Source organism: Lacinutrix mariniflava (genome assembly GCF_001418015.1).
GTDB lineage: Bacteria > Bacteroidota > Bacteroidia > Flavobacteriales > Flavobacteriaceae > Lacinutrix > Lacinutrix mariniflava.
In genome coordinates this window covers 57,672-115,342 of the sequence record NZ_LIQG01000027.1, presented here as the reverse complement: position 1 = coordinate 115,342, position 57,671 = coordinate 57,672, and the positions used below count along the sequence as shown (strand labels likewise).

The window sequence follows — 57,671 nt, the reverse complement described above, 5'->3', positions numbered from 1 at the left end:
TAAATTCGAAACCTAATTGATTAGCTAATTTTTTCCATGCTAAAAAATGATATTTCGCTGTGTCTACGATGACACCATCTAAATCGAATATAAATCCTTTATTACTCATCTGTTATATGTCTTCTACTTGATATGAAATTGCGTGCTTGTTTGTAATTAAGAGGTTGCATAAGCCTGCAATTATTAAACTTATTCCTGCAACAGTCATTGCATTTATAGCATCTTTCCCTAATAAACCTGAGATAAAATTAATACCTCCTAATGCTGCGATAATTTGCGGAATGACAATAAACATATTGAAAATCCCCATGAACATTCCCATCTTTTTGGGATCGACAGAACTTGATAACATAGCATATGGCATTGATAAAATACTTCCCCAAGCAAATCCAATTAATACAAAGCACCATTTTAAGTTTTCGGGCGAGGTGTAGTTCATTAAAACAAAACCTAAACCTCCTAATATTAGCGATGCCATATGGACATACTTTCTATTAATATTTTTTCTAGAGGTGTAAAAAACTAGTAATAAAGCAAACGCCATAGATGACAGTCCATAAACACCCATTGCTGATCCTATTGCGTTTGACGATTCTTGAAAAGCCGTATTTACAATATTAAAAGCTTCGGCTTGAGCCGGAATAGACATATTATAAGCGGTTTCTACAGGTGCTGGTGTTTTAAACACATGTTCTGTTAGCGCTGGATTTGCCATACTCCACATGGTGAAAAATGCAAACCATGAGAAAAACTGGATCAATCCAAGTTTTTTCATTGTTAATGGCATGTTACCAATATTGTTTAGAATGTCTGGAATGAATTGATTTTTCTTCGCTTTTTCTTTTTTGAATTCCTCCATATCTTCAGGTGGATATTCTGTAGTTGTAAAAACGGTATAGAGAATACTTACTAAAAACACAAAAGCACCAATTGCAAAGGATAGCTTTACGGACATTGGTAAAACGCCTGAGTCTGCTGAGTTACTTATCCCGAAATAGGATACTATTTCTGGCAAACTACTGGCAATCCAAGTTCCTATTCCAATAATTAAAGCTTGCATTACAAAACCGTAAGAGCGTTGAGACTCTGGAAGCTTATCTGCTACTAAAGCGCGAAAAGGCTCCATTGAAATATTAATAGACGCATCTAAAATCCATAAGAGTCCTGCTGCCACCCATAGTATAGGTGAATACGGCATAAAAAATAAGGCCATAGTACTTAGTACTGCGCCAATTAAAAAGAACGGTTTTCTACGTCCCCATCGCTCACTCCAAGTGCGATCACTCATATAACCAATAATAGGTTGAACAAGCAGACCTGTTAGAGGTGCAGCAATCCACAGCATAGGAATCTCATCAGGAGCAGCTCCTAATGTTTGAAATATTCTTGTCATTGAAGTGCCTTGCAAGGCGAAACCAAATTGAATCCCTAAGAAACCGAAACTCATGTTCCAAATTTCCCAAAATCCAAGCATACGCTTTTTCATAAATAGTAAGTTTAAATTATTACTATTTGATAAGCATGTTACTTATCAAAACTTAATTACCTGAGAAGTAAAATATAAGTTTTGAATGCCGTAAAGATATAAAAGATTTTAAATCGGCAATGTTATTTTTTTATTTTGTTGAATTACGCTCTATCAATTCGGTCTCTATCACTACTGTTTGGTAATGATCTTCATCCTCTTCTATTTCTAGATTATTTATTAACAATTCTGCAGATTTCTCTCCCATTTCCTGAGCATGCTGGCTTACTGTTGTTAAACTTGGTGTTGCGTGTTTAGATAACACTCCGTCTGTAAAACCAATAACTTGAACGTCTTCTGGAATACTTAATCCTAATTTTCGAGCAACCTTCATTACGGTAATTGCATATAATTCGTTCACAGCAAAAACACCATCTATACTTTTATTACTTTCAAATAAAGCGACTATTTCCCTTTCTAAGACCTCTAGATCATCGTCTGAAACAAATGCATCGTCAACTTTTAAAATAAGACTACCCTTAGCTTTTATATTATTTTCTTCTAGTGCTTCTAAATAGCCTTGTGTTCTTAGTTTTCCTACGCTTACATAATCTTTAGTTGTAATAATCGCAATATTTTTACATCCTTTCTCAATGAGTTTATTTACTGCTTTTTTAGATCCTTGTAAATCATCTACAATAACTTTATCACAATTCACTTCATTAACCACACGATCAAACATTACAATTGGCATACCTTGATTTATCGTTTCTATAAAATGATGATAATCTTGTTGTAGCAAGGTTTCTTTTGATATTGACAAAATAAATCCATCAATACTACCGTTTGCTAACATTTCCATATTTATAACCTCCTTAGAAAAAGACTCATTAGACAAACCTACAATAACATTATATCCTCTTTTGTTAGCCACTAACTCTATACCTCTAATTACTTTTGAAAAGAAGTGATGAACAATTTCTGGAATAATAACACCAATAGTTTTAGTCTTTCGGTTTTTTAAACTTAAAGCGATATTATTAGGTCTATAATTAAATAACTTCGCAAATGCTTGAACCTTTTCTCTAGTATCTTCACTAATCTCTTTACTGTTTCTTAATGCCTTAGACACGGTGGATATGGATACATCCAACTCTTTTGCTATTTGTTTAAGCGTTACTTTTCGTTTCATTCTATTCAGTATAAAGTTATAATAATCTCAAAAATACAAGCTTTTGCTACTTATTTAATAAAAAAGGTCTGTATTATTTAAAAAAGCGCAATAATTTATAATTTAAATTAGATAATTCTCAGTATTTAAGAAAGTTGTCAACACGAAAACGTTTGCGCTACCTTTAAAAACAAGGCTTCTACCAAATTTAACATTTTATTTACATAGATTTATCATCGAGAAGTAAAATATAAGCATGTATTAAAAACTAACTTAATAGTATTATATGAAAACAATTTTTAATAGTTTACTGTTCACCATTTTGGTATTACCCACACTTTTGTTAGCACAAAATACGGTAAATGGAACGGTTACAGAACAAGCCTCATCTTCACCTTTACCAGGAGTGAATTTGATTATTAAAGGCACAAACCAAGGGACTTCTACGGATTTTGATGGAGAATACCAAGTTAGAGTTAATAATGGTGATGTCTTAGAGTTCTCTTTTGTGGGTTATATTACACAAGAAGTTACTTATTCGGGTCAATCTAACATAAATATTTCTTTAATAGAAGATGCCTCTAGATTAGACGAGGTTGTAATTATAGGATATGGTAGTGTTAAAAAAGAAGACTTAACAGGATCGGTAGATGTCGTTTCTTCTAAAGATTTTAACAAAGGCCCTATTACTTCTACAGACCAATTATTACGTGGTAAAGCAGCTGGTGTTAGAATTACAGATAGTGGTGGATCTCCAGATTCTGCACCAACCATAAGAATACGTGGAGGTGCCTCTTTATTTGCAGATAATAGTCCTTTAATTGTTATTGATGGTATTCCGCTTGGCGGACAAAATCCAGCAGGTGTATCTAATCCATTATCACTAGTAAACCCAAATGATGTTGAAAGTTTCTCTATATTAAAAGACGCTTCTGCAACTGCTATTTATGGTTCTAGGGCATCTAATGGTGTTATTATAATTACTACTAAAAAAGGAACTTCAGGAAAAGCTAAATATAGTGTTTCTTCCAATGTTTCTATTGATTCGGCTGGTGAAGGGTTGGACATGATGACTAGTGATGAATACGTTCGCTTTATTAAACAATATCACCCAACATTAGAACAAAACTTAGGTGTTGCCGTAGGAGAAGTTTCTACAACTGAACCTTCTCGTATAATACAAGTAAACACCTATGATACAGATGGTAATATTACAGGAACAGAAAATAGAGCTATTTACGATACAGACTGGAGAGATGTTATATTAAGAACTGCTGTTTCTTCAAACACAAACTTTAGCGTTCGAGCTAATTTGGGAGAAAATCTACCTTTTAGAGCATCTCTGGGATACAGCAATCTAGAAGGTGTTGTTAGAACAGATGATTACGAGCGCTACAGCGCAGCCATTAAATTAACACCAAAATTATTAGATGGTAATTTGAAGATTGATGCTAATGCCAAATTAACTTTTGTAGACAAAAATGCAACAGATGCAGGTGGAGCCCTAGGAGGTGCTACAGTTTTTGACCCAACAAAACCTGTTTACGACAATAATTCTATTTTTGGTGGATACTACACTAATACTGCTTTAGACGGAACACGATTATTAATTGATGGTCAATCTAACCCATTAGCGCTTTTAGAACAAAGGCAACGTTCGGAGCGTGCTTATAGATTTTTAGGTAATGTACAATTAGATTATACATTACCTTTCCTACCTGAATTACGTGCTGTAGTTAATGTTGGTTTAGATGCTTCGAGTTCAAAAATTAAGGAAAATTTCGATAACAATGCTATTTCTGCCTTTGGAATAGATGCTACAAATGATAATGCCGTTATATTTAATCCTGGTACAAACTACAAAGAAAGACAACATATTACAAATACCACCTTCGATTCCTACTTACAGTACACCAAGGAATTAGAAGACAGTTTTGTAAACAGATATGATGTACAACTAGGTTACTCTTATCAAAACTTTAAAACTGATGGAAACAGCGATCGTTTTCAAAATAATCCAGACACAGGAATAAGAGAAGAAAATTTTAATCCGGCAAATCCTAATAATAGATATTTCAACGATCAAAACCTTCAATCTTTCTTTGGCCGTTCTAACATTAACATTTTAGACAAATACCTAGTAACTGTATCTTTAAGAGCAGATGGTTCTTCGTTTTTTGTTACAGATGATGTTTGGGCACAGGAAGCTTGGGGATTCTTTCCTGCGGCTGCATTAGCTTGGAAAATTAAGCAAGAGAATTTTCTAAAAAACGTCAATTTTGTCAATGACTTAAAATTAAGATTAGGCTATGGAAAAACTGGACAGCAAAATATTGCTGGAGCCGTTGGAACGTATTACCCAACCAGTCCACTATTTGCTATTGGCTCTCAAAACAGTCAATACTTGCCAGGTGCAAATTTATATTCAGCTTTACCTTTTCAAACAGGTTTAACTTGGGAAAAAACATCTACTTATAATATTGGTTTAGACTTTAACCTATTTAAAAATAGTTTTATAAATGGTTCTGTCGATATCTTTAAGAGAGAGACTACCGATTTATTAACAGATGCTTTAATTCCTCCAGGACAAGGCTTAACAGATTCTTTTATAAAAAATATAGGATCAACGGAAAGCGAAGGTTTTGAACTAAATTTAAATTTAAACCCTATCCAAAATGATAATTTTAGTATTTCTTTTAATGGTAACATAGGTTATGCCACTACTGAAGTTACCGATTTAGGTGGAATTAGTACCTTAAGAATTGGTGGAGGTTTACTAGGAACAGGTTCTAATTTATTTTTTAATAAGTTAGGAGAAGAGCCTGGTTTAGCTGGAGTTTTTAAACAAGTTTACGATGGTTCAGGAAATCCAATTCCTGGTGCTTTTGTAGATTTAAATAATGATAACCAAATAACGGAAGAAGACAAGTATTATGAAGCATTAGCGCCAAATTGGACGTTTGGTTTCGGTATAAATGTTAATTATAAAAACTTCGATTTATCGACAAGTTTCCGTGGACAGCTAGATGGTAAGCTTTACGATTTTAATGAACTAAGATATGGTCACGTAGGCAGTGCAGAACCAAATAACAATACAAGTATTACTAATGTTTTAAATTTTTATGATGGCGCTGCGAATCCAGTATTTGATGAAGTTATTGGTAACACTCAATTTTCAGACTATTTCTTGCAAGATGCCGCATTTTTAAGATGTCAAAATATTGTATTAGGTTATAGTTTTGATGACAATTTTATTAAAAACACACGTATGAGATTGTACGGTTCTGTTAACAATCCATTTATAATTACTAATTATGATGGGCAAGACCCTGAAAATAACGGTGGAATTGATGGTGCATTTTATCCAAGACCTACAACAGTAAGTTTTGGTGTAAATATTGATTTTTAAAAAAATAATTATGAAAAAAGTAATATTAACATTTTTAGGATTGACGTTATTTTCAATAATATCGTCTTGTGTCAACGATCTTGATACTGAACCTAAAGTAGAATTAACGCTAGAACAACTACTAGCAAACGATCCCAATGCGGTAGAAGGTATTCTTTCTAGATTATATGCTTCATTTGCTTTATCAGGACCAAGTGGCCCAGGTAGTTCAGATATTAGTGATGACGCCGGAGAATCTCCTTTTTTAAGAGGTATTGTAAACTTACAAGATTTTACAGCAGATGGTATGAAAAACCGTTGGGGAGATGACGGTTTAGATCAATTAACTACAACTTCGGAATGGACTAGTAATAATAAGTTTTTTAGATATTTATATAACAGAGCTTATTATACTATTCCGCAATGTAACAACTTATTAAATGTACTAAATAGTGCTAGCACAGATCCAGGAGAATCTGTAGTATCAGAAGTCCGTTTCTTAAGAGCTCTAGCCTATTTTTATGTTATCGATATCTTTGGCAAAGGTGTTTTAGCTACTGATGAAAATTTTGGGCAGTCCGAATTATTATCAGAATCTTCAAGAGAAGAGTTATTTAATTATGTAGAATCAGAATTGCTTGCAATAGAACCTTTAATAGGAAGCTTTAACGGTTATGGTAGAGCTAATACTTTTGTAGTAGATATGTTATTGGCAAAGCTATATATAAATGCAGAAGTATATACTGGTACACCTAGATATAATGAAGCATTCACTTACGTTAACAAAGTTATTACCGAAGGAAGTTATTCTTTAACCAATAACTTTGTCGAGAATTTTTCTGGAGATAATGATACGTCTTCTGAAATTATCTATCCTTTGATTGCGGACCCTATTGATAGTCAAAGTTTTGGTAATACAACATATATTGTTAATGGTAGTTTAAGTCCTGATACTATTACGATTTCAGATTTTGGGGCAACCCAAGGTTGGCAAGGTCACAGAGCAACAAAAGCATGGTATGGTTTATTTGGAGACTTAGATTCGTCAACCGATGATAGAGCAAGTTTATTCTGGACAGAAGGACATAATTACGAAATGACGGATTACACCGTTTGGACGGATGGTTACCCATCGATTAAATTTAGAAATACCACTTTTAATTCGACCTATACTCCAACAGAATTTTCTGGAACAGATTTTCCTTTATATCGTTTGTCTGATGCTTATTTAATGTATGCTGAATGTACTTTAAGAGGCGCTACAAATTCAAATATGCAAGATGCACTTTCTTACGTAAATCAAGTAAGAACAAGGTCTGGTGCAACTCCAATAGAAATGGCAGATTTAAATCTAGATTTCATTATTGATGAAAGAGGAAGAGAACTAAATCTAGAAGGACATAGAAGAACAGATCTTATTCGTTTTGGAAAATTTACTGGTGGAAGTTATTTATGGCCATGGAAAGGTGGTACACTTAACGGAACCTCTATTCCAGACACTTATAAAGTTTTTCCAATCCCACAAACAGCTTTAGAAGCAAATCCAAACTTACAACAAAATCCAGGTTACTAATTTAAAAAAATAACAATGAAAAATTTTAAAATTTTATTACTACTAGTTATAGCTGTAATTGGCTTTAACTCTTGTCAAGAAGACGATGATAATATTTTTGCAATACAATCCTCTGAATCTACAGCAGCAACTATTAACTTACCCACTTCTGGAACTGGACTTGTTTTAGACATTTCAAATCCAACAGGCACAGCAACAACTATTGTATGGGAAGATGCGACCTATAATATTCCAACAGTAATAGATAACACAATACAACTTGCAATCGCTGGAACAAATTTTGAAACGCCTTTTGACATTGTAACAACAACAAATAATTATTTAGCTTGGACTAATGAAGAATTAAACGGCATCGCTGTTGGCATATTAGGCTTAACGCCTTTTGCATCTTCTGATGTAGATATGCGTATTAAATCAACTATTGGAGATAATGGTTCTGAAGCTATTTATTCAGAAATGGTAACTGTATCTATAACGCCATATACTACAGAAGCTCCAAAACTTGGTGTACCAGGTAATCATCAAGGTTGGGACCCAGCTTCTGCTCCTAGTCTATTTGCGTCTGCTTACGGAGAAACAGATTACGAGGGATATGTTTGGCTTGATGGCGAACATAAATTTATCGCCACTAATGACGAAGGAAATTACGAATGGGGAAATACCGATTGGGGTGACGCTTCTGGGACAAATGGTTCTTACACACAGGTTTTAATAGATGAAGATGAAGGTAATATTGCTCCTCCTAATGGTGCTGGTTATTACTTTGTACAAGCAAATACAGATGCAGATGTATTAGAGTATTCTGAAACATTACACAACTGGGCAGTTATTGGTTCTGCAACAGGGTCTTGGGATGACGATACAGATATGACTTACGATAGCGCAACTTCAACTTGGACAATCACTATGGACTTAACAGCCGAAGAAATTAAATTTAGATCTAATGATACTTGGGATTGGAATTATGGAGATGATGAAGGTGATGGCATTTTAGAATTAGCGTCTGGAACCAACATTCTTGTACCATCCGCCGGAAACTATACTATTGTTTTAGATTTTAGTACACCAAGACATTACACGTACAGTTTAACACTAAACTAACACATTTTTTTTAAAGGCTTTGACTATGTTCAAAGCCTTTTTTTTATTCCATTTTAAATTCTTTCAAAAATGAAAAAACACTACTTTTTAATAGCATTACTTTTTTCTTTATTTGCCAAAGCGCAAGTAAATATATCTCCGTTTCCTTTTAATGCAGATCAAAGCATTACCATTACTGTTGATCTTAATTCCACAGCTACAGACTGTAACGGTTTAAATACTCCCAACACCGTTTATTTCCACTCAGGAATTGGTGATGACACTAATGCTTTTGGTTACAATGCGGTCGGCAACTGGGGACAAGACGATGGCGTTGGCGCAATGACAGATAACAACAACGGGACTTGGAGTATTACCATTGTTCCAGAAACTTACTATTCACTAACCTCAGCACAAGCAAACTCAGCTACAAAATTAGGAATAGTATTTAGAAACGAAGATGGAAGTCAAGAACTTAAAGACAATGGTTGTTCAGACTTTATATATAATGTAGGTTCCTTTCAAGTTAATTTAACAACACCTTCAGAAAACAGTGTTACGCAATTAAATAATGGAAGCGATTTAAGCATCGCAGCAACTAACACAAACGGAAACGCTGATTATACATTAAGTGCTAACGGCAGTGTTTTAAATAATGTAAATGCTATCACAAACTACACCTTCACACAAACTAACATTACCGAAAACCAGTACTACTCCCTAACAGTGACACAAGGCCTAGAAACCATTGTAAAAGAATTTTCTGTACTAACAAGTGCTACACCTATCGCTGAAACTTTGCCTAATGGAATGGACAATGGCATAAACTACAATACTTCAGATAACACTAAAGCAACTCTTGTTTTAGAAGCCCCTAATAAAGACTATATATATGTAGCCGGTAGTTTTAATAATTACCAACCCACCAATGCTGATCTAATGAAAAAAGATCCAACTTCAGGTGTATTTTGGTTGGAACTTACCAATTTAACTCCTAATCAAACAGAAACCTACCAGTATTGGGTGGTAGATAAAACACCAATAGTTAATTCTCCTGTTTTAGTAAAAACAGCAGATCCCTATTCAACATTAGTACTCTCTCCTTTTGATGATCCTTACATACCAAGTATTACTTATCCTAACCTTCCTAATTATCCAATAGGACAAGAAAGAGAAGTTACCGTATTACAAACAGGACAAACAGATTATCCATGGGTGGTTACAGATTTTACTAAGCCGAAAAAGGAAGATTTAGTTATTTACGAAGTTTTAGTTAGAGATTTTGATGCCGATAGAAACTTTCAAGACATAATAGATAGGATAGGCTATTTTAAAAACCTAAATATAAATGCCATCGAACTGATGCCTGTTATGGAATTTGAAGGCAACGAAAGTTGGGGATATAATACTTCTTTTCACATGGCGCTTGATAAATTTTATGGCACAAAAGATAAGCTAAAAGAGTTAGTAGATGTATGCCATCAAAATAACATTGCAGTAATACTTGATGTTGCATTAAATCATGCTTTTGGAAGGAATCCAATGGTACGCATGTGGATGAATGATGCCGATGGCGATGGTTGGGGAGAACCAAGTAGTGAAAACCCATACTTTAATGAAGTTGCAATGCATAGTTATAGTGTTGGCTCAGATTTCGACCATTCTAATTCTTATACTAAAACCTACTCTAAAAGAGTAGTAAAGCAATGGATTGAGGAATATAAAATTGATGGTTTTAGATGGGACTTAACAAAAGGATTCACACAAAATGCTGCTTCAGGAGAAACACAAACAAATACATACCAGGCAGATAGAGTTGCTATTTTAAAAGAATATGCAGATTATTCTTGGAGTTTAGACCCAGAACACTATGTCATTTTTGAACACTTAGGCTTTGGAGGAAGCGCAACGGAAGAAATAGAATGGGCAAACTATAGACTTACTGGAGAAAGCGATGGTATCTCTAAAGGCATTATGCTTTGGGGAAAATTAACGAACCCATACAACCAATTGACAATGGGTTACAACTCTGATAATAATTTTGATTCCATGGGTCATGAAAGCCGAGGCTTTAATGCTCCAAGATTAGTTGGCTATGCCGAAAGTCATGACGAGGAACGTTTGATGTACAAAAACCTTCAATTTGGTAATGCTACCAATAGTGCTCATGATGTTACTAATTTGAATACTGCTTTAGATAGAATGTCTGCATTAGGAGCAATCTCTTTAACTATACCTGGTCCTAAAATGATTTGGCACTTAGGTGAACTTGGTATGGAAAATTCAATTTTCACTTGTAACAATGGTGTCGTAAACGAACCAGGAGGTACCGATGGAGATTGTAAACTAGATACCAAGCCACAGCCACAATGGACTGATAATTGGTTAACAAATGCAAATAGATCTAAAATTTATAACGATTGGGCAAGAATAAATTTATTAAAAGTAGAAGAAGCTGTTTTTGAAGGTAATTATACCATTAACTCCGGAGACTTAACTCCAAAAATCTATATATGGGATGATACGATTGCTTCAACAGAACTAAAAAATGTAGTCATTTTAGCAAACTTCGATGTTACTACTCAAAACGTAACACCAGGTTTTCCATACACAGGCACATGGTACGATTTAATGGATGAGAGTGGAGCAACTTCTATTAATGTTACTAATACAACTGGAACAATCTCTATTGAACCTGGCCAATTTAAAATTTATGGCAATGCTACTCCCCAGACATTAGGAACAGATAATTACACTAAAGACATAGCATTGTCTTTATATCCTAATCCTGCACAAACAGCATTTTCTATAAATCAAGACGTTGCTAAGCTTACAATTTTAGATGTTTCAGGAAAAGTAATAAAGACTTACAAAGGCAACTTTAATAAAGGTAAAGCCTTTAATATAGATAACATTTCTAAAGGATTGTATTTAGTTCAAATTGAAAATAAATTAGGAACAACTTCTACCACTAAACTTATTAAGTTGTAAAATTATCATTTAAATATCTTCCTAAAATTTAAAAGCTCTTCTATATAGAAGAGCTTTTTATATTAGATTAATATGTGCATTAAAATCGACGTTTAAAAAAATAAATATAGGAGAACAAAGGTATTAGTATAAAAGCGCAAAAAAACACCTCTTAACACCATTCCGGAGTCATTTCATATCATAAACTGACTAGAGTTATAAAGAGAAAAATGGTTATTCATTTTTTTTAAATATTAACTATATCTATCTAAACTAAAAATAAACATCGTTATTCTATATGAAGCATAAAAAAAGCTTCACATTTCTGTGAAGCTTTGCTTAGTAGCGGGAACTGGACTCGAACCAGTGACCTTCGGGTTATGAGCCCGACGAGCTACCTACTGCTCTATCCCGCGATTTATAACGTAAATAAATTTCTTAGCTTTTAACTTTCGGCTCATAATACCGACCATTTTATTTCCGACTGCAAATATACAATCCTTTTTACATATTACAAGCTTTATTTTAAAAAAAATTACTGTTCTATATTTAAAGCCTCAAAACCAACTAGTTCCATGTCATCAAACTGAGGAGAAAGTTGTATTGGATTGCAACAAACCTCACAATCCTCTACATAAGTCTGTTTTCTAACACTACTATCTAGCAACATAGATATTGTTTCCCAGCAATAAGGGCATTGAAAAAAGTGCTCAAACATAATATTATATCATTTTTTTGTAAAAATAAAAAAGAGTCAACTATTAAGTTGACTCTTTTAAATACTATTTTAGATTTTTCCTCTTTTACTCTTTAGTTTCTTTTAGTCTCTTTCTACAACATAAGTATCATTAAAGGTTATAATAGCACTTCTTACGCTTGCTCTATCCTCTACTACAGTTGCGTATTCATAATCCATATTATTATCACTTACCATTAATGTACTTAGCTTGGTTAATTGACTAAATTGTAATGGTAAATTTCCTGTGAACTTATTTTCAGAAAGAATTAGTTCTTCTAAATTTTTTAAATCTGTTAATTCTAAAGGTATATGGCCTTCTAATTTATTATCAATTAAACTTAGTTTTTCAAGTTTAGATAACATTCCCATTTCTGTTGGAATATTTCCTGTTAAGAAATTACTTCCTAATTGTAATTCTTTTAAGTTAACTAAAGCTGTCAGTTCTGTAGGAATAGATCCTGTAAAGTTATTACTATATAGTGCTAAAATCTCTAGGTCTTTTAAATCTCCTAAGAAAGAAGGAATAGAACCTTCAAACTTATTTAAAAATAATTCTAAGCTTGTTAATGCCTTTAAGTTAGATAGTGATACTGGTATACTTCCTGATAATTTATTTAATCCGAAATTGATTTTTCTTAAAGACGTTAAATTTCCTATTTCATTAGGAAGTGTCCCGTTTAAGTTATTGAACGGCAAGCTTAAAGCAACAACAGTATTGTTTTCTACTGTTACACCATACCAAGTACTAGCATCTGTAGTTAAATCCCATGTCTTAGTCCATTGCGCTCCATTTGTTGAAGCATGCAATGCTAATAACGCATCTTTTTCTGTCTTAGAAATACCAGCAAAACTTAGTAATGTTGCAAAAAGAAAAATTAATGTAAGTTGTAGATTTTTCATTGTGGTTTAGTTTTTGGGACTAATATGAAACAAATCTAAGGTAAACCACTGTTAATGACAAATTTATTCGATGAACGACATGTGCCGTTCATCGAAAACATTAAAAACTCGTTTAAGAGCACTTAAATAACATTAAAATACTCGATTTTAGTGTTTTAGAATGAAGTATTAAGCAACTCTCCACTTAATTGTAATAGGCTTAATTCTGCTAATTTTGCAGCGAACTTTGCTTGATTTTTACTCAACTCTGCATTAAGTAAATTAAGTTGTGCTTGTCTAAACTCTATAGAATTTACTTGGCCAATTTTAAATTTTTCTTGCGTACGGCTAAAATTATTTTGAGCCGTGACAATGTTATTTTCTTGAAGATTATAAATCTCAAGCTTATTTGTAAAATCGTCCCAAACATTATTAAACTCCCGTGTAATACTTATTAAAATATTATCCTTTTGTAGCTGTTGTGTTTCAAGATTAATTTTAGCATTTCTAACACGAGTAATCGTACTACCTCCATCAAAAATATTCCAAGATAAATTTAAACCTGCAGACAGTCCTGTGTTTGTAGAAACTGCAACAAAACTTACTGCATTGTTATTGTTTTTATTCCAACCATATGTACCAACCAAACCTACTGTTGGTAGGTAAGCAGATTTATTAGACTTAATAGCTAATTGACTAATAGCTATATTTTTTTCGGTTTGTAATAAAGCTATATTTCTTGTTTTAGCCTTTTCAAATAAACTATCTTTTTTAATTTTCAATGCAAAATCAACTTCAGTTTCTACTGTAAAATCATCTTCTAAAACATTTCCTAAAACAACATTTAAATCGCGTTTAGAGCTTTTTAATTGTTGTTTAGAGTTTATTAGATTTATACTGTCGTTTACAATATCTACTTCAGCATTTAAAACACCTAGTTTAGTATTTTGTCCGTATTCGAATTGATACTCAGCTCTCACCAACCTGTCCTTAGAGATCTTTAAAGTTTCTTCTAAAGCCGAAACGTTTTCTAATGATTGAGAAACATTATAATACACCGAAAATAATTGAATAACCGTATTCTCAATAGTTTCGCGAGCTTGTAATTCGGACAATTGATATTGTTCTTTTAAACTTTTGTAGTTATACTGTCTCCCAAGACCATCGAAAATGGTGTAATTTAAACTTAGAGAAGCATTATATCTATCACTTTCCGCACCATTTAAAACAGTATTTGGTCTCCCATCTGAGAATTGAGATTCGTTATTATCTAAATTATATGTTGCACCAGCATTACCTGTAAGCGTTGGTAAATAACCTGAATTTAGAATACTAGTATTATTATCTGCTACTTCAACAGCATTATTTGCTATTTTAATATCGTAGTTATTTTGTAAAGTTAGCTTTACAGCTTCTTCTTGTGTAAGTACATTTTGTGCTTTTACTAAAGAAGTTAGAAATACGATTGCTATAACTAAACTATATTTAATGTTCATTCTCTTCATTTTGTTCTTTTATAGCACGTTCTACTTCTTCTTTTGTTACATCTTTTCCAGTATACAACCATTTTCCTTTTTGTTTAATACTATTACTAAAAGACAAGAATAATGGTAAAACTAATAATGTTAATATGGTTGCATAAGCGATACCAAAGGAAATAGAAATTGCCATTGGTTTTAAAAACTGTGCTTGTCTACTTTTTTCTAAAAGTAAAGGCGCTAAACCTGCTATTGTTGTTAAAGACGTTAAAAATATGGCTCTAAATCTAGATTTCCCTGCATTTAAAAGGGCTTGATCGAACTTTAAGCCTTCCTTTAAATTAGAATTAAATTTACCAATAAGCACCAATCCATCGTTAACCATAATACCAATTAAGGCAATAATTCCTAAAAGCGATAATATATTAACTGAGAAACCAAGCATCCAGTGTCCCCAAGCAACTGCTGTTAAACTAAATGGCACTAATAACATTAATAATATTGGTTGACTGTAACTTCTAAAAGTAAAAGCAATTACTATATAAATAAGAAAAAGAATAGGAATTCCGGCTTTACCTAAAGAACTCATTAACTTATCTTTTTCTCTATTTTGACCTTCAAAAGATGCAGAGATGGTTGGGTATTTAGATTTCAACTCAACCATTGTTATATTTTTTAAATCATCTAAAATATCTGCTGTACTAGTATTTGGATCTTTTAAATCTGCAGACACTTTAATTTCACGCTGCCCTTCCAAGTGGTTTATAGCAACATCTCCTCTTTCAATAGTATAAAAAGCGATATCCTTTAGCGTAACACGCTCTCCAGTTGGAGTTCCTATTCGCATTTCATCTAAATCATTAATAGACCCTCTATTACTTCTATCGTAACGCACCCAAACTCTAATTTCATCTTGCCCTCTTTGAAAACGCTGTGCCTGTGTACCAAAGAAACCAGAACGTACTTGCGCCATTACAGTGCTTAAATTTAAGCCTAGTAAATAGGCACTTTCTTTTAGTTCTATTCGTATTTCTTTAATTCCTGCTGGATCATTATCCTCAACATCTTTAAGTAAAACATTAGATTCTAAAACTTGTTTTAACTCTATTTTAGCGGCTTTTAATTCTTCAATATTATTTCCTAAAAGTGATACCGAAACTGGACTTCCTCCAAAGTTTCCTCCAGAACCATAAATTAAACGCTCTGTACCAACAACTGGTCCTACTAATTCTCTTAACCTATTGGTTACTAATGACGATTTAATAGCATCCGGTCGCTCTTCACCAGGTAACATATTAATTTGCAGTCGTGCACTAGAACTACTGTTTATTGTTAGAATAGTATTTTCAAACAATTGCTTATCAGTTCCTTTTAAATACTTCTCTGTAAACTCTTTATTAACTATAAATGATTTTTCTTCTATCATAGAAATAATAGAATCTGTAATTTTCTCGTTGGTACCATTAGGCATATCCAACTCTATAGAAACTCTATCACTTGCTACAGATGGGAACATTGTAACACCTATAACACCACCTCCAATGGCTCCAAAAGTTAAAATTAATAAAGCCACAAAAATACCTAAAGAGAGCAATTTAAAATTTAAAACAAAGGTAATTGCCGGTGTATATATTTTGTCTCTTAAAAAGTTCATGAAGTTATCTCCAGCCTTATTAATGATTCTCATTTTAGAGAAGAATTGCTTCATTTTCGAAGGATTCTCTTCTACAACAGGCTTTCTTAATGCTTTTGAATGTGCTAAATGCGCAGGAAGTATAATTAATGCTTCTACTAACGAAACAACTAAAGTAAGTATAACAATTACGGATACTTCACTAAAAAATTCTCCAATTCTACTATCTAAAAATAAGAATAATGAAAATGCTAACAGCGTAGTTATAATTGCAGAAACTACTGGAGGAATTACTTCCATAGTACCATCAATTGCTGCATCGACAGGAGATTTTCCTTTTTCGTAATGTTGATAGATGTTTTCGGCAATAACAATACCATCATCTACTAATATTCCAATAACGATAATCATTCCGAAAAGTGATAAAACGTTTATTGTAACATCAAACTGTCCTGCAAAAATAAACATTCCTAAAAACGAAATAGGCAAACCAAAGGCCACCCAAAACGCTAAACGCATATTTAAGAATAAGGATAAGAATATTAATACCAATAACATTCCTACAATCGCATTCTCGGTTAAAAGATCTGTACGCTGATTTAATGTCTTAGATAAATCACGAACCACATCTAACTGCACGTTATTATGTTTTTGGTTGTAACCTTCTATATACTCTTTTACTTTATCTGCCGAAGTAATTAAATCTTCGGTATTAGTACTTGTTACAGAAACGTTTATTGATAACTTTTGATTAAAGTATGTCGCATTTGGTGTTTCTGAAAAGCGATCACGAATTATAGCAACATCTTTTAATCGTATTACTTTACCATCGGCTGAAGCACGAACGACTATATTAGAAAGTTCATTGCCATAATACGAACGGTTATTTGCTCTAATAAGATACTCCTCAGCATCCGTTTTTATAGTTCCTCCTGTTGTTAATATATTTGTTCTACTAACTGCTTGAGAAACTTCGTTAAATGTAAGATTAAAAGCAAGTAAACTTGTTTCGTTTACTGCTATTTCAATTTCTTCTGCTGGGTAACCAGAGATATCTATTTGCGAAATACCATCTATAGCTCTTAAATCGTTTTCTACATCTCTACCAATTTGTTTTAAAGTAGCAAGCGGAATATTTTCTCCACTTAAAGCAAATGAAATGGTTTCTCTAACCGCTTCTTGTTTTGCAACTACTAAAGGCTCCATTCCTGATGGAAAAGAAGGTACACGATCTACAGCATTTTTAACTTCAAGTAACATGAAGTCAATATTCTCGTCTTTTTCTATTTCTACAGTAATCGTTCCACTGTTTTCTCTAGATACAGACGTTACACGGTCTATTCCTTTTAATCCTTTTAAATTATCTTCTATTTGAAGCACAATACCTTCCTCAATTTCTTGAGGTGAAGCTCCAGGATAAGTAACACTTACATTAATTATTTTAGAATCTACTAAAGGAAAAAATGATGATTTTAATGACGTTACACCAAGGTAACCAAAAATACAGAAAGCAATAATAAAGATATTAACTGCTACATGGTACTTAATAAAATAAGCTATAAGTTTTCTCATGTTTACTGTTGGTCTTTAGCTTTTGGTTTGTCTTCAAAAGGCTTAACTAGCATTCCTGCATAAGCTCCAGGAACTGGCTTTTTAAGTATAATAGTTCCATTAGGTACATTTTTTAAAACCACTTTTGTATCCGAAAAATATACAGGTTTTACATCTATTACATCTAGTAAACTATCTTTAACCACATACACTTGTTGACTTTCTAATAATAGATTTCTATCTATTTCTACAGCATTAGCTTCTTCTTTTGCATTTAAATTCGCTTCTAAATACATACCTTCTTTTAGGCTTGCGTTTTTAACTTCAATGTACGCTGTAATTGTTTGTGTGGTTGGATCTATACTTCCGTTTATACGAGATACTTTTCCTTTATAGCTTTCAGTTTTATCCAAATTATTTAAAGCCACTTCTTCTCCTACTTTAAGCAGGTTGGCAAAGGTTTTACTAATAGCCACTTCCATTTCGTAAACTGAAGGATCTATATACTCTCCAAGTTTTTGACCGCTTCTAATTAAAGTACCTTCGGTTACTAACGCTTCGGTTAAAATTCCCGAAAAAGGAGCTGAGATATAATACTTAGCTAAACGCTGTTCTTGCGTTTTAACATTGTAGTAATTAGAGACTATACTTCTACCAGTAATGAAGTAGTTTTCCTTATCGGAAGTCATTTCCGGTAATTTTGGTGTTGTTTTATTTAAATCGAAACTATTAAGATAGTTTTGCCATTTATCAAAAATATCTGGAAAGTCTAAACGTAAATCTGGCATAATTGCCGCTATAGAATTATACAAGTTACTTTTTGAAGATTGTACACTTGCGTAGTATTCTGCAGCGTCAATTTTAATTAAGGTTTGTCCTGCTCTATATTCTTGACCTGGTTTAAACAGTTTATTTCCAGTTTTAAAAATGCCTTGAACCTCTGCATAAAGCTCTAGACGACGCTTAGCTTCAAGCTTACCATTTGCAGCAATTACTATTGGAATTGTACTATTTTGTACAGTATCGATAAATACTGTTTTTACAACTTTTGCCTGTACTGGCTTTGGTTTATTTTTATCTGCTATTAACTTTTTAGCAAATAAAAAAGAGGCTACTACTAGCAATATGCCAACAATAGATAGTATAATTTTGCGCATTGGTATGGTTTTAAAAAGTAAGACCGCAAAATTAGTCTATAGTTTAACCGCTAAACGTTAAAAAAAACTTAAAAAGCCATTAACTGTAATCCTCTAATTGTAAAGTGATTTCCTCCCAATTTTCCATCAATTTCTCAAGCTTATCTTTTTTTGCTTGGTAGCTTTCAAAGAAATTAGGCTTGGCTACAGTCTCATCGTAATTAGTAGCTAATTCCACATCTATTTCTTTGATTTCTTTTTCTAACTGATTTATTTTAGATTCAGTATTACTTAATTTATTATTAAGCGATTTTTCTTTCTTCTGGTCTTCGTAAGATTGTTTGTTTTTTTCTTTGGGTGCTTCTTTTTTAACGGTACGTTTTTCTACTTCACGTAAATTATCAACTTGACGTTTATCTAGATAATAATCGATATCTCCTAAATACTTCTTTAGTTTTTCATCTTTAAATTCGTAAACCGTAGACGTTAAACCTTGAAGGAAATCTCTATCGTGAGATACTAAAATTAATGTTCCTTCAAAACGTTGCAATGCTTCTTTTAAAACATTTTTAGACTTAATATCTAAGTGGTTAGTAGGCTCATCCATTATAAGTACATTAAATGGCTGCAACATCAGTTTCGCTAAAGCTAAACGGTTACGTTCACCACCAGAAAGCACTCTTACATATTTCTCTGCTTCCGATCCTCGGAATAAAAATGATCCTAAAATATCACGAACTTTACTTCTATTCGTTTCGTTAGCAGCATCTATCATAGTATCTAAAACGGTTTTACTTCCGTCTAAATATTCTGCTTGATTTTGTGCAAAGTATCCTATTTGTACATTATGCCCCAATTTAAGAGAGCCATCATGTTGAATATCACCAACTAAAATTTTAGCTAAAGTAGATTTACCTTGACCGTTTTGCCCAACAAAAGCTGTTTTTGCATTACGTTCAATTAATAAATCGATATTAGATAAGACTTGTTTTTCTCCGTAATTTTTTGAAATAGCATTAGTCTCTACTACTATTTTACCAGGTGTAATAGACACTGGAAAATTAAGTGTCATTACACTATTATCATCTTCATCTACCTCTATTCTATCAATTTTATCAAGCTTTTTAATAAGCGATTGCGCCATAGTTGCTTTAGATGCTTTTGCTCTAAACTTTTCTATAAGCTTTTCGGTCTGCTCAATTTGTTTTTGCTGATTCTTTTGTGAAGCTAATTGCTGTGTTCTTAATTCTTCACGTAAAACTAAATACTTAGTGTATGGTTTTGGATAATCGTAAATACGACCCAAAGAAATTTCTATAGTTCTATTGGTTACATTATCTAAAAACATTTTATCGTGAGATACAATCGCTACTGCACCTGCATAATTTCTTAAAAAGCCTTCTAACCAAATAATAGATTCGATATCTAAGTGGTTTGTTGGCTCATCGAGAAGTAATACATCGTTATTTTGAAGTAATAATTTTGCTAATTCAATACGCATTCTCCATCCACCAGAGAAAGTATCTGTTAGTTTATCGAAATCTTCACGCTTAAAACCTAAACCTTGCAGAATTTTTTCGGTTTCACCTTGATAGTTATAACCTCCTAAAATTTCGTATTGGTGTTGCGCTTCGTTTAAATCAATCATTATTTGATTATAACCTTCGCTTTCGTAATCCGTTCTTGTAGCAAGCTGCGTGTTTATAATCTCCATTTGAGATTCTAATGCTTTAATTTCTACAAATGCTTGGTAAGATTCTTCTAAAACAGTTCTTCCTAAAACAAAATCGATGTCTTGTTTTAAAAATCCTATTTTCATATCCTTATCACCTGCTATCTGCCCAGAATCTGGCTCCATTTCCTTAGAAAGGATTTTAAGCATGGTAGATTTTCCTGCTCCGTTTTTTCCTATAAGTCCAACTCGGTCTCCATTTCCTAATTTAAAAGTAATGTCTTCAAAAAGGTATTCTCCTTGAAATGAAATAGATAGATTATGAATGTTTAGCATTGATTTGTGACTTATGTTACACAAAATTAAACGGTATTGTTTAACTTTGTTTTATTGTTTAACAACTGCAAAAGTACATAAATTATATGTTTAATAAAGGATCTAAACTCTACGGAATATTTACAGGTGTTTGCCCAAAGTGCCATGAAGAATCTATGTACAAAAACAAAAACCCGTATGCGCTTACAGAAATTTTTAGCATGCATGATAATTGTAGTAATTGTGGTACTAAATACAAAATGGAGCCTTCGTTTTTTTACGGCTCTATGTACGTAAGTTACGGTGTTGGTATTGCTTTTGCTGTAGCTGCTTTTGTGATTAGCTATTTATTTTTAAGCAGTTCTCTTAATACCGCAATGATAGCTATTGTAGTTTCACTAATAGTATTCTATCCCATTATTATTAGACTATCCAGAAATATTTGGATAAATATTTTTATGAATTACGATAAATCTTTAGCTAAAAAGAAAAAGAGTTAAAATCTACTAAACATTAAATCGTGCAATGTCTATCTCATTATCTAAAGCAGAATTTCTTTCTATATGGTTAAAAAGTTGTTTTGCAACATAGGGCCCAATCATTACTCCTCGTGTTCCTAAGCCGTTTAATATAGCCATATTTTTGTGCTCTGGATGCCTACCAACTAAAGGTCTTCTATCTTTAACTGTTGGTCTAATTCCTGCAACTTGATCAATAACTTTAAATTCACACGTAATTAACGTTTTTAACTTGTTTAAAAGTTCTTCTTTTGCTTTTTCACTAATGTTGTTAGTTTTATCAGTACGCTCGTAAGTGGAACCAATACGATAAATATCATTACCTAACGGAATTATAAATACACTAGATTTTAAAACATAATCCAATTTTAAATTAGGAGCTTTAATAGTTACCAATTCACCTTTACTTCCTTCTAACGGTAGTGTATTAAAAAACAGATTATTTTTAATACCATAACCTTCGGCAAAAACAATTTGTCTTGCTGAAATACCATTATAAACTACAACATCTTCTTCAAATTCAATTAAATCATAGTCAAAATATTCTTCAATTAGTAACTGTCTAGATTTTAAATCTTTTTTATATTCTGAAATTAATAATTTAGTATCTATCCTACCAGTTTCTAACACTTCACCAAATCCAAATTCAGAATTAATAAACTGATTAGTGTTTTTATAAATATTTAAAGACATGTAATCTGAAAGTCCTTCTCGATCGGATCTTGCAAACCAATTATTTTGTTCTTCTAAAGAAGTAAAACGTTTCCTAACAGGAACCTTATAGTCTAATTTAACGTTTAATCTCTCTTCAATTTTAGTATACATTGGTAACGCCAAAGCCAATTGTTCTTTGCTTTGCCAAACAGGTGTAAATCTTTTTAAAGTGACCGGGTTATAAAGTCCACCAGCAACTGTAGACGATTGTTGTGAATTATTATCTAAAACTACAAAGGTTTTAATATTCTCCATTAACTGCTCACAAAAGGCAATCCCTGCTAATCCACAACCTACAATTATGTAATCTACTTTCATTATGTAAAGGTAAAATTAATCTGTCTTTTATTTTTGAAAAAAAAGTTTATTTAATTTTTGAACAATAATAATTACATTATTACACAAAAAAAACGCTCACTAATAAAAGTGAGCGTTTTAAAATATATTAAGTATTTCTAATTAGTATGACCACATATCTAACTCGAAGTTTCTAATCTTTTCTTTAATTCTTTCAGATTCTAAAAGTTGCATTAATGCATTTTCAGCAACATAATCTTCAACTTTACGGTCACCGAACACATTTTCTTCTCTAGTAATAACCGCATTAAAACGACGTGCGTTTAAAATGTGATCGAAAGAAAATGGAACAGCACTGTTTTTAGCATTGAAAGATTTCGCTTCGTGCAATACTTCTCTTGCATCTGGAAAGAATACCCAAAATAATGCATTTGGTTCACTATTAGCAGCATCTTCTGAATCTAAAAAGTTTACATCTGGAGCTGCTGGTGCAATTCCCATTAAACGGTATTTTAATTCACCTTGACGCTTATCGAAGTACCATAATCCTTTAATAAAATAGGCACTTACGTGATAAGAAGAAATTTCAGTTTTTGTAATATACTCAGGATCTACACGACCTTCAGCATTAAACTGGTCATAACCGTAATCTAGAGTATCTATCTTAGTAGTTATGTCTTTCATTTCTTTAGCCGTACGCTTCGCAGAAAAATAAGAATCGTTATAAACGTTTTCAATTGATCCATCGGCGATAGACTTCGTTAAAACATCATAAAGAGAACGTCTATTACTTCCAATATTATTAGTATCCACAGGATAGTATAATGGAAAGTTAACACGCTCGTCTAATATAATTTTTTCCCAAGTCATTTTAGCGAACATAATATCTCTATCATCAACATAACCATACTCTAACGGTTTATCGTTGTCTAAAGCTTTTTGTTCTTCAGTTTTCACACCAATCTCAGATGGAGATTTAGCATTTAAAATGTTAGCTTGAGCAAATGCGCTAGAAGAGATAAGTACTCCACATACGACTGCTAATAAAGATTTACAATTCATTTGGTTCTTCTTTTTTATTTAATTTAATTATAAAGCTAGTTTAGTTTGATAACTCTATAACTATTGGAGATGCTGGTTTCATTTTTGGACCAGTAGATCTTGACTTAATTTCAAAAATCTGTATTGCATCACCTCTTCTTGCTTTGTTAATTGCTGCCTTAGCCTGACCATTCATTTTACTACCGCTTACAGTAATACTTGGTTGACCTGGTACTTTTACTTTAAATCCTGTTACCGTTAATGGTAAATCGAAATCAAAATCTAATAATACTGCTTTAACTGTTCCTGCAGCAACATTTGCTCTAGGAAGTTTTCCAGATTCCTTTCCTGCCATCTGACCTGTTGGCTTAGGAATATCTTTAATTCTGAATACTGCTTTATCTGAAGCTCTTGAACCATCATCTAAAGTTGCACTAACATTAATTGTAACTTCTTTACCAGAAGAAGGAACCATTTTATATTTACCAGCTTGTCCTGCTTTAGATAAACCAGCACCTGACGCAGATACTTTATTATCTGGTACTCCTGCAAAAGAAATAGTCATTGGGTTTGAAACACCACGGTAAACTACATTCATTTTATCAGCAGAAATAGTAGCAGAGTTTGGTCTTGGAACTACAACGTAGTTTCCTTTAATATCAATCTCTAATGGCTTACCATCTTCTAAGAAGGTAAATTTACCTTTGATATCATGCTCACCAACATTTCCAACATTAAAATCTAATGTTGCAGCTCCAGTTGAATCAATTGCTTTTGTTAAGTCAATTTCTTTTCCTTGAACATTTAATTTTGTAGGTGCTACTTTAGCATATTTACCAATTACTACTTTACCTTGAAACTTCTCTCCTGCAAAAAACGCAGACTTATCAGCTAAAATAATTGCTTGATATTTATTAAGTGATACCGCATCTGTTAACACATTACCTAAATAGTAATTCATTAAGTTAGCTTCAGTTACTTTAACATCATTTTGCATTGCTGTTAACTTAGTAAAAGATGCTATTGCTGGAAATCCTTTAAAGTGATAGTCTAACCAATCGATATCTTTACCATCCTTATTTTTTTGCTTTGAAGTATCAAATAAATCCTGAAAACTTTTTAAGGCTTTACTTGCCTTAACGTCTTTTCCTAAGATATCACTAACTTCATTTTTGTAAGCTTCAATTTTTGCCATTACAGCTTGACCTGGCTTAGACATACGGTCTCCTGTAAACCACATTTCATCTAAAATATCAGTTTTATCCATCGCTTCAAAAGGTAACTTACCTGTCTCAGGATCGATAGTATACTCTCCTTTTTTCAATAAATCATTCTTCAAACTTTCTATATAACTATAGAATTTCTCTGAAGCTATACTTATTTGTTTAGCTTTTGTTGCTGGTATTAGAAACTCTTCAGGCTTTTCTTCACCTTTTTTCTCTAAATCTGCTAATAAAGCAGCATTTCTTTCTGAAGTATCGTCATTAGAAGTAGAAAACTTTGCTTCCATTAATCCAAATGCCGATAATACTTCTTTTGACATATTCATCGCCATCATTGCGATAAATACTAAATACATCAAGTTAATCATTTTTTGCCTTGATGATGCTTTTCCTCCTGCCATGTCTAATTAGTTTTTAAGTTATTAATATAGTTATACTAATTACTAATTAGTTTTTATTCATTGCAGTTAACATTCCTCCATAAACTCCATTTAAAGAAGATAAGTTAGATGCTAATGATTGCATTTGCTCTTTTAATTTACCTGCATTCTCTACAGACTCCTCGTTAATAGCCGCTTGACGACTAGCAGAATCCATTTGCACTTTATATAAACTGTTTAAAGATTCCATTTGTGCAGCAGCAAGAGTCATTTCTTCGCCATACTTCTTCGTTGCAGACATAGCGTCTACTGTTGGAGAAATTCCTTTTGCAGCACCTTCGAAATTTTTAATACTGTTACCTAAGCTTGCCATTAACTCACCATCAATTTTAGCATCTTTTAATAAGTTATCTAATTTTTGAGATAATAAACCTTCAGCATCTTTAGGTGCTTCAAGTTTAGCTTTTTTAGTTGTAGCTACACCTCCAGCTAATTCTGGATATACTAAAGACCAATCGGTATCTGCAGATTGTCTTTCGAAAGCAGAATAAGTAAATACTAAAGCTTCTACAATCATTCCGACTGTTAATATTTCAGAAGCCAAAGGCCAGTGTTGTATTTTGAATAAAGCTCCAACGATTACCAATGCTGCTCCAAGTCCATAGACCATATTAGTTACTGTAATTTTACCTTTTTGTGCCATAATTTCTAAGTTTTAGTTTTTAGTTGTTTATTAATTTAGTAGGGTTATTTATTATCGTCTTGAATTGGCAGTAACTTCAGTTCCCATATAATCTTGAACTGTTCTAAAACCAATATAACTTCTTGCAGAATCTGCATATTCGTAATCTCTTGAACTTACTTGTAAAAAGTATGCAACATCTTTCCAAGAACCACCTCTTACAACTTTACGTTGATTACTAGCTTCATTTACACTTGGATTAATTGTAGACATATGTTCGTATGAACTAGGATCGTAAGATGCGTTTACCCATTCTGAAACATTTCCAGCCATATTGTATAGGTTAAAATCGTTAGGTTCGAAAGCATCTGCTTCTACAGTATACAAAGCTGTATCTGCTGCATAATCTCCACGTAATGGTTTGAAGTTAGCCATAAAACAACCTCTGTCGTTTTTAGCGTATGGTCCTCCCCAAGGGAAAGTTGCTGCTTGTAAGCCACCTCTTGCCGCATATTCCCATTCTGCTTCAGAAGGTAATCTATAAGAGTTTACGTAATGTCTTTTCTTTTCTTTTCTGTAAGAATTATGCTTTAACGTTCTCCATTGGCAGAAAGCTTTAGCTTGTTTCCAAGACACTCCAACTACAGGATAATCTCCATAAGCATCATGCCAGAAATAGTCATTGTGCATTGGCTCATTATAAGAATATGCAAAATCTCTAATCCAAGCTGTAGTATCTGGATAGATCTCTACTTCTTCTTTTATAATAACATCCTTACGACGTAAGTTTTTGTTTTTTGCTGCTTTTTCAATATCCATATAAGAATATTGGAACTTGAATTTTGTTACATCCCAAGTACGTTGACCGTTATAAGACTCTTCTATAGGTAAGTACATAGTATCCATAACTTCTACATAGTATTCGTCTGGATATTCCGCCGTATCGAAAACTAAATCTACATCGTGATTTAATTTTCTTCCTTCGTAGCCAGTTTCACCAAGACCACTATAGTTGTCAATCATGTATTGCTCGTAAGGCGTCATTTCTTCCTCGTTAGCATCTTTAAATGCAAATTGACCAATACCAGGCTCTCCACTTTCACCAGTTTCTCCAACTTCATCAGCTAAGATTGCTAATTTAGTTCTGATTGTAGAATCTCTAACCCATTCTACAAATTGACGATACTCACTATTAGTGATTTCTGTTTCGTCCATGTAGAAAGCTCTTACTGTAACGGTTTTTGCAGGTGCATCTTGGATTCCAGCTAAATCATCATCAGCTTTACCCATAATAAATGCTCCTCCAGGTACCAAAGTCATACCGTAAGGCTTCTCTGGATGCCACTTCTTTCCTTTAACACCAACTAATTGACCTTTGTCACTAGAACCACAACTGGCTAAAAGCGTTAAAACTACTGTTAATAATAGAAACTTTTTCATATTCATTATAAAACTCGAGGTTAATTATATACTCCTAAATTTTCAAGAGCGTAAACATATTTATATATTATTTAAAAAACAACTTTTTAAAGGAAAATAATTACGCTTAATCGTGTTAAAATTGCTTTTAAACGATTAGCGAATTGTTAAAATTGAACGATTTCCATTAATTATATGCTATTCTTTTGATACGCTTTATACCATCTATTGGGTATTTTACCATTACATGCATCTAAATAATCTTTGTGCGTGCAAGGTAATAACGTATGCTTTTTTAATTTATTATTAACATTTGCTAAAAAAGGAATTTCTATCCACCATCTTCCTGTTTTGGTGCTTTTATAGAAAACTAATTCTTCGGCGTCCGCTAAAGTAGTGAATTTTTGGTGATTATTATCATCTAAAAAGTCGTCATCTTTTACTCTGCAGTTTACACCTTCAATAAAATACCACAACATTTGCGATATCAACATCGCTGTTACTTCATCATCATAAGACGGTTTATACTCAAATATACCAAATGCAGAGACCTTATTACTAATTCCTGCGTAACGTGCCATTGCGCAAATTTCTTTTCCATCTAAACCGTTTGGAGACATTCTTTGCTTTAAACTAACTTCAGAAGCTTTTACTGCCCCTAAATCAATACTAACCACATTGGCATCACGCATAACTGGTTCGGCAAGCGTAATATCATTAGATATCTCTCCTAATCGGTACGCTTCGAAATACAAACGTTCCATTAAATCTATTTCTTCCTGAGAATTAAAATAGGTTTGATAGCCTATAGCCGCATAATTAAATAAATTGTAAGGCTCGTCTAAGATTACTTTTCCTACGAAGCTATTATTTTTAATCGGCTTAGCAGAATCCCCAAGGTCGAAACGAGAATCGACATTAACAATATTAACCATTGGCATTAAATTATCGTAAGCACGATAAATGGCGTAAGTTAAATCTTGGCTTCCACCTAAAATAACTGGAATAATCTTTTTCTGTACTAAAATAGACACCGTTGTCTTTAGAGCAAAATAAGTATCTTCTACAGACTCTCCTCTATTTATATCACCTAAATCTGCAATAGTTGTATTCCAAAGACCAGGAAACAATGCATAAAAGGATTTTCTCACCTCATTAAGCTGAAATTCTTCACCTATATAATCAGCATCATTTCTATTCTCTAAAACACCAATAATTGCCACCGAGACACCTTCTAAATCCGGAATCCCTTGGTCTGCAGAATGAATTCTTAATTTTCGTCCTAGCGCTTGCATAGACAACAACTCATTATGAGCTAAAACTACATCTGAAACTGGAGACAAGAAATTAAAATTCATATATTATTTCTTTTTTGCTGTAGTTTTCTTCGCTGTAGTTTTCTTCTTTGCTGCTGTCTTTTTCTTTGCAGCAGGTTTCTTTTTAGCAGCTTTTTTCTTTGGAGCATTCTTTTCTAAAATACCTTTCACTTCTTCTAAAGTCAAGGCTGGAGCATCTGTTGTTTTAGGAAGTTCTATTTTTACCTTTCCTTGTAAAATATTAAATCTTCCCCAACGTGCTTTTTCCACACGAATACCTTCATCTTCCCAATTATGGATAACCTTGTCGATTTCTTTTTGAATTTTAACTTCAATTAACTCAACAATATCATCATCGGATAAATTATCCCAATCGTATTTTTTATTCACATTAATAAACATGTTATTCCATTTTATAAACGGTCCAAAACGCCCTTTTCCTTTTTGCACAGGCAAATCCTTATACATGTAAATAGGAGCATCTGCTTCTTGCTTTTCTTTTATTAAGACAATAGCATCATCCAATTCTACTGTTAAGGGATCTGTACCTTTTGGCAATGAAACGTAAGCTTCTCCAAATTTTACATACGGTCCAAAACGACCATTATTAACAGCAACTTCAAGATCTTCGAAAGTTCCTAAGTTTTTAGGAAGCTGAAATAAATCCATAGCTTCTTCAAAAGTGATGCTTCCTAATTGCTGATCTGGACTTAAACTTGCATAGGTTGGCCCTTCTTCATCGTCCGACATTCCCATTTGAACCATTGGTCCAAACTTACCTAAACGTACACTTACGCGTTTACCAGTTTTAGGATCTTCACCTAAAATACGTTCTCCAGATTCTCTTTCTGCATTTTCCTGTACATCGATAACTCTTGGATGAAAATCTTTGTAGAACGCTTTCATCACGTCTTTCCAATCTGCTTTACCATCTGCAATATCATCAAACTGATCTTCCACATTAGCTGTAAAACTGTAATCTAATATGCTTTGGAAATGGTTGACTAAGAAATTGGTTACAATAATACCAATATCTGTTGGTACTAGTTTCCCTTTATCCGAACCTACTTTTTCTGTAAGTAGATTATCATTTACGGTTCCTTCTTCAAGAACTAATTGCGTATAATTACGCTCCACTCCTTCAATTGTTCCTTTTTCAACATAGTTTCTATTCTGAATAGTTGAAATAGTTGGCGCATACGTAGACGGTCTACCAATACCCAGTTCTTCTAATTTCTTTACAAGCGATGCTTCTGTAAATCTATATGGAGCTCTTGAGTAACGTTCGGTAGCAGTAATATTTTTATTTAATAATGTCTCACCAATTTTCATGGCTGGTAACATTCCTTCTTGCTGCTCTAAATCTTCATCATCGGTACCTTCTAAATAGACTTTTAAAAATCCATCAAAAGTAATCACCTCTCCATTAGCAGTAAAAGTTTGCTTATGTGACGCTGCATTTATTTTTACATTGGTACGTTCTAATTTCGCTTCGCTCATTTGCGATGCAATAGCTCGTTTCCAAATTAACTCGTATAATCTTGTTTGATCGTAATCTAAACCTGCAGTATGCACTGCAAAATTTGTTGGTCTTATCGCTTCGTGAGCTTCTTGCGCTCCTTTAGACTTACCTTTATAATTACGTTCTTTTGCGTATTCCTTTCCGTAGGCATCAATAATTTCTTTTGCTGCTCCTTGTTTAGCTTCGTTAGACAAGTTTACACTATCTGTTCTCATATAAGTAATTAAACCGGCTTCGTATAGACGTTGCGCCATAGTCATGGTTTTACTTACTGAAAAATATAATTTACGTGATGCTTCTTGCTGTAATGTTGAAGTTGTAAATGGTGCTGACGGTGATTTTTTGGCCGGTTTTTTCTCTAAATCTGAAACCTTAAACGTTGTATTTGCATTTTGCTCTAAAAACTTTAAAGCTTCTGCTTTTGTTTTTATCGCTTTTGGCAATTTTGCTTTAAACGATTGTCCTTCTTCATTTGAAAATTCAGCATCGATTCTATAAGACGCTTCAGCTTTAAACTCATTAATTTCTTTTTCACGCTCTACAATCAATCTAACTGAAACCGATTGTACTCGTCCTGCAGACAAACCTCCTTTTACCTTTCTCCATAATACTGGAGACAACTCGTAACCTACAATTCTATCTAATACACGACGTGCTTGCTGCGCATCTACTAAATCGTAATCTATTTGTCTTGGATTCTCTACTGCTTTTTGGATTGCAGATTTAGTAATCTCATGAAAAACAATACGTTTTGTCTTCTCTTTAACCAAGCCTAAAGACTCAGCCAAATGCCAAGCAATAGCCTCACCCTCTCGATCCTCATCACTAGCCAACCAAACCATTTCTGCTTTCTTTGCTAAATCTTTAAGCTTTTTTACAATTGCTTTTTTATCTGAGGATACTTCGTATTTTGGATCAAAATCACCTTCTACATCAACACCTAACTCTTTGGAAGGTAAATCGGAAATATGCCCATAACTAGACTCAACTTTAAAGTCTTTTCCAAGGAATTTCTCGATTGTTTTTGCTTTCGCAGGTGACTCAACTATTACTAAATTCTTAGCCATTTTTCATTTTTTATGAGTGCAAAGGTATAGCAAAAAAAATATATCAACCTAATTAAAATACTTTACCCTTATATATATACCAAATAAAAAGCCTTGAAAAACAAGGCTTTTTACTTTTTATTCAATACCAATTTTCTCAACAGAATCGACAGAATCTAATCCTACAACTTCCTTATATATAAAGTATAAAGGATGATCTGCAAAAGCTGCTGTAACAATAATTCCTATACCACATAACAACATTCCAACCATAGAGGCTAATAATGAAGATATCATGACCAAACCGAAAGTAATTAGCCATTTCTTGTGTCCTATTTTAAAACTTAACTTAATAATTTCTGAAACCGTTAATTCTGGGTTAAATGCAAAAATTACAGTAAAAAATGACATTGGAACCATAACATAAAACAATGGTAAATAGCATAACACCATTGCTACTATTGAAATTGCCATACTTGCTAACATTAATAGAAAGATATTAGTTAAATAAGGTGCTTTAAAAAAGTAAAACAAAGATTTAAAACTCACTTGCTCTCCTCTATCAATAGCTCCTAAGTCTTTAAAAAATGCTGCACGCATAGCAACTGTTACAACACTAAGCAGCAAAACACCTACAATAAATAACCCCATATATACTAAAGAAAAACCTCCCATAAGCATAGATAAATCCTCTGGATTCATTTGCCCGTTTTCTGAATTACCAACTAAGGCTACTACAAACGGAATATAAAACATTAAAATAAAAGGAATTATAATTACAAATGTAACCAATTGCACAGATAGTCCGTGCATCCAACTTTTCTTAAACAACTCTATCGACTTGTTAAAAATTGTACCAAAATCTAAAGCTTTATTCGCTTCTATTTTCTTTTCTATTTCAATGAAATCCATTTACTTTCTTTTATTTAAATATTAATGCTTCAAATGTAGGTTTTTTAACTATAATTTATAACTGCCACTTTGTCACTTTCATTTAAATAATCTTATCTTTGCATCCTAATTGATTTGATTTTATCAATATTTATGGAGAAGACTATAGACGAGGCTAAACAAGGAGAGACTTTAATTTTAGAGCAAAAAGAAAATAATTCTAAGAAACTTTTTATTGAAAGCTACGGTTGTGCTATGAATTTTAGCGACAGCGAAATTGTTGCTTCTATATTAAATGAGCAAGGCTACAACACTACAGACAAGTTAGAAGATGCAGATTTAGTTTTAGTAAATACTTGCTCTATTAGAGATAAAGCAGAGCAAACCGTTAGAAAACGTCTACAGAAATACAATGCCGTAAAACGCATAAATCCAAAAATGAAAGTTGGTGTATTAGGCTGCATGGCAGAACGCTTAAAAACTAAATTTTTAGAAGAAGAAAAAATTGTAGACCTTGTTGTTGGCCCAGATGCTTATAAAGATCTACCAAACCTTTTAGCTGAAGTTGAAGATGGACATGATGCTATAAACGTTATCCTATCTAAGGATGAAACTTATGGAGATATTTCTCCTGTACGTTTAAACACTAACGGTGTAAGCGCCCTAGTTTCTATTACACGTGGTTGCGATAACATGTGCACCTTTTGTGTTGTACCATTTACTCGCGGTAGAGAACGTAGTCGTGACCCACAAAGTATTATTGAAGAAGTTAATGATCTTTGGAATAAAGGCTATAAAGAAATTACTTTATTAGGACAAAATGTTGATAGTTACCTTTGGTATGGTGGCGGATTAAAAAAAGATTTTATTAAAGCTACAGATATGCAAAAGGCAACTGCTGTAGATTTTTCGAAACTATTACAAATATGTGCAGAAGCACAACCAACAATGCGTATTCGCTTTTCTACGTCTAATCCTCAAGACATGAGTTTAGACGTTATTAAAATGATGGCGAAATACAACAACATTTGTAATCACATTCATTTACCTGTACAAAGTGGAAGTAATCGAATTTTAAAGGAGATGAATCGCTTACACACACGCGAAGAGTATTTTACTTTAATAGACAACATTAGACGTATTCTTCCAGAATGTTCAATAAGCCAGGATATGATTGCTGGTTTCCCTACAGAAACAGAAGAAGACCATCAAGATACATTAAGTTTAATGCAATACGTTAAATATAACTTTGGTTTTATGTACATGTATTCTGAACGCCCAGGAACTCTTGCTGAACGTAAACTAGAAGACGATGTACCAGAGGCAACTAAAAAAAGACGCCTTACTGAGATTGTACAACTACAACGTGATCTTGGAGAAATTCAAATTAAAAAATATATAAATACTGAAGTTGAAGTTCTTATTGAACGTGAGTCTAAAAAATCTAACGAACAATGGTCTGGTAAAACATCTCAGAATATTGTTGCTGTTTTCCCTAAGGAAAATTACAAGGTTGGAGATTTAGTAAAAGTTACCGTTTTAGATTGTACAACTGCTACCTTAATTGGTGAGGCTGTTGATCTTTCAAAAAAATAATATGAGCGATAAAGAAATTATAATAAAACCTAAGTTTGACTTTAAGACTGTTTCCAAAGCAAATCTTTACATGTCTTTTAATAGACTTATTACAAAAATTCTTATTGTTCTTGCAGTATTATTTTTTATTTGCTTTTTATTAGCATATTTTTTTCTTGAAGGAGAAATAAAAAATGATATAATTTACACCATATCACCAATTCTATATTTGTATTTGTTGTATCCAGTTTTATTAATTCTTCTAACTCGTTATTCGACTAAGAAATCCCTTAAAAACAACTATCGCTTAAAAGAAGATTTTCGGTATATTTTTAATAATGAATACTTTAGAGAGCTAGGAGAAACTTTTGATCTCAAACATAAATGGGGAAAGTTATTGAAAATTAAAGAAAAAGAAGATTACTTTCTTATATATCAAAATAAGAATAGAGCGAATATTATATCAAAAAATAGTTTTAATGAGAATCAATTATCGGATTTCAAAAAATTATTAAAAACTTTAGATATAAAAACAAACTTTAATTAATAAAAAAAATTCCTGCCTTCGCAGTAAAAGATATGGAATCATCAATACAAGCTACAAAACAACGTTTCGGTATTATTGGAAATAGTGCCACTTTAAATCGTGCTATAGAAAAAGCAATCCAAGTATCTCCAACAGATATCTCTGTTTTGGTTACGGGAGAAAGTGGTGTTGGTAAAGAAAGTATTCCTAAAATAATACACCAATTATCTCATAGAAAGCACAATAAATACATTGCAGTAAACTGTGGCGCTATACCAGAAGGCACAATAGATAGTGAGCTTTTTGGCCATGAAAAAGGCGCTTTTACAGGTGCAACAGCAACTAGAAATGGATATTTTGAGGTTGCAGATGGCGGTACTATTTTTTTAGATGAAGTCGGAGAATTACCACTAACAACACAAGTACGCTTATTACGTGTGCTCGAAAATGGTGAGTTTATAAAAGTAGGTTCAAGTAAAGTACAAAAAACGAATGTGCGTATTGTTGCAGCTACAAACGTAAACATGTTTGAAGCTATTAAAAAAGAAAAATTTCGTGAAGATTTATATTACAGATTAAGCACGGTAGAAATCAACTTGCCACCTCTACGAGAACGCCAAGAAGATATTCATTTACTCTTTAGAAAATTCGCTAGCGATTTTGCTTTAAAATACAAAATGCCAACGATTAAATTATCGGATGATGCCGTACAAGATTTAATAAAGTACCGTTGGAGTGGAAACATTAGACAGTTACGAAATGTAGCAGAACAAGTTTCTGTATTAGAACAAAATAGAGCTATTTCTGCAGATACTTTAAGAGGATACTTACCATCGGGAACAAGCAATTTACCTGCCGTAATTAAAACTACAAAATCTGAAAGCGATTTTAGTAGCGAGCGTGAAATACTTTACAAAGTATTATTTGACATGAAAGCCGATTTAAATGATTTAAAGAAGCTTACCATGGAATTAATGAAAAATGGTAATACTAAAGATGTAGAAAAAGACAATGAAGGTTTAATTGAAAAAATCTACGGAGATAATGATGATGATGAAACTTTAGAAGATTTACAAGTATTGGCTATTCCGCAGAAAGCAGAAACAAAAAAAACTTACACAACAGAAACTAACGATAAATATCATTTTGCTGAAGAAATAGAGGAGGAAGAAACACTATCGCTGCATGATAAAGAGTTAGAATTAATAAAAAAATCTTTAGAACGCCATAGCGGTAAACGTAAATTAGCAGCTGAAGAATTAGGTATTAGTGAGCGTACACTTTACAGAAAAATTAAACAATTTGATTTATAGTTTTTCGTTACTATCAGACTTAAAAGCATTATAAACAACAAATAAAAGATTCTCACTTTCGTGAACACAAGATGAAATATATAAAACACATTGTAATACTAATAGTAGCTGTTTCAGTTTTTAGCTGTGGCTTTTATTCTTTATCAGGAACAAATATTCAAGAGGATGTAAAATCGTTTCAGGTAAATTATTTCCAAAATACAGCGGCACAGGTTGAACCAGGAATAGATAGAGATTTCACTATAACGTTGCAAGATTTAATAGTAAACCAAACAAATTTAGAGCTTGTAAACTCTAATGGAGATTTAGTTTATGAAGGTGAAATTACAGAATATCGTATTTCTCCAACTACAGCAACCGCAGATAATACAGCTGCACAGAACAGATTAACTGTTGGTGTTCGTGTAAGGTTCTATAATAAAAAAGCGCCAGATGATGATTTTGAAAAATCCTTTTCATTTTTCTATGATTACTCAGGAACTTCTTTACTTTCTGGAAGTTTAAAAGACACAGCTTTAGAAGAGATCTTCGAACGTATAACTCAAGATATTTTTAACGCATCTTTAGCTAAGTGGTAAATGAATCAATCTAATTTTTTAAATATTCTTAAAAAACCTTTACATATAGATAAGTCGCAAACAGAGGACTTAAAAAATGTTGTAGATGCTTTTCCATATTTTCAATCTGCTCGAGCACTCTATATTAAAGGATTAAAAAATGCTGATAGTTTTAAATATAATAACGCATTAAAAACAACAGCAGCTTACACTACTGATAGAAGTGTTTTATTCGAATTTATTACTTCGGAAACATTTACTCAAAATGAAGTATCACAATTTATTACAGAAAACACTGCTAATTTATTAGACATAAAAGTATACGCTGAAGATATTTCTATTCAAAAAAGTATAGCTATAGATACTATTTTAAAACAACAAATAGAAGATACAAAAGACACTTTAGATCCCGATTTATTTCAGCCAAAAATAGAAAAAGAGCAGGTTGCAAATTTCACTATTGAAACTGAATCTAAAACAATAATTTCTAGTACTGAAGAAACTTCGGAAAACAAAACAGGAGCTCCAGAAAATATTTTAAATATTGGAAAGCCATTTCAGTTTGAAAAAGTTGAAACGCACTCTTTTAATGAGTGGTTAAGTCTAACTCGTTTTACTCCTATTGATCGCGAAGTAAAACCTATCAAAAGTACTTCAGAAGAAAAAAAATCTAAAAAATCGGTTAAATCGATAGCGAAGGCTAAAAAGTTTGATTTGATTGAAAAATTTATTGAAAAGAGTCCAAAATTAGTCGCAAAAAAGACAGCCGCATCAAAACATAATATTGCTAAAGCGCAAATGATTCAGCCTGAAGCCTTAATGACTGAGACTTTAGCCCGTATTTACCTTGAACAAAAGAACTATAAAAAAGCAATTCAATCTTATAAAATATTAAGTTTGAAATATCCAGAAAAAAGTGGTTTCTTTGCAGACCAAATTAAAGCAATAAACGAATTACAAGAACAAAACAATAAAGAATAATGGGACAGTTTACTATATTTTTAATACTAATTGTGATAGTTGCCTTTTTACTAATTGTAGTAATAATGGTACAAAACCCTAAAGGTGGAGGATTATCTTCTTCTTTTGGAGGAGGTGGAACACAGCAATTAGGAGGTGTAAAGAAAACAACAGACTTTTTAGACAAAAGTACTTGGACGTTAGCTACTATTCTAGTAGCATTAATTTTAGTATCTAGTTTATCTATTCCACGTGCTGGAGTAATAGGAGACTCTAGAGCTTTAGATGAAAATGCTATATCAGCACCAGTAACACCACCTGCACCAGCTGCAGAGAATACGACAAACGATACAGATAGTGAGTAATAACTCATTAATATAAGATCTAAAAAAATGCCAACTTACAGGTGCATTTTTTGTTTTTAATCGTTATTATAAATAGTCTGTAAGTTTGTCAGTTACTAACCAATGGCATATTTTTCGCTTAATATATTATATAAAAATTAATAAATCATCTGTGTTTTAAACAGATTAAATAAAAATAACATGAGCAAAATAAACATTAAACCATTAGCAGACCGTGTACTAGTTGAAGCACTTCCTGCTGAAACTCAAACTGCTTCTGGATTATATATTCCAGATAGCGCACAAGAGAAGCAACATAAAGGTACCGTAGTTGCTATTGGTAACGGAAAAAAAGATGAACCTCTTACTGTTAAAGTTGGAGACACTGTGCTATACGGAAAGTATTCTGGTTCTGAAATAAAACTAGAAGGTACGGACTATTTAATGATGCGTGAGGAAGATATAATGGCTATTATATAGTTTTTCAACTTCCAAAAAACAAAAATTAAATTCCAAGAATCGCTATTATTAATACTAGTTTTAAAAAGGAATTTAAAAACAAATAAAAACTTAAAATTCTAATTACTTATAAAATCAGACTCCTAATTCTGAGTTTAGATTTTTTGAAATTTGAATTTAAAAACAAAAAACATTATGGCAAAAAGCATAAAATTTGATATAGAAGCTCGCGACGGATTAAAACGTGGTGTAGATGCATTAGCAAATGCAGTAAAAGTAACTTTAGGACCAAAAGGAAGAAATGTAATTATTAGTCGTTCTTTTGGAGCGCCTGTTGTTACTAAAGATGGTGTTAGTGTTGCAAAAGAAATTGAGTTAGAAAATCCATTAGAAAACATGGGCGCTCAAATGGTAAAAGAAGTAGCTTCTAAAACTAACGATTTAGCTGGTGATGGAACTACAACTGCAACTGTATTAGCACAGGCGATTGTAAAGGAAGGTTTAAAAAACGTTGCTGCAGGTGCAAATCCTATGGATTTAAAACGTGGCATCGACAAAGCGGTAAAAGCGATTGTTGAAGATTTAGGAAAGCAAGCTAAAGAGGTTAAAAACTCTTCTGAAATGATTAAGCAAGTAGCTTCTATCTCTGCAAATAACGATGAGCTTATTGGTGATTTAATTGCTAAAGCATTTGGTAAAGTAGGTAAAGAAGGTGTAATTACTGTTGAAGAATCTAAAGGAACAGATACTTATGTAGACGTTGTAGAAGGTATGCAATTTGACAGAGGTTACTTATCGCCTTACTTTGTAACAGATAGCGAAAAAATGATTGCTGATTTAGAGAATCCTTACATATTATTATATGACAAAAAGGTTTCTACAATGAAGGATTTATTACCAATTTTAGAGCCAGTTGCACAAACAGGAAAACCTTTATTAATTATTGCTGAAGATGTAGATGGTGAAGCATTAGCAACTTTAGTAGTAAATAAATTACGTGGTTCTTTAAAAATTGCTGCTGTAAAAGCACCAGGTTTTGGAGACAGACGTAAAGCAATGTTAGAGGATATTGCTATTTTAACTGGAGGAACAGTAATTTCTGAAGAAAGAGGTTTCACTCTTGAAAATGCTTCAATTGAAATGCTTGGTACTGCAGAACGTATTACTATAGATAAAGACAACTCTACTGTTGTTAATGGTGCTGGTGATAAAGATTTAATTAAAAATCGTGTTAACCAAATCAAATCTCAAATAGAATCTACAACTAGCGATTACGATAAAGAAAAACTACAAGAACGTCTTGCTAAATTAGCAGGTGGTGTTGCAGTACTTTATGTTGGTGCAGCTAGTGAAGTAGAAATGAAAGAAAAGAAAGATCGTGTTGATGATGCTTTAAACGCTACAAGAGCAGCTGTAGAAGAAGGTATTGTTGCAGGTGGTGGTGTTGCTTTAGTTAGAGCAAAAGCCGTTTTAGATAAAATTACTACAGAAAACTTAGACGAAACTACAGGTATACAAATTGTTGCTCGTGCTATTGAAGCGCCTTTAAGAACAATTGTAGAGAATGCTGGTGGCGAAGGTAGTGTTGTTGTAAACAAAGTGTCTGAAGGTAAAAAAGACTTTGGTTACGATGCTAAATCTGAACAGTATGTAGATATGCTTAAAGCTGGTATTATCGATCCTAAAAAAGTAACTAGAATCGCATTAGAAAATGCTGCTTCTGTTGCCGGAATGATATTAACGACTGAGTGTGCTTTAATTGATATTAAAGAAGATGCTCCTGCTGGCGGAATGCCAATGGGTGGTGGTATGCCAGGAATGATGTAGTCCAGAGTCTCGACATACAAATAAATGACTCATATACTGAAAAAATTGTGTGAGATAAATAAATTACAAAAACGCTCTTAGATTTGATTCTGAGAGCGTTTTTTTATTGGTTTCGTTTTAAGTTAAATATACGGCAAGTAGGTCAGAAAACGCGCGATTACTCTCAGATTAGCCACAAGACAAATCTTTTGCATTTTGTTTTAATTTTTCTCGTTTAATACCAAATCAAAAGATTTGGCGACTTTGTAAACAACAATGACCTTTCGAATAAAAACTAATCGCCCTATTTGCTATATATAGTGTTCTATACCGTTTTATATTTTTTCTTCAATACAATTTATCTCTCCTGAGCTATCATATAACATAAGATATGAATTCTTGATTTTTATTTTCGAAGTACAAATTCTAGATTTTATATTAGAAAGTTGGATGTTGTATATTTCATTTATAAGATATGAGTCATGCTCTTTGAGAAATATTAAAGAATCCATTAAGATTGTATTTCCTTCTTCTCTAATTATTAAATTTATATTTTTTTTATATTTGGATAGTTCGAAACTAAAAGGGGAATCACCTCGGTATATAGGTCTTTTAATTCTAATAATTTTTAATCCTTTATAAGAAGTCTTGATATCAAGAATCATAAGACTATCTAAAGCAATATTATCCCAATTTATATCTCGATATTTAATTATTTGTTTTTCTAAAGAATCAAACTTAATGTTAATTCTTAAAGCTTTTTTGTTATTTATTTCAACTAAATTTTCAGGTTCTGATGTTGAAATTTTTAATTTACTAATATTAGTTATTACTTTTTTATTTTTGCAAGAGAAAGAAATAACTATTATTAATAATAGTAGCTTACTTGTTTTTAACACATTTATCATATTCAAATATTTCTTTTAATTCTTTAGTGTATTTTTTTCTTTCCTTTAACCCATTTGGGGTTTGAACATTACCATTTATAGCCCTAGAAACTAATAAAACGTCATCCTTACTAGCAAGAATATTAATATTTTTACCTACAATAGGAACACCTAAATATCTCCAATAATATGCAGAAGCTTGAACTGACAAATTCAAGTTTTTAGAAATTTCGCTTGCGAAATTTAATAATTCTTTAGAGCTAGGTTTTCCTCCTTTTATATTCTCATATAATTTTTTGTAATTATAGTCATGAGTAATTTGAATAAGACCTCTACCTATATATTTTTTTCCACCACTAGGTTTAGTTACAGCATCTTGCTCATAAGTACTTTGAAATTGTTGTGACTCGTGGTAACATTGAGCTAAAAAGTGTATTTTTCTAATACAAGTATTTATTTCAAATTTGTCAAATGCAGAATTTAATTCTTTCGCGAAATTTTTAAGAGTAGCTTCATTTTTATCTATTTTTTCATCATAATTTAATTGAAAAATAGATGCCCCAATTTTGTCGAAATTTGATTTTTGGGGTTTATGCTTTTTTGGTTTTTCAGTTCCTTTATATTTTATATTATCTAAAGTGTAAAATACGTTTTTTCCTTTTTGTACTAATTTAGTTCCATTACTTGTTATGTATATAGGATCCAATCCATTAGCAGCATATTCTTGTTCATTTTGAAGGCCATCTTGTTTTCTTAATTTTGTAATGATTTGTTTTAAATCTAGTTCTGTTAATTCTTTATTACATAAACAAAGCTTAGTTTTTATGATTTTTACTTTTCCACAAAAAACATTTTCATATTTACCTTTGTTATAACCTTCATCATCGTCATTAGCATAAAACTCTATATAAAATTCTGATTCGTACTCTTTTTCAAACTCAATCTCTAATTGAAAAATATCATTATACTTTTTTAAAAATATAGAATCACTAATGATTTTAATTTTATCATCATTTACAGATAATTTTGCTTCTATATATCCGTCATCATCTTCAAAGTAGGAACCAATATTCCCTGTTTTATTGCCATCTCCTACTTTAAATGATATTTTAATATTGTTTTCATTCGTTGTAATCTGTTGTATTTTGAAATCACGTTTTTTTCTATCGATATATTTAGACAAAGTGACTTGTTCTTCTATTTGTTCGATTTTTACTTTTTTATTTTCTTCAGATTCGTTTTTGATTAATCTAATAACAGGCAAAAACTCATCTAACTCTATAGGAGGAATTGTTAGTGAATTACTTGAATTTCCTACTTCAGTTATTGTTGGCATGAGTATGTGTGTTAATGGTTTAGAATGTTTCGTTGATATAAAATCGTTCCAATGTTTTATATCATACGTTAAACGAAGTTCGACTATTTTTTTGACAAAGTCAAGAGACTCTCGAACCTAATATAAACAAGTGTATTAGAGCGAATAATATAGTTTTATACAGAAGAAATCATTCTTAATTAAACCAAACTGCATACCGTTTTCGGCGCAATTCCAAAGCCAAAGCTTCTTCCATTTTTAACGCTTCTGCCCTAGTTTTAATTGGATCGATATGGTTATACAAACTTGGCCTTAAATAAGAACCGTATTTCTCCACAATATTAGAAGACAACTTATGACCTTTCTTATTTCTATAACCTGTTTTATGCTGCGTAAAACGTTCTTTAGGCGTCTTACTAGTCATGCCAACATACAAACATTGCAATACACCATTAAATTGTGGGTTTGCAGCCCTAAACTTTGCGTTTTCTGTAAACACGCGTTTGGATAGTTCTATAACGTAGATTCTATAAGGCATACTATTTTTTAAAACTGAATTATATTTTCTTTAATAGTTCCAGACTAATATATAATAAAAAAGCCTTGTCTGAAATGGACAAGGCTAAATTGTTTTATGAAATTGATGATAATTAGATAATTAACATTGCATCTCCATAACTATAGAATTTGTATTTTTCTTTTACTGCTTCATCATAAGCACGCATAACAAAATCGTGACCTGCAAAAGCAGAAGTCATCATCATTAATGTCGATTTTGGTGTGTGAAAATTAGTAATCATAGCATTTGCTATACTAAAATCGTAAGGAGGGAAAATAAATTTATTTGTCCAACCATCAATTTCGTTTAAAGTATGGTTTGAAGATACAGCACTTTCAACAGCACGCATTGCAGTTGTACCAACGGCACAAATACGTCGTCTTGGCCTTGCAGCTAATGCTTTATTTATTCTCTCTACTGTTTCAGGACCAATAGTTACCTCTTCACTATCCATTTTATGCTTAGATAAATCTTCTACCTCAACAGAGTTAAAAGTCCCTAAACCTACGTGTAAAGTTACCTCAGCAAAATCGATTCCTTTAATTTCTAAACGCTTTAATAAGTGCTTAGAAAAATGCATTCCTGCTGTTGGAGCTGCTACAGCACCTTCATTTTTAGCGAAAATAGTTTGGTAACGCTCTTCGTCTTCAGGTTCTACATCTCTTTTAATATATTTAGGCAATGGTGTTTCACCTAAATCTGTTAATTTCTTACGGAATTCTGTATAAGACCCATCATAAAGAAAACGTAATGTTCTACCTCTTGATGTTGTATTGTCTATTACTTCGGCAACTAAAGTTTCGTCATCACCAAAGTATAATTTATTTCCAATTCTAATTTTACGTGCTGGATCTACTAAAACATCCCAAAGGCGTTGTTCTTCGTTTAATTCACGTAATAAAAACACTTCAATTCTTGCTCCAGTTTTTTCTTTGTTTCCGTATAAACGAGCAGGAAAAACCTTTGTGTTATTAAGAATCATGACATCGTCTTCTTCAAAATAATCAATAAGATCTTTAAAGTGTTTGTGTTCTATAGTTTGTTCTTTTCTGTTAAGAACCATTAAACGAGACTCGTCTCTGTTTTCTGCTGGATATTCTGCCAATAACTCGTCTGGTAATTCGAAGTTAAAGTGTGATAATTTCATTTTCATGTTTATCGTATGTTTTTAGTATTAGAAAGTAGCAAAGATACAATCTCAATATAGGCGTTGTCAAGTAAATGACTGTTTATTATTTATTTAATTGCTTTAATATCAAATCCTAGTTGTTTTAAATCGTCCCAAAAGGTTGGATACGATTTTGAAACTACCATATAATCTTCAATTTCAAGAGGCGTTTTTAAAGCTAAAGGCGCAAAAGCCATTGCCATTCTATGATCGTTATACGTTGCTATTGCTACATTTTCTTTAATGTCATTAGTCACTTTTAAATGAAGTGTTTCGTTTGTAATATCCACTGCTCCACCTAGTTTTTCAATTTCCGTTTTTAAAGCCTCTAATCTATCCGTTTCTTTAATTTTAAGCGTATGCAAACCTGTTAAATTAGATTCCAAGCCTAAAGCAAAGGCTGTAACTGCAATTGTTTGCGCAATGTCTGGCGAATTTGCCAAGTTAAAATCTATTGTTGTTTCTTTATTTACTTCGTTTTCCTTTGTAAGAAGTACTCCTTTATCTTGAAAAACCGTTGAAACTCCAAAGCTTTTATAAATTTCTGCTAATGCAGAATCACCTTGTAAACTGTCTTTTTTATAAGATGAAATTTCAATTGAAGTTCCAACTTCTGCTAAAGCCGCAATACTATAAAAATAAGACGCCGAAGACCAGTCTGAATCTACCGTTAGCGTTTTAGTCTCTACCTTTTCCTGCAAAGGTTTTACGCTAATTACATTGCCTTCAAACTTAGTTTCAATATTTAACTCACTTAACAAACTCAAGGTCATGTTAATGTAAGGCACAGACGTTATTTTTCCGTTTAAGGTTAATTCTAATCCGTTTTCTAGTTTTGAAGCAATAAGTAATAATGCCGAAATGTATTGACTACTTACATTAGCATCTAACGATACTTTGTTTTTAGTTAATTGCTTTCCTTTTATTAAAAGTGGCGGAAAGCCTTCATTTTCTTTATATGAAATATCTGCTCCTAATTGATTTAAAGCATCTACCAATATTTTAATTGGTCGCTCTTTCATACGTTTAGAACCTGTAATTATTGTTTCTCTATTATTTTGAGTTGCAAAATAAGCAGTTAGAAAACGCATTGCTGTTCCTGCGTGATGGATATCTATTACTTGCTCGGTAGACGCTAAAGCTTTTGTCATTAATTGCGAATCGTCACTATTAGACACATTCTCAATATTAATTTCTGGGTATAATGCTTGCAACAATAACAATCTATTAGATTCACTTTTTGAACCTGTAATTTGTATTGCTGACTTCTTTTTAATTGAAGATTTTTGGACTTTTATATTCATAGTAAACCGTTTCCGTCTTCGCGGAAATAAAAAAAAGAAAAACTATTTAAGCTTTTCGTTATTATGATGACGATCGTGATCGCGTTTTGTTTTAATATCTAATTTCTTATCGAAAGCATCTTGCAAGTCTATTCCTGTTTGGTTTGCTAAACACAAGACTACAAACATAACATCGGCTAATTCTTCGCCTAAATCTTTATTTTTATCGCTTTCTTTTTCGCTTTGCTCTCCATAACGTCTTGCTATAATTCTGGCTACTTCTCCTACTTCTTCTGTAAGTTGTGCCATATTTGTAAGCTCGTTAAAATAACGAACGCCATGGTTTTTAATCCAGTTATCTACTTCTAGTTGTGCGTTTTTAATATCCATGTTTACTTTCCGCTCAAGCGGTTATCTTTTTAATTAAACGTTTTTAGGCTTCCTTTTAAAATGTAAAAATAATAAAACTATCAAACACGGAATTCCTATATATTTTAATTCACTTAAAATAACTTGTACTCCTCTACTCGAAAAGAATTTGCTTATTCCAATAGGTGATACTTTTATCACTTGCCACGGAAAGAAAAAACGCGCATTATTAAATGGTATAAAAAAGCCAACGCCTTTACCTCCTGTTGTTAAAGCATCTAAAACACCATGTGATATGGTTGATAGAAAGATAACTACAAAAAAGAGTTTGCGCTTTGTTTTTGTAAATACAAAAGCCAAGATAGTTGCCCAAATTAGAGCAAAAACTATAGAATGTGTAAAACCACGATGTCCAAAAGGATGAGTGTATGGTATTTTACCAAAAGTTACCACATCTAAATCTGGTAAAATAGCAGACACAATAGCTAATAACAGTAATACTTTACTTGTTTTAGCACTTGCTATTTTAGTGAGTGTAAAACCAACTAAACCATGTCCAAATAATGATGCCATACTTTTTTTATTATGTTTTAATCAATATAATTTTTTCTGACTGCTTTTCGAAAATAGAAGAAAAGAATTCTTTAAACTGATTATATTCTGATGGTAGTATAAATGTTTTATTCAATTTATAGTTCAATTTTAGTTGTAAAGTATTTTCAGTTTTATATATTAAATAAGAAAAACTCCCACCTGTAACATTAAACTGAAACTTTACATTTTCGGGAAGAGATTCTACTATGTAACCTTCAGGAATATCTATATTTATTAAATAATCACGAGATATTGGGTATATAAAATCTATAGGATAAACCCTTATATCTTGTTTGAAAGGATTTTCTTTATAATTTAAAAATAATGTTGGTGCTATATATAATTTACCGTCAATTTCATCTACGTTATTATTTAATTTAAAATCATAACTATAAACAATAGGTTTATTATTATCTCTTTCGTTTTTTACTTTTAAATTTAAAATTTCAAGATCGTCTTTCTCTCCTTGTAATTTTACTAGATGTTCTGCTTCACTTAATCCATTATTTTTATCTCTATAGTCTAATGCAAGGTAATCAGTAATCTGTTTACTAACCTTACCTTCGACTTCTAGCATATTATTAATGTTATACTTTAACATTACTATTTCTTTAGATATTTTTTTAGGGTTTAAACTTATCCAATCTGAGCTACCATTCTTTCTAATAATTCTACCTTGCCAATTAATAGCAGATTCGGGCAATATATTTATAGCACTATTCTCGTTAGCTGCATCTAATAATATAAGGTTTCCAGTGTCATCTTCAATTGCTGAAATAACATAATTAAAACCCTCTGTATTAGGATATAATGGTGTTCCATTATCTCTAGTACTTAATATCACTGGATTAGCATTTAAACCAGAATAGCGAAGCATTGCAGTTAATATTAAATTTATTTCAGCAATATTACCTACACCTTCTTTATAAGCCCTTTTAACACCTTCATTAGAATATAAACCAATAAAATTATTATGTTTCACTTTCGTCTTTACAAAATTATAAATCTTAACAATCTTATTTTCTGGTTTATCTGTTTCAGAAATAAGTGCATCAATATCTTCTTCAAAATATTTATTTTTTTCAAGCTCTCCTCCAAAACTAGAACTGTTAGATATCGTTTTAGTGACCACATCCCAAGTAGTAGAATAATTTTTATATAAATTATCTAAACCTTTATAAGCGGCATATTCCATAATAATTTTAGCTCTATAAATATTTACATTTTGAACAAATGGTTCAGACTTTAAAGCTGGTATATTATTCATAGACACTTTAAAACCTTTTTCATTAAAGTTTAGATCTGAAGATTCTATATTCGTTTTTACTGCAGAAAAACCTAAATTCTTACTTCGGGTTTTAGACGTTATTCTTTCGCTTCTTTTAGTGGAATAATCTTCTAATTCAGGATTAAAAACTGCTCTAGGGTTTATACTTTTATTGTAAATAAAATATTCAGGAATAATAACATCTACATCTAACTTTTTAATTGGAATATCGTATTGTAAAACAATATCATTAATTTTCATAAATGGAGAGCGAATAGCATATTCGAATTCGATAACACAACCCTCTTTAACATTTGGCATGGTTAACGTTTTAGTAGACCAATATTTATTGTTTTTCTCATCGAAAATACCTTCTTTTTTTAATTTCGTTTTTTTAATACCATCATTTTCTAGTGTAAAAGTATATGCTTTTAAATTAGTTAACTTTTCACTCTTATTGTTATAATTATACAAACTAAAACGTTTTGTTGCCCATTCAAAACCTTCTTTGTCATAAATTTTTATACGTTCATGATAACTATTCACTAACATAAATCCATCATCTTGATTGAATTCAAAAAACACTTTATGTTTTTTATACAAAACGGTTGCATGTGCTTCCTGATTAACCGAATTAATCTCCTCGATTAATTCTTCCTTACTTACTTTTCCAAATTTATAATCTTGTGCTACAACACTATTTAGAGTTAACAAAAGTGTTACTAAAAAGATGTTTTTTAAATTCATTTCTTTTATTTTTTTAATGTTATTTTGGACTTGTCATGTTTTGTTATATTACTATAAAATGTTCTAAAAGTTTTGTAATCGTCTTTGGAGTACTTTCCTTTATTTATTATTAGCTTCCGTTTATACTTAAATTTTTTATCACCTATTTTTTCAATTGTAGTAGCATACTCGCCAAACTTATTACTTATAGTTACAGGCTCGAACATTACGTCTATAGAAAGTGCTTGATTTAAAGTAAACACGTATTCATCTTCATCTACAAAACCTCTATCTACCTCAAAAGGCAATGTTCTATTTTCATATCTTGGTGGTATATAAGTATTTTTATTAAAAGCGTTTGGAGTTAATAGCAACATATTTCCTGCTTTTGATGCATATTTACTAGCTTCTAGCTCTAGGTTTTCAGTGAGGATAACATTCTCTTTATCGTTTATAATGCTAATAGATCTAACTTTAAGATTATTAATATTATCGAATCTGTTTTTATAATACAGTTGTTTACCTTTTTGGTCTTTAGATTCTAATTGTGAATACCTATTATATTGAGTACCCTTAGAATTCACTTTAATTGTAGCATTTAATCCTCCTAGTTGATCTACTGTTATTATTGCTTTTGTTTTTTGACTATTCTCTTCTGTTTTGTAAACTTTGGTGTGGACAATTTTCCCTCCATCTGGAGTAATTATTAAAGCGTCTCTATCATCTGTAAAATTAGCGATGTAGCCAAATGGAGTCGTTTGACTTGTACATTCTAAAAACACATAATCGTCTTGATGAGGCACTGTTAATATAGCGTGATTACCTTGTTGAGAAGAAAAATCTATATCGAAGCTTTCAATATCTCTATTTCCATAAATTAATGTATAGTAAGATTCTACACCAACTGCTTTAAGTAACGCCTTTGTATAATTGGATAGCGCTTTGCAGTCTCCATAACTTAGCCTATCGACATCACTAGCTAACATTGGTTTCCATCCTCCAATACCTACCTGAACACTTATGTATCGTGTTTTGTCCTGCATGTATTTATAAACAATTTTAGCCTTTTCTAAATTAGAACTCTCCGTTTTTGTTAAATTCTGAACCTCGCTTATGACATCTTCTGGTAGTTCTTCTGTATCTTTATTTAAGTCTGTATCTACCCATTTGCCAAAAGCTGTCCAACTAGAATTTTGTCCCTTAACACCTTTCATATCGAACTCTTGTAAAGCGAACTTTAAATGTGGCGCAAAAGATGAAAAACTGGGAGCATAAGCTTCTTTTTTAATAGCTTTAATATTTTTTGCTTCATAATAAAAATCTGATAATTCATTAATATTATACCCGTCTAAATAAGATGCTTTCTTATTTAATACAATAGCAGAATTATTAACAATTTTAAAACTAGAATACTCGGTACTTACAAAATAGCCCTCAACAGGAAACCATCGAGGAATAAATGCAGTTGTAGAAGTAACATATTCACTCGTATACTCTACAGTAAATGGATAATTAGTGGGTGTATAACTTAGATACTTTTGCCTATCATCTGAAAACAAAGTACCTCCAGAAACAGCACTAACATCTTTAAATTTTTTTTCTTTTATACTTTTTATTTCCTGACCCAATGCATTGTAAACAATAGCACTTATATGCTTTATATTTACAGTATTATCATAACTTAAGTAAGCACCAATATTTCTCATGCCATATTCGTTAAAAACAGTTACAATACGATGCTCTTTAACAACCATCTTATTGTAAGCTTTAATTTCAATTTCTAATGCTTTGTGCCTTATTACAGCATTAGCATTTTCTTTTAAATCAGGACTTAATGTTATGGCAATAGTTTTATCAGATTGAGATGTACATAGAAGAGTAAAAAGCATAAAAATTATGCCTAGCGATATTTTAGGTTGCATTAAATTGGTTTAGAGTAGAAATATAGTAATATTTATGCCTCTATAAAAATACTTCTCAATTATTTACTCTTTATTTTTAGAGTCTATAATTATAGTAACTGGTCCATCGTTTAAAAGTTCTACTTTCATGTCTGCTCCAAACGTTCCTGTTTGAATTGGCTTACTTAAAACTGTTTCTAATGTAGTATTAAATGCTTCGTATAATGGTATAGCAACTTGTGGTCGTGCTGCTTTAATATAACTTGGCCTATTTCCTTTTTTTGTACTGGCTTGTAATGTAAACTGACTTACAACAATAACATTTCCATTGGTATCTAAAAGAGATTTATTCATGACACCTTCTTCGTCTTCAAATATGCGAAGATTAGCAACTTTGTTTGTTAACCATATAATGTCTTCCTGAGTATCTTCGGTAACAATACCTAATAAAATTAATAATCCATTACCTATTGAAGCTACTTTATTACCTTCTATAGTTACGCTTGCTCTACTAACTCTCTGGATTACTATTTTCATTCCTATCCCTAACCCTTTCCAAAGGAAAGGAAATTATTATTCTTTATCCCAAATATCTGTTCTATAATGCTGGTCGTCGCCTTCTATTATTTGAACGTAACTTTTGTAACGCGAAGCTGCAATTTCATCTTTTCCTAATGCGTCTTTAACAGCACATTTAGGCTCTTCAATATGTAAACAATTATTAAATTTACAATCTTGACTCAACTTAAAAAATTCAGGAAAATAATCGCTTATTTCCTCTTTTTCCATATCTACAACTCCAAAACCTTTAATTCCAGGTGTGTCTATAATTTTAGCATCGAAACTTAAATCGAACATTTCTGCAAATGTTGTAGTATGCTGTCCTTGAGAATGTTGAGTAGAAATAGTTTTTGTTTTTAAGTCTAAACTAGGTTCTATAGTATTTACTAAAGTCGATTTACCAACTCCAGAATGACCTGTAAAGACACTAACTTTGCCTTCCATTAAGGTTTTAATCTTATCTATATTTTCTCCTGTTTTAGCCGAAACACGAACACTTTCATAACCAATATTACTATAAACATGTTCTAAGTAACTCACCTCTAAAATAGTATCCTCTGTATAAGTGTCGATTTTATTAAAAACTAATATTGTTTTAATAGAATAAGCTTCTGCCGTAACCAAAAACCTATCTATAAAACTGGTAAATGTTGGTGGATTATCTATTGTAATTAAAAGAAAAATCTGATCTATATTTGAAGCAATAATATGTGTTTGCTTAGATAAATTAACCGATTTTCTAACCACATAATTCTCGCGATCGTGAATTTTATTTATTACACCGGTTTCTACATCACTTTTAGTATCTAAATCGAAATCCACATAATCGCCAACAGCAATTGGATTTGTACTTTTAATACCTTGTAAACGAAATTTACCTTTTATCCTGCATTCGTAAGTGATACCTGATTCAGTTTTAACTGTGTACCAACTTCCTGTCGATTTATATACTAGTCCTGTCATTCATTAAATTGAAGTACAAAATAACGCTTTTTATATTAAAAAAACCTAACCTCTAACTGCTTTTTTAGTAGCTAATCGTTTTCCATCTGCAATAATATTTACAATATAAACACCTGGTGGATATTGAGATAGATTAATCGTTATTTCACTTCGGCTATTTTGATATGAATTACTCAAAACAACCTGACCTGTTATTGAACTTACAGTTATTGCAATTGACTTATACTTTGCATCTAAATGTATTTTAAAAATGCCTTTTGCCGAAGGATTTGGATATAGCTGTATAGCATCAAGTTCTTTTTTATCTAAAGCAGCTTCTATTAACACATTCCTTATCGAGCAGTATGTGGTACAATTTGTATGAGTTGTTGATACAACCTCTCTATATCCACAGCCAATAGCGTCTTTTTTAGCTTTTATCCCATAAGCAACTAACTCAACCTCATCTAATGCATATACCTTAATCGGTTCTTCAGAAGTTTTAATTTCAGTTTGACTGTAATTCATAATCGGACAACTCATTGCTAAAAATAATAGTAAAATGTGTTTCATAAGCTTTCGTTTTTAAAGTTTAACCAAATCTATATTTAATTCAATTTCTATAAAACTTAAAATGAGTGAACACTACTTTTGGGTGAGTAAAAAGCAAAAAAAAAGAGTTTCAAAATATTGAAACTCTTTTTAACAGTTGTGTTGTTTAAAATATAAACAACTATTATAATAAAATTTAATTATCCTTTAATCACTTTTTCTTGATGATTTATAGACTCTTGGTGAACTGCTTTAAACAGTTTTAAAATAAATTCTTCACTTAAACCTTTCTCGTCTCCTTGAAGTACCATTTTACCCAAAATCTCGTTCCAACGTTTACTTTGTAAAACAGCAACATTTTTTTGTTTCTTTAATTGACCAATACCATCTGCTACTTGCATACGCTTGCCCATTAAATCTATAAGCTGATTATCTACAACATCTATTTGAGCTCTTAAATTAGTTAACTCTTTGTTGTACTCTGCTTCTGGATCTGTTTGCTTTCTAATTTTTAAATCCGTCATCATTTGAATCAATGCTGTAGGCGTTACTTGCTGTGCAGCATCACTCCATGCGTTATCGGGATCGAAATGCGTTTCTATCATTAATCCATCGAAATTAAGATCTAAAGCCGTTTGAGACACATCGAAAACCATATCTCGTTTTCCTGTAATATGCGAAGGGTCGTTAATTAATGGTAAATCTGGAAATCTGTTTTGAAACTCGATAGCTATTTGCCATTCTGGAATGTTTCTATACTTCGTTTTCTCGTAAGTAGAGAAACCTCTGTGTATTGCACCTAAATTTTTAATACCTGCAGTATATAATCTTTCAATTCCACCTAACCATAAAGCTAAATCTGGATTTACTGGATTCTTAACTAAAACAATTTTGTCTGTTCCAGCTAAAGCATCTGCTAATTCTTGCATGATAAATGGACTTACCGTAGAACGTGCTCCAATCCAAAGTAAATCTACATCATTCTCGATTGCTAACTTTACGTGTGCTGCATTTGCAACTTCTGTACAGGTTTTCATTCCTGTTTCTTCCTTTACTTTTTTAAGCCAATTTAAACCTAAAGCACCAACACCTTCAAACATTCCTGGACGTGTACGTGGTTTCCAAATACCTGCTCTAAAATAACTAACATCTGTATCTTTAAGCTCGTGAGCGATTTTTAAAACTTGTTCTTCCGTCTCTGCACTACATGGTCCAGCGATCACTAATGGATGATCTAACGCCATGTCAGTCAACCAGTTTCTCATTTCTTTTTTGTTTTCCATAATCCTACTTTTTATTGTACTTATAAAGTTAAATATTGAAACGAATTCAATACAATATCCTTACAAGAAATTGATGTTATTTTATTCCGTTTAATATTTGTTTAATATAATTTGTGTCTTTCATTTCATTAAAAACACCTTCAAAATCGTCGTTTTGCATTCTATTTTTAAACTGTGTTAGATTAGCAATGTACCCTTCTAAGCTTTCAATAACATTATGTTTATTTTGCTTAAAAATAGGTGTCCACATGGCTGGAGAACTTTTTGCTAGCCTTACTGTGCTTTCAAATCCCGAACCTGCCATATCGAAAATATCACGTTCGTTCCTTTCTTTTTCTATTACTGTTTTACCAAGCATAAATGCACTAATGTGTGATAAATGCGATACGTATGCAATGTGCTTATCGTGTGCCTCTGGGTTCATGTAACGCATTCTCATACCAATTTCTGAGAACAAGCTTAATGCTTTTTCTTGAAGCTTAAATGCTGTTTTTTCTACTTCACACACAATATTTGTTTTATGTTGAAATAAATTTAGAATAGCCGCTTTAGGTCCAGAAAACTCTGTTCCCGCTATAGGATGCATGGCTAAAAAATTTCTTCTTTTTGGATGATTTTCTACCACTTTACAAATGTCTGACTTGGTAGAACCAACATCTACAACTAAACCAAAATCTGAAATCTTATCTAAAACCTCTGGTAATAATTTTACTGCGGCATCTACAGGAATAGATAATATTACCAAATCTGCTTTATCTAAATCGTCTAAAGTTGCTTTAGCATCTATAACATTTAATTCTATTGCTTCATTTAAATGTTGCTCGCTGTTATCTATACCGTAAACAGTTGCATCTGGCCGTTTTTTCTTTATATCTAAAGCCAAACTACCACCTATTAAACCAACTCCTATTATGTAAATATTATTTATCATACTCTTGCAATTGCTGCTTCTAATTCTATTACTGTGGCACATAGAGAAAAACGTACATATCCTTCACCTTGACTACCAAAAATAGTTCCTGGTGTAATAAAAATATTATGGTTTTTTAATAGATTATCTATAAATTCTTCGGATTTAAAAAATGGTGGCAACTTTGCCCAAACAAATAATCCACTTGCATCTTTATCGAAAGTACAGTTTAATTTAGTTGCTAATTCCCAAACTAATTTACGGCGCTTCTCGTAGATACTATTTAAGCTTACAAACCACATTTTTGATGAGTTTAAAGCTTCAATAGCTCCTTTTTGTATGCCATAAAACATACCAGAATCCATGTTACTCTTTACTTTTAAAACAGCAGTTAGCAAGTCGTGATTACCAAGTAACATACCAACTCTCCAGCCAGCCATATTAAATGTTTTGCTTAAAGAGTTTAACTCTAAACACACATCTTTAGAACCTTCTACACTAAGAATACTTAATGGTTCTTGGTTTAAAATAAAACTATACGGATTATCATTCACTAATAAAATATCATGCTTTTTAGCAAATGCAATTAGTGTTTTAAATACTGCTTTAGTCGCTTTTGCTCCCGTTGGCATATGTGGATAATTTAACCACATAATCTTTACTTTACTTAAATCTTGTTTTTCAAGCTCTTCTATATTTGGGCACCAATTATTTTCTTGATCTAAATTGTAGAAAATTGGCTCTGCCTCTAATAATTTAGTAACCGAAGTGTATGTAGGATATCCAGGATTTGGTATTAAAACCGCATCGCCTTTATTTAAAAAAGCCATAGAAATATGCATAATTCCTTCCTTACTTCCCATAAGTGGCAATACCTCTGTTGCCGCACTAACACTTACTTGAAAATGGTTTTTATAAAAACCTGCAATCGCTTCTCGCAACTCTGGCAAACCTTGATAACTTTGATATTTATGAGCATTTGCTGACATAAAACTATCCGCAATAGCCGTAATTACTTTTCCAGGCGGTTGTAAATCTGGACTACCAATACCTAAGTTAATAATAGGTTTCCCTTGAGATATCAGGAAATTAACTTCCTTTAATTTCTTAGAAAAGTAGTACTCTTCAACGCTATGTAATCTATTTGCAACTTCCATTATTTCTTCGCGTTTTTATATTCTCCTAATACCTTTAAATGTGTTGCCATTATTTCTATAATTGCTTTTGCCTTTTCAAAATCTTGATAATTATTAAAAGTAACATCTACAAAAAAGGCATAAAGCCATGGTGTTTCAATTTTAGGCAGAGATTGTATTTTTGTTAAATTTAGCTTGCAATCACTCATTACATTAAGTATTGCAGCTAGACTTCCTCGTTTGTGATCAAGTTCGAACTTAATTGAGGCTTTATTTATTTCAGTTTTACTAATTTGAGAACTGTTTTGCTTTACAATAGCGAATCTAGTTTCGTTGTGTTTAATGGTCTGTATGCTTTCAGCTATAATATCTAATTCAAATATTGAAGCTGCTAAACTACTTGCTATTGCAGCAATACCTTTTAAGTTTTTATCTTGAATTCGTTTAGCAACATCGGCCGTATCCTTATCTTCAATTAATTTTATATGTGGATAATTTTTGAAGAATGTTTTACATTGTAACAATGCCATTGGATGTGAATGCACCTCTTTTATATCTTCAATACTTTGATTGGGCAATGCCATTAAATTATGTTGAATATCTAAATAATACTCACCAACCATATGAAGGTTATGTGTATCTATTAATGCATAATTTGGTATAATTGAACCTGCGATAGAGTTTTCTAAGGCCATAATTGCAACTTCGCTTTCTCCTGAAAGTAAGGCTTCTACGGTTTCGTCGAAAGACAAACATTCGTTTACCGCGGTATCTTCTCCAAAGTAGTCTTGTGACACGATGTGATGAAAAGACCCTCTAATTCCTTGTATGGCTACTGTTTTAATCAAAATTCTATTTCTTTTTAAAATTATTATATAAAAAAAGTCTCGATAAAATTATCGAGACTTAGTTTAAATATATGTGTATTAAAATTACATATAAGTAGTCTCGTTCTTTTCGCTAAAAAAGAAATAAAACCAGCTGTAATATGTAATTTGAAATGTTTTCATAATAATTATGGTGCTAAAGTAAATAATTATTTTACAAATCAAAATACTAAAGCATGAATTTTAAGCTTTTAGCTAAAGATTTAAAGATTTCTATACAAAGCCTTGTTTAAATTACAGAATGTTTATTTTTGAAGAAAGAATATAAGATGTCTATAAAGGTTGAAAATATAACGAAGATTTATGGTGAACAAAAAGCGCTTAACAATGTGTCTTTTGAAGTTAATAAGCCCGAAATTGTTGGATTTCTAGGACCAAATGGTGCTGGAAAGTCTACAATGATGAAAATATTAACCACTTTTATTAGCCCAACAGAAGGTCAAGCAGCTGTAAACGGACACGATATTTTATCTCAAGCCAAACAAGTACAACAAAGTGTTGGTTACTTACCAGAGCACAATCCATTATACTTAGAGCAATACGTTCGTGAATACTTAGCTTTTAATGCAGATGTTTATAAGGTTAGTAAATCTAGAATTGAAGAGGTTATTGAGCTTACAGGTTTAGCGCCTGAGGCCCATAAAAAAATAAGCCAATTATCTAAAGGATATAGACAGCGTGTTGGTTTAGCAAATGCTTTATTACATAATCCAGACGTTTTAATTCTCGATGAACCTACTACTGGTTTAGATCCTAATCAATTAGTGGAAATAAGACAGTTAATAAAATCTATAGGTAAAGAAAAAACAGTGTTTCTTTCTACGCATATTATGCAGGAGGTTGAAGCCATGTGCGATCGCGTTATTATTATTAATAAAGGTGAAATTGTAGCGAATAAAAAACTTACAGAACTTCGTGACGGACAAGAGCAAACCGTTATTGTTGAGTTTGACTATAGAGTTGAAGATGCTTTTTTACTAAAATTACCTAATGCTAAAAGCGTTAAAAATACACATGATTTTATTTACGAAATTATCTTTTCTACTAAAGAAGATATGCGTTCACATGTGTTTGATTTTGCACATGATAATGAATTGAAGATTCTACAGCTTAACCAGAAAAATGCTAGTTTAGAGAGCATGTTTAGGGAGTTGACTGCTTAGAACTAACGCTTTGAATAGTATTATAAAAAAATTATCTTTACGGGATATCGACAATAAAACTAACTATATAACGAGTTATGCGCAATACAAAAACAGATTCAAATGGAAATAGATGAAATTCTTGATGATATATATTTACTTCCTGAGAATTCTAAATTAGCATTAAAAAAAATAGTGTCAGAAATAAACCATAAAAAAGGTCATACACTTATAAAGGCAAACAAAATTGAAAAGTATATATATTTCATTAAAAAGGGAATTGTAAGAGCTTACGTAAATTATGATGGTATTGAAATAACCTTTTGGTTTGGCAAAGAAGGCCAAACGGTTGTTTCTATGAAGAGTTATGTTGAGAGCAAAGCTAGTTACGAAAATATTTCGCTTTTAGAAGATTGTGAAATGTATCAATTAAAAGCTGATGAATTGAAAATTTTATATAAAAAAGATGTTCATATTGCAAATTGGGGAAGAAAATTTGCCGAGAAAGAACTAATTAAAACTGAAGAAAGACTTATTAATAGAGAGTTTA

Annotated in this window: 48 protein-coding genes and 1 tRNA gene (2 of these 49 cut by a window edge); 15 read left to right on the top strand and 34 right to left on the bottom strand. The window is 31.9% G+C overall.

All coding sequences use genetic code 11. The features are described from left to right. From pgmB to ASC44_RS12990, 3 genes are all read right to left on the bottom strand, one after another. On the bottom strand, positions 1 to 109 hold the 5' end (the start) of the coding sequence (pgmB, locus tag ASC44_RS13000) for a beta-phosphoglucomutase (protein ID WP_055448059.1). It extends 548 nt beyond the left edge of the window; only the first 109 of its 657 coding nucleotides appear in the window; it begins with the start codon at positions 107 to 109; its stop codon lies off the left edge, out of view. Positions 110 to 112: 3 nt separating this feature from the next. Continuing rightward, positions 113 to 1,486: an MFS transporter gene (locus ASC44_RS12995; protein WP_055448058.1), complete on the bottom strand. Its 1,374-nt coding sequence runs from the start codon at positions 1,484 to 1,486 to the stop codon at positions 113 to 115. Positions 1,487 to 1,616: 130 nt separating this feature from the next. Then, complete coding sequence (locus ASC44_RS12990; protein WP_055448057.1) at positions 1,617 to 2,657, bottom strand: LacI family DNA-binding transcriptional regulator; 1,041 nt, start codon at positions 2,655 to 2,657, stop codon at positions 1,617 to 1,619. A 265-nt stretch (positions 2,658 to 2,922) separates the two neighbouring features. On the opposite strand from ASC44_RS12990, the gene ASC44_RS12985 reads away from it, so the two are divergent. The 4 genes from ASC44_RS12985 (at position 2,923) to ASC44_RS12970 (ending at position 11,668) form a co-directional block, all read left to right on the top strand. Then, a complete protein-coding gene (locus tag ASC44_RS12985; protein WP_055448056.1) occupies positions 2,923 to 6,045 on the top strand; it encodes a SusC/RagA family TonB-linked outer membrane protein in 3,123 nt (1,040 codons plus the stop codon). 10 nt (positions 6,046 to 6,055) lie between these two features. Further along, the gene (locus tag ASC44_RS12980) at positions 6,056 to 7,597 is read left to right on the top strand and encodes a RagB/SusD family nutrient uptake outer membrane protein (RefSeq protein ID WP_055448243.1); all 1,542 of its coding nucleotides are present in this window, start codon (positions 6,056 to 6,058) and stop codon (positions 7,595 to 7,597) included. A 15-nt stretch (positions 7,598 to 7,612) separates the two neighbouring features. Continuing rightward, a complete protein-coding gene (locus ASC44_RS12975) occupies positions 7,613 to 8,698 on the top strand; it encodes a SusE domain-containing protein (RefSeq protein WP_055448055.1) in 1,086 nt (361 codons plus the stop codon). 69 nt (positions 8,699 to 8,767) lie between these two features. Further along, entirely contained in the window at positions 8,768 to 11,668 is a 2,901-nt protein-coding gene (locus ASC44_RS12970) for an alpha-amylase family glycosyl hydrolase (protein ID WP_055448054.1), read from the top strand. Positions 11,669 to 11,990: 322 nt separating this feature from the next. Here the strand turns inward: ASC44_RS12970 and ASC44_RS12965 are convergent. From ASC44_RS12965 to ASC44_RS12935, 7 genes are all read right to left on the bottom strand, one after another. Then, positions 11,991 to 12,063: transfer RNA gene (locus tag ASC44_RS12965), tRNA-Met, on the bottom strand. 119 nt (positions 12,064 to 12,182) lie between these two features. Beyond that, the gene (locus ASC44_RS12960) at positions 12,183 to 12,365 is read right to left on the bottom strand and encodes a CPXCG motif-containing cysteine-rich protein (RefSeq protein ID WP_055448053.1); all 183 of its coding nucleotides are present in this window, start codon (positions 12,363 to 12,365) and stop codon (positions 12,183 to 12,185) included. A gap of 102 nt (positions 12,366 to 12,467) precedes the next feature. Then, positions 12,468 to 13,286: a leucine-rich repeat domain-containing protein gene (locus ASC44_RS12955; RefSeq protein WP_055448052.1), complete on the bottom strand. Its 819-nt coding sequence runs from the start codon at positions 13,284 to 13,286 to the stop codon at positions 12,468 to 12,470. Between the two features lie 155 nt (positions 13,287 to 13,441). Beyond that, positions 13,442 to 14,761, bottom strand: coding sequence for a TolC family protein (locus tag ASC44_RS12950; RefSeq protein WP_055448051.1), 1,320 nt, complete (start codon positions 14,759 to 14,761; stop codon positions 13,442 to 13,444). Then, on the bottom strand, positions 14,751 to 17,948 hold the full coding sequence (locus ASC44_RS12945) for an efflux RND transporter permease subunit (RefSeq protein WP_055448050.1): 3,198 nt from the start codon (positions 17,946 to 17,948) through the stop codon (positions 14,751 to 14,753). Before ASC44_RS12945 ends, ASC44_RS12950 begins: the two co-directional genes overlap by 11 nt. A 2-nt stretch (positions 17,949 to 17,950) precedes the next feature. Continuing rightward, positions 17,951 to 19,084, bottom strand: a complete 1,134-nt coding sequence (locus ASC44_RS12940; RefSeq protein ID WP_055448049.1) for an efflux RND transporter periplasmic adaptor subunit — start codon at positions 19,082 to 19,084, stop codon at positions 17,951 to 17,953. A 79-nt stretch (positions 19,085 to 19,163) separates the two neighbouring features. Beyond that, positions 19,164 to 21,071, bottom strand: a complete 1,908-nt coding sequence (locus ASC44_RS12935) for an ABC-F family ATP-binding cassette domain-containing protein (RefSeq protein WP_055448048.1) — start codon at positions 21,069 to 21,071, stop codon at positions 19,164 to 19,166. A gap of 86 nt (positions 21,072 to 21,157) precedes the next feature. Between ASC44_RS12935 and ASC44_RS12930 the strand changes: the two genes are divergently transcribed. Then, on the top strand, positions 21,158 to 21,550 hold the full coding sequence (locus tag ASC44_RS12930) for a DUF983 domain-containing protein (protein WP_055448047.1): 393 nt from the start codon (positions 21,158 to 21,160) through the stop codon (positions 21,548 to 21,550). Between the two features lie 6 nt (positions 21,551 to 21,556). On the opposite strand, the gene ASC44_RS12925 is transcribed toward ASC44_RS12930, so the two are convergent. From ASC44_RS12925 to ASC44_RS12890, 8 genes are all read right to left on the bottom strand, one after another. Then, positions 21,557 to 22,600 (bottom strand): NAD(P)/FAD-dependent oxidoreductase, encoded by a 1,044-nt coding sequence (locus ASC44_RS12925; protein WP_055448046.1) that lies wholly within the window; start codon positions 22,598 to 22,600, stop codon positions 21,557 to 21,559. 141 nt (positions 22,601 to 22,741) lie between these two features. Then, positions 22,742 to 23,641, bottom strand: coding sequence for a type IX secretion system ring subunit PorN/GldN (porN, locus tag ASC44_RS12920; RefSeq protein WP_055448045.1), 900 nt, complete (start codon positions 23,639 to 23,641; stop codon positions 22,742 to 22,744). A 40-nt stretch (positions 23,642 to 23,681) separates the two neighbouring features. Further along, entirely contained in the window at positions 23,682 to 25,244 is a 1,563-nt protein-coding gene (porM, locus tag ASC44_RS12915; RefSeq protein WP_055448044.1) for a type IX secretion system motor protein PorM/GldM, read from the bottom strand. A 46-nt stretch (positions 25,245 to 25,290) separates the two neighbouring features. Beyond that, positions 25,291 to 25,926, bottom strand: a complete 636-nt coding sequence (gene porL, locus ASC44_RS12910) for a type IX secretion system motor protein PorL/GldL (protein ID WP_055448043.1) — start codon at positions 25,924 to 25,926, stop codon at positions 25,291 to 25,293. Between the two features lie 51 nt (positions 25,927 to 25,977). Beyond that, entirely contained in the window at positions 25,978 to 27,345 is a 1,368-nt protein-coding gene (gene porK / locus ASC44_RS12905) for a T9SS ring complex lipoprotein PorK/GldK (protein WP_055448042.1), read from the bottom strand. A 170-nt stretch (positions 27,346 to 27,515) separates the two neighbouring features. Continuing rightward, complete coding sequence (locus tag ASC44_RS12900) at positions 27,516 to 28,682, bottom strand: formimidoylglutamase (RefSeq protein ID WP_055448041.1); 1,167 nt, start codon at positions 28,680 to 28,682, stop codon at positions 27,516 to 27,518. Between the two features lie 3 nt (positions 28,683 to 28,685). Beyond that, positions 28,686 to 31,229, bottom strand: coding sequence for a type I DNA topoisomerase (gene topA / locus ASC44_RS12895; RefSeq protein WP_055448040.1), 2,544 nt, complete (start codon positions 31,227 to 31,229; stop codon positions 28,686 to 28,688). A gap of 117 nt (positions 31,230 to 31,346) precedes the next feature. After that, entirely contained in the window at positions 31,347 to 32,120 is a 774-nt protein-coding gene (locus ASC44_RS12890) for a hypothetical protein (RefSeq protein ID WP_055448039.1), read from the bottom strand. Positions 32,121 to 32,252: 132 nt separating this feature from the next. Between ASC44_RS12890 and miaB the strand changes: the two genes are divergently transcribed. The 8 genes from miaB to groL all read left to right on the top strand — a co-directional run bounded on the left by miaB (position 32,253) and on the right by groL (position 39,660). Continuing rightward, complete coding sequence (gene miaB, locus ASC44_RS12885; protein ID WP_055448038.1) at positions 32,253 to 33,695, top strand: tRNA (N6-isopentenyl adenosine(37)-C2)-methylthiotransferase MiaB; 1,443 nt, start codon at positions 32,253 to 32,255, stop codon at positions 33,693 to 33,695. A gap of 1 nt (position 33,696) precedes the next feature. Continuing rightward, entirely contained in the window at positions 33,697 to 34,221 is a 525-nt protein-coding gene (locus ASC44_RS12880; RefSeq protein ID WP_152973332.1) for a YcxB family protein, read from the top strand. A gap of 32 nt (positions 34,222 to 34,253) precedes the next feature. Then, a complete protein-coding gene (locus ASC44_RS12875) occupies positions 34,254 to 35,513 on the top strand; it encodes a sigma-54 interaction domain-containing protein (RefSeq protein WP_055448036.1) in 1,260 nt (419 codons plus the stop codon). Between the two features lie 71 nt (positions 35,514 to 35,584). After that, entirely contained in the window at positions 35,585 to 36,091 is a 507-nt protein-coding gene (lptE, locus tag ASC44_RS12870; protein ID WP_055448035.1) for an LPS assembly lipoprotein LptE, read from the top strand. Beyond that, the gene (locus ASC44_RS12865) at positions 36,092 to 37,051 is read left to right on the top strand and encodes a hypothetical protein (protein ID WP_055448034.1); all 960 of its coding nucleotides are present in this window, start codon (positions 36,092 to 36,094) and stop codon (positions 37,049 to 37,051) included. Next, positions 37,051 to 37,395, top strand: coding sequence for a preprotein translocase subunit SecG (gene secG, locus ASC44_RS12860; RefSeq protein WP_055448033.1), 345 nt, complete (start codon positions 37,051 to 37,053; stop codon positions 37,393 to 37,395). The genes ASC44_RS12865 and secG overlap by 1 nt, the downstream gene beginning before the upstream one ends. A 180-nt stretch (positions 37,396 to 37,575) precedes the next feature. Continuing rightward, entirely contained in the window at positions 37,576 to 37,854 is a 279-nt protein-coding gene (locus ASC44_RS12855) for a co-chaperone GroES (protein WP_055448032.1), read from the top strand. Positions 37,855 to 38,028: 174 nt separating this feature from the next. After that, positions 38,029 to 39,660, top strand: a complete 1,632-nt coding sequence (groL, locus tag ASC44_RS12850) for a chaperonin GroEL (RefSeq protein WP_055448242.1) — start codon at positions 38,029 to 38,031, stop codon at positions 39,658 to 39,660. 314 nt (positions 39,661 to 39,974) lie between these two features. Here groL and ASC44_RS12845 read toward each other — a convergent pair whose 3' ends face one another. The 16 genes from ASC44_RS12845 to ASC44_RS12770 all read right to left on the bottom strand — a co-directional run bounded on the left by ASC44_RS12845 (position 39,975) and on the right by ASC44_RS12770 (position 55,940). After that, positions 39,975 to 40,547 carry a hypothetical protein gene (locus ASC44_RS12845; RefSeq protein ID WP_055448031.1) on the bottom strand — a complete coding sequence of 191 codons (573 nt, stop codon included), beginning with the start codon at positions 40,545 to 40,547 and terminating at the stop codon, positions 39,975 to 39,977. Beyond that, positions 40,522 to 41,862 (bottom strand): hypothetical protein, encoded by a 1,341-nt coding sequence (locus tag ASC44_RS12840; RefSeq protein WP_055448030.1) that lies wholly within the window; start codon positions 41,860 to 41,862, stop codon positions 40,522 to 40,524. Before ASC44_RS12840 ends, ASC44_RS12845 begins: the two co-directional genes overlap by 26 nt. A 175-nt stretch (positions 41,863 to 42,037) precedes the next feature. Further along, a complete protein-coding gene (locus ASC44_RS12835; RefSeq protein WP_055448029.1) occupies positions 42,038 to 42,379 on the bottom strand; it encodes a ribose-5-phosphate isomerase in 342 nt (113 codons plus the stop codon). 112 nt (positions 42,380 to 42,491) lie between these two features. Then, complete coding sequence (queA, locus tag ASC44_RS12830; protein WP_055448241.1) at positions 42,492 to 43,547, bottom strand: tRNA preQ1(34) S-adenosylmethionine ribosyltransferase-isomerase QueA; 1,056 nt, start codon at positions 43,545 to 43,547, stop codon at positions 42,492 to 42,494. Between the two features lie 89 nt (positions 43,548 to 43,636). After that, complete coding sequence (locus ASC44_RS12825; protein WP_055448028.1) at positions 43,637 to 44,872, bottom strand: 3-phosphoshikimate 1-carboxyvinyltransferase; 1,236 nt, start codon at positions 44,870 to 44,872, stop codon at positions 43,637 to 43,639. A gap of 42 nt (positions 44,873 to 44,914) precedes the next feature. Then, positions 44,915 to 45,241 (bottom strand): nucleotide pyrophosphohydrolase, encoded by a 327-nt coding sequence (locus tag ASC44_RS12820; protein WP_055448027.1) that lies wholly within the window; start codon positions 45,239 to 45,241, stop codon positions 44,915 to 44,917. Between the two features lie 33 nt (positions 45,242 to 45,274). Then, on the bottom strand, positions 45,275 to 45,793 hold the full coding sequence (locus tag ASC44_RS12815; RefSeq protein ID WP_055448026.1) for a metal-dependent hydrolase: 519 nt from the start codon (positions 45,791 to 45,793) through the stop codon (positions 45,275 to 45,277). A 10-nt stretch (positions 45,794 to 45,803) separates the two neighbouring features. Next, positions 45,804 to 47,828: a DUF3857 domain-containing protein gene (locus tag ASC44_RS12810; RefSeq protein ID WP_055448025.1), complete on the bottom strand. Its 2,025-nt coding sequence runs from the start codon at positions 47,826 to 47,828 to the stop codon at positions 45,804 to 45,806. A gap of 5 nt (positions 47,829 to 47,833) precedes the next feature. Next, on the bottom strand, positions 47,834 to 49,696 hold the full coding sequence (locus ASC44_RS12805) for a DUF3857 domain-containing protein (RefSeq protein WP_241491433.1): 1,863 nt from the start codon (positions 49,694 to 49,696) through the stop codon (positions 47,834 to 47,836). A 96-nt stretch (positions 49,697 to 49,792) separates the two neighbouring features. Continuing rightward, complete coding sequence (dtd, locus tag ASC44_RS12800; RefSeq protein WP_055448024.1) at positions 49,793 to 50,245, bottom strand: D-aminoacyl-tRNA deacylase; 453 nt, start codon at positions 50,243 to 50,245, stop codon at positions 49,793 to 49,795. Positions 50,246 to 50,281: 36 nt separating this feature from the next. Next, the gene (gene rsgA, locus ASC44_RS12795) at positions 50,282 to 51,232 is read right to left on the bottom strand and encodes a ribosome small subunit-dependent GTPase A (RefSeq protein ID WP_055448023.1); all 951 of its coding nucleotides are present in this window, start codon (positions 51,230 to 51,232) and stop codon (positions 50,282 to 50,284) included. Positions 51,233 to 51,277: 45 nt separating this feature from the next. Continuing rightward, positions 51,278 to 51,784 (bottom strand): T9SS type A sorting domain-containing protein, encoded by a 507-nt coding sequence (locus ASC44_RS12790; protein ID WP_083476301.1) that lies wholly within the window; start codon positions 51,782 to 51,784, stop codon positions 51,278 to 51,280. A 179-nt stretch (positions 51,785 to 51,963) separates the two neighbouring features. Then, complete coding sequence (locus ASC44_RS12785) at positions 51,964 to 53,046, bottom strand: bifunctional 3-deoxy-7-phosphoheptulonate synthase/chorismate mutase type II (protein WP_055448021.1); 1,083 nt, start codon at positions 53,044 to 53,046, stop codon at positions 51,964 to 51,966. A gap of 76 nt (positions 53,047 to 53,122) precedes the next feature. Further along, complete coding sequence (locus ASC44_RS12780) at positions 53,123 to 53,977, bottom strand: prephenate dehydrogenase (RefSeq protein WP_055448020.1); 855 nt, start codon at positions 53,975 to 53,977, stop codon at positions 53,123 to 53,125. Further along, on the bottom strand, positions 53,974 to 55,116 hold the full coding sequence (locus ASC44_RS12775; RefSeq protein ID WP_083476300.1) for a pyridoxal phosphate-dependent aminotransferase: 1,143 nt from the start codon (positions 55,114 to 55,116) through the stop codon (positions 53,974 to 53,976). Before ASC44_RS12775 ends, ASC44_RS12780 begins: the two co-directional genes overlap by 4 nt. Continuing rightward, entirely contained in the window at positions 55,113 to 55,940 is an 828-nt protein-coding gene (locus ASC44_RS12770) for a prephenate dehydratase (RefSeq protein WP_055448018.1), read from the bottom strand. The genes ASC44_RS12775 and ASC44_RS12770 overlap by 4 nt, the downstream gene beginning before the upstream one ends. Positions 55,941 to 56,248: 308 nt before the next feature. On the opposite strand from ASC44_RS12770, the gene gldA reads away from it, so the two are divergent. Together gldA and ASC44_RS12760 are read left to right on the top strand one after the other, a co-directional pair. Then, complete coding sequence (gldA, locus tag ASC44_RS12765; protein ID WP_055448017.1) at positions 56,249 to 57,142, top strand: gliding motility-associated ABC transporter ATP-binding subunit GldA; 894 nt, start codon at positions 56,249 to 56,251, stop codon at positions 57,140 to 57,142. A gap of 102 nt (positions 57,143 to 57,244) precedes the next feature. Next, a protein-coding gene (locus ASC44_RS12760; RefSeq protein WP_055448016.1) for a Crp/Fnr family transcriptional regulator crosses the window boundary here: on the top strand, positions 57,245 to 57,671 show its 5' portion. It continues 137 nt past the right edge of the window; the window shows 427 of its 564 coding nt (coding positions 1-427); it begins with the start codon at positions 57,245 to 57,247; its stop codon lies beyond the right edge, outside the window.

Bases quoted from the DNA above. Each gene is read 5' to 3' on its own strand.
- ASC44_RS12955 (WP_055448052.1), bottom strand. From the start codon at position 13,286: ATGAAAAATCTACAACTTACATTAATTTTTCTTTTTGCAACATTACTA.
- ASC44_RS12925 (WP_055448046.1), bottom strand. From the start codon at position 22,600: ATGAAAGTAGATTACATAATTGTAGGTTGTGGATTAGCAGGGATTGCC.
- ASC44_RS12790 (WP_083476301.1), bottom strand. From the start codon at position 51,784: ATGAAACACATTTTACTATTATTTTTAGCAATGAGTTGTCCGATTATG.
- dtd (WP_055448024.1), bottom strand. From the start codon at position 50,245: ATGAAAATAGTAATCCAGAGAGTTAGTAGAGCAAGCGTAACTATAGAA.
- ASC44_RS12805 (WP_241491433.1), bottom strand. From the start codon at position 49,696: ATGCTTTTTACTCTTCTATGTACATCTCAATCTGATAAAACTATTGCC.
- ASC44_RS12855 (WP_055448032.1), top strand. From the start codon at position 37,576: ATGAGCAAAATAAACATTAAACCATTAGCAGACCGTGTACTAGTTGAA.
- ASC44_RS12995 (WP_055448058.1), bottom strand. From the start codon at position 1,486: ATGAAAAAGCGTATGCTTGGATTTTGGGAAATTTGGAACATGAGTTTC.
- rsgA (WP_055448023.1), bottom strand. From the start codon at position 51,232: ATGACAGGACTAGTATATAAATCGACAGGAAGTTGGTACACAGTTAAA.
- secG (WP_055448033.1), top strand. From the start codon at position 37,051: ATGGGACAGTTTACTATATTTTTAATACTAATTGTGATAGTTGCCTTT.
- ASC44_RS12960 (WP_055448053.1), bottom strand. From the start codon at position 12,365: ATGTTTGAGCACTTTTTTCAATGCCCTTATTGCTGGGAAACAATATCT.
- porK (WP_055448042.1), bottom strand. From the start codon at position 27,345: ATGAAAAAGTTTCTATTATTAACAGTAGTTTTAACGCTTTTAGCCAGT.
- ASC44_RS12825 (WP_055448028.1), bottom strand. From the start codon at position 44,872: ATGAATATAAAAGTCCAAAAATCTTCAATTAAAAAGAAGTCAGCAATA.
- ASC44_RS12990 (WP_055448057.1), bottom strand. From the start codon at position 2,657: ATGAAACGAAAAGTAACGCTTAAACAAATAGCAAAAGAGTTGGATGTA.
- ASC44_RS12875 (WP_055448036.1), top strand. From the start codon at position 34,254: ATGGAATCATCAATACAAGCTACAAAACAACGTTTCGGTATTATTGGA.
- ASC44_RS12835 (WP_055448029.1), bottom strand. From the start codon at position 42,379: ATGCCTTATAGAATCTACGTTATAGAACTATCCAAACGCGTGTTTACA.
- porN (WP_055448045.1), bottom strand. From the start codon at position 23,641: ATGAATTGTAAATCTTTATTAGCAGTCGTATGTGGAGTACTTATCTCT.
- ASC44_RS12820 (WP_055448027.1), bottom strand. From the start codon at position 45,241: ATGGATATTAAAAACGCACAACTAGAAGTAGATAACTGGATTAAAAAC.
- ASC44_RS12980 (WP_055448243.1), top strand. From the start codon at position 6,056: ATGAAAAAAGTAATATTAACATTTTTAGGATTGACGTTATTTTCAATA.
- ASC44_RS12815 (WP_055448026.1), bottom strand. From the start codon at position 45,793: ATGGCATCATTATTTGGACATGGTTTAGTTGGTTTTACACTCACTAAA.
- ASC44_RS12945 (WP_055448050.1), bottom strand. From the start codon at position 17,948: ATGAGAAAACTTATAGCTTATTTTATTAAGTACCATGTAGCAGTTAAT.
- miaB (WP_055448038.1), top strand. From the start codon at position 32,253: ATGGAGAAGACTATAGACGAGGCTAAACAAGGAGAGACTTTAATTTTA.
- gldA (WP_055448017.1), top strand. From the start codon at position 56,249: ATGTCTATAAAGGTTGAAAATATAACGAAGATTTATGGTGAACAAAAA.
- ASC44_RS12840 (WP_055448030.1), bottom strand. From the start codon at position 41,862: ATGCCAACAATAACTGAAGTAGGAAATTCAAGTAATTCACTAACAATT.
- porL (WP_055448043.1), bottom strand. From the start codon at position 25,926: ATGGCACAAAAAGGTAAAATTACAGTAACTAATATGGTCTATGGACTT.
- ASC44_RS12890 (WP_055448039.1), bottom strand. From the start codon at position 32,120: ATGGATTTCATTGAAATAGAAAAGAAAATAGAAGCGAATAAAGCTTTA.
- queA (WP_055448241.1), bottom strand. From the start codon at position 43,547: ATGAAATTATCACACTTTAACTTCGAATTACCAGACGAGTTATTGGCA.
- ASC44_RS12985 (WP_055448056.1), top strand. From the start codon at position 2,923: ATGAAAACAATTTTTAATAGTTTACTGTTCACCATTTTGGTATTACCC.
- ASC44_RS12865 (WP_055448034.1), top strand. From the start codon at position 36,092: ATGAATCAATCTAATTTTTTAAATATTCTTAAAAAACCTTTACATATA.
- ASC44_RS12935 (WP_055448048.1), bottom strand. From the start codon at position 21,071: ATGCTAAACATTCATAATCTATCTATTTCATTTCAAGGAGAATACCTT.
- ASC44_RS12845 (WP_055448031.1), bottom strand. From the start codon at position 40,547: ATGATAAATGTGTTAAAAACAAGTAAGCTACTATTATTAATAATAGTT.
- ASC44_RS12930 (WP_055448047.1), top strand. From the start codon at position 21,158: ATGTTTAATAAAGGATCTAAACTCTACGGAATATTTACAGGTGTTTGC.
- ASC44_RS12940 (WP_055448049.1), bottom strand. From the start codon at position 19,084: ATGCGCAAAATTATACTATCTATTGTTGGCATATTGCTAGTAGTAGCC.
- ASC44_RS12880 (WP_152973332.1), top strand. From the start codon at position 33,697: ATGAGCGATAAAGAAATTATAATAAAACCTAAGTTTGACTTTAAGACT.
- ASC44_RS12950 (WP_055448051.1), bottom strand. From the start codon at position 14,761: ATGAACATTAAATATAGTTTAGTTATAGCAATCGTATTTCTAACTTCT.
- porM (WP_055448044.1), bottom strand. From the start codon at position 25,244: ATGGCAGGAGGAAAAGCATCATCAAGGCAAAAAATGATTAACTTGATG.
- groL (WP_055448242.1), top strand. From the start codon at position 38,029: ATGGCAAAAAGCATAAAATTTGATATAGAAGCTCGCGACGGATTAAAA.
- ASC44_RS12780 (WP_055448020.1), bottom strand. From the start codon at position 53,977: ATGATAAATAATATTTACATAATAGGAGTTGGTTTAATAGGTGGTAGT.
- ASC44_RS12900 (WP_055448041.1), bottom strand. From the start codon at position 28,682: ATGAATTTTAATTTCTTGTCTCCAGTTTCAGATGTAGTTTTAGCTCAT.
- lptE (WP_055448035.1), top strand. From the start codon at position 35,585: ATGAAATATATAAAACACATTGTAATACTAATAGTAGCTGTTTCAGTT.
- ASC44_RS12975 (WP_055448055.1), top strand. From the start codon at position 7,613: ATGAAAAATTTTAAAATTTTATTACTACTAGTTATAGCTGTAATTGGC.
- ASC44_RS12970 (WP_055448054.1), top strand. From the start codon at position 8,768: ATGAAAAAACACTACTTTTTAATAGCATTACTTTTTTCTTTATTTGCC.
- ASC44_RS12810 (WP_055448025.1), bottom strand. From the start codon at position 47,828: ATGAATTTAAAAAACATCTTTTTAGTAACACTTTTGTTAACTCTAAAT.
- ASC44_RS12785 (WP_055448021.1), bottom strand. From the start codon at position 53,046: ATGGAAAACAAAAAAGAAATGAGAAACTGGTTGACTGACATGGCGTTA.
- topA (WP_055448040.1), bottom strand. From the start codon at position 31,229: ATGGCTAAGAATTTAGTAATAGTTGAGTCACCTGCGAAAGCAAAAACA.